Here is a 57,671-nt window from a genome sequence, read left to right as displayed (position 1 = left end):
GTTGTGGACTGAATTCAATTTTATTCGATTCTAATTTTCTAAAATCCATGAGTTCATCTACCAACAGTTTGAGCCTATCCGCATTTTTGGAAACGATACTTAGTTTGGTAAATTCTTTTTTGGATAAAGCGTGTTTAGTATCTTCCAATAGGTCTTGCAATGGATTAAGAATCAATGTTAAGGGTGTTCTTATTTCGTGGGAAATATTAGTGAAAAACTGAATTTTCCTCTCGTTTAGTAGTTTCTCTTGTTCCCTGCTTGCCAGAAGGTTAAGTCGTAAACGTTTCTTTTCCAAAGATTTGTTGTAGTAAATTACGATTGTAAGAATACCAGAAATAAAAAGTAGCGCATAAACTAACCATGCCAAAGGGGTTGCCCACCAAGGAGAAAGTACCTCTATTTGTAATTTTGTTGGTCTTGAACTCCATACCCCATCATTATTGGAAGCTTTAACCATGAATGTATAATTACCAGGAGATAAGTTGGTATAAGTAGCGTTGGTAACGCTGCCTACATAATTGTATTTCTCTTCTAACCCTTTTAGATAATACGCGTAATTATTATTGGCAGGTCTGGTAAAATTTAATCCTACATAATCTAAAGAGAATACATTCTGCTTGTGGTTCAAGGTAATGCTACTAGTTTCTGATATAACACTGGTAAGCGGACTGTTTTTTGCACCAACAATTGCAGATTGGTTATAAATTTTTAAATCTTTTAATACAACATTTGGTTTAACAGGGTTTAAGTTGATTTGATTTGGGTTGAAATAATTTACCCCCTCATGACTGCCAAAGTATAATGTGCCATCTTGGCCATTTATTACGGCGTTGTAATTGAATTCGTTAGAAAGCAAACCGTCATTTTTAGAGTAATTGGTAAAAGTTTTGTTTTCTCGTCCTAATCGTGCTAGGCCATTTTCTCCACCCACCCATATGTTACCCTCTTTGTCCTCCGTAATAGCAACCACAGCTTCGCTTTTTAAGCCATTAGGAATATGCCATCTATCTATACTACTCGTATTTTTATCCAAACTAAAAAGTCCAGACCCGTTGGTGCCAATCCAGATTTTACCGTCCTTACTTTGAAATATAGCTTGGACAATTAATGAACGGGGTTGTTTGGTTATCTTTTGCAATGAGTCATTAAACGATTCTATTTTATCTCTAGCCTTATATCGAATAACGTACAAACCAGAATTTGTAGCAATCCAAAGGTCATTATCGCTATCAACAAATACTTTTCTAATATTCATTTCTTTGCCATTATCTCCCATTTTAGAGAACTTCTCGAATGTTTGATTCTTGGAATCATAAAAATGAAGGCCATTAAAGAATGTTCCAATCCAAATTATACCATCTTTATCTTCTGTAATAGAAGTTATGCTGTTAGAGGTGAGTCCATTTTTGGTATTTCCTTTATGAAAATTTTTAAATTTTTTATTCCCTTTATTAAGGACATACACTCCGGACCCCCACGTACCCAACCATATATTTTCTTGGCTATCTACAAAAACAGTTTGTGCGTCTTGGGCATGCTCTAATCCATGGATTTGATAGCTGTTTTTTTTGCTTAGGTTTTGGAATCTTTTTTCTTTTACATCGTAAACATCCAAGCCGCCACCATCCATCGCAATTAGTAATTTCTCCTTATTCTTGTACCATTGTAGGCCAGTAACAGAGCCTGATTGTAAAGAATTATTACTGTTATTTATTGGATATAAATCATGGAATTTGTCGTAATAAGTATCGTGTACAGCCAGTCCTTTATTATAAAAACCCAACCAAATCCTATTCTGCTTATCAACTAAAATAGACCAAATAGAGTTAGAGGGTATTCGGCTAATTCCGTTTTTATTGGGCACAAGTTTCTCCATTAAACTCCCTGCCTTGTTCAATACCAATAAACCATCATTCTCCGTTCCAAAAAGAATATCTCCATTTAAATTTTCTTTAATAGACATTATTCTTTTAGTGGAGTACTTAAATTGATTTATAACGTCATAGTGATTTGAGTTAAATTGCAATTTAAAGACTCCTTCTGCGTAACTACCAAGCCATACGTTACCTTCTTTGTCTTTAAGAATAGATTCTAAAGCAATATCAAAAGTTTCAATACCAGACTTATAGTTTATTGGAGTTTTAACCAATTGCTTTCTATCTGGTAAAAGAGAATAAAGCCCTCTGTTAGTTGCAAATAATACTACAGAATCTTTGGTAATAGTTTGATCATTGATAACTAAAGTACTTTCTAGTTTAGGGTTGTTAAAGTTAATTTTACTAACCTTTTTGGTATTTGTTTCCAATAAATAAAGGCCATTGCCCGCAGAGCCAATAGCTAAAACACCAGGTTTTATTTCTCCAATGGTGTATATATGAAATGGTTCTATGTTATCATAATCCTTTTCTAGAGGTATGTGGCTAAAATTATCATACTTTTTATTGTATTTATTTAAACCAAAACGTGTACCGACCCATAAATTTTTGTTGCTATCTATAAATATGTTGTTAATTATAGAACTATTTAAAGAAGTACTATCATTTGGAGTGTGCTTGTAATTTTTAAATTCAAGCCCATCATACCGGTAAAGGCCACTACCATGGGTGCCAAGCCAGACAAAACCTTTTTCATCTTGTTGCAGAGTACTGATTGCAGTCTGCGGAGCGTTATCATCTATATTGTTAAACGTATAGCTAACCTTGGTTGTCTGTGCATTTGTTTGAAAACAAAAATAACATAGCATAAAGGAGAACTCTATTACATTCTTTAGTTTGATTAAGTGGTTTAGCACAACATTCATCTTTAAATATTGAAGTTGCCGCATTAACTGGATGTATTAAAACAATCCTATTACACGCATTTATAAAATCGTTATATCTAACCCCTAAATAGCAGGTAATTGCTTAACCTTTTGAGAGTTCAAGTTTAATAACTGGTTAAGGGTTTGTTAGTAGAGCACTCGTAGAATTTAAACCTCTTGGGAGCGCAAATATTACGAAGTATAAAAAGCAGTTGTAATCTTAAAGTTAAATGTTAGCGTTTCAGTTTTTGTTAGTTGCTTTAAATTACGGTCGAATTTTAGTATTCTAGTTACAATTAACACTTAGCGCCACTACTAATTACGAAAATTTATAGTTAATGACATATAAAGTTTGTTGATGAACGGTTGATAAAACCAATGTAAGGTTTGCCCCAAAACTCCTACTTTTGTTACAACAACTAATCAGAGATAGATAAAGTTATGGCTGAAGCAATAGAAAGAATAAAGACGTTGATTATAGGTTCGGGACCTGCTGGATATACTGCCGCAATTTATGCTGCAAGGGCAGATATGAAACCCGTTGTGTACACAGGAATGGAACCTGGTGGACAGCTAACCACCACCACCGAGGTAGATAACTTTCCGGGGTACCCAGAAGGTATTGATGGCCCCACTATGATGATGCAATTGCAACAACAAGCAGAACGTTTTGGTACGGAAGTACGCATTGGTATGGCTACTGCGGTTGATTTTAGTGATGAAAAAGGTGGAATACATAAGGTTACCATAGATAACGACAAACAAATAGAGGCCGAAACCGTGATTATAAGTACTGGTGCTTCCGCTAAATATTTAGGATTGCCAAGCGAGCAAAAATTAAGAGGTGGTGGCGTTTCTGCATGCGCGGTTTGTGATGGTTTTTTCTATAAGGGGCAAGAAGTTGCTATTGTGGGTGCTGGAGACACAGCCGCTGAAGAAGCAACCTATTTAGCTAATATTTGTAGTAAGGTTACTATGTTGGTACGTAAAGATTACATGCGTGCGTCTAAAGCTATGCAGCACCGCGTTAACAGTATGGATAATATTGTTGTAAAATACAATACCGAGGTAGACGAGGTAATTGGGGACCAAGTGGTAGAAGGTTTGCGTATGGTGAATAACAAAACAGGAGAAAAAGAAACTATTTCTATTACTGGTTTGTTTATTGCAATTGGGCACAAACCAAATACGGACATATTTAAAGGGCAATTAACTATGGATGAAACGGGTTATATTGTTACCCAACCCGGTTCTACAAAAACCAATAAACCCGGAGTGTTTGCAAGTGGAGATGCCCAAGATAAAATCTACAGACAAGCAGTAACCGCTGCGGGAACGGGATGTATGGCCGCTTTAGATGCAGAGCGTTATTTAGCTACCGTAGAAGCAGAAGAAACCGTAGCTGCAGAATAAACGGTAATAAAGCAAAATAAAAAAGCCATACGACAGTATGGCTTTTTTATTTTCTAGGTGTGGCTAGATTAATCAATGCGTTTGTAATTTTCAGAAAAGGTGCGCATACCTTCCTCATCTGTATTGATTTGGCTATAGGAGTTTTCCTTTAAATCTAATTCAAAAGTAAATACCCTCATGGTATCTAGAGCTTTCATCATTTCTGCATCTCCATATTCTATGGTTTCTACCAATTTGTTATCCGTTATTTTGTAAGTGCCATAACCAAAACGCCCGTTAGGTTCTTCTGGTACGTAACGGGTCCACATAATTCGACCATTAAAATACATTTTCACCTGTCTGTAACCTGCTGCTTTTTGCATGGTGTCAGAAATATTTGTACCATCGTCATAGTTATAAAAACTTTCCAGTTCCCAAGTACCTTCTATGGTATAATTGTTATTGGAACGGTCAGGGGTCTTGGTTGTTGCCGATACAAAAACCAGCAAAATGAGTAATGCGAGTAAATTTTTCATATCCCTGTGATTTAATTGTGAATAATTTAATTAAGTTAATTAAAAATTAGGGATATATCAATATTTAGCTTATGTATTTAATAAAATAAAAAAAGCCTTCTGTGAATACCAGAAGACTTTTAACCAACTAAAAATAAAGATTAGTTTCTGCGGACACTGCCAGAAACCGATTTGTTTTTTTGAACGGTAGGGTCACCGGAATAACTAATATCTGCACCACTACTAGCATCTGCAGTTAAAGATTCGGCTACGTTAACGGCAATGTCTGCACCGCTACTTGCGTCTGCGGTACATTTTTTAGCTGTTAATTCCCTTGCTTTTATATCTGCTCCGCTGCTTGCATTGGCAATTAATATATCTGTTTTGCCAGATACTCTTATGTCTGCACCACTACTAGCATCTGCATCAATTTCAGTAGCATTAACCGCTACTTCTAAATCTGAACCGCTACTGGCATCAAGTTCTAATCTTTCAACATTAATTTCGTTTTCTACAATTAAGTCGGCACCGCTAGAACTAGATAAATGGTCTATAACCGGTAGGTTTACGAATACCTTTTTTGTGGCCCTTCCAATATTTTCTTCGGCGTGTATTTTTAATTTACCACCTTCAATATCCGTGGCAATTAAATCAATAATGTTTTCATCTGCTTCTACGTTTATAGAGAATTCATCTGCTTGCTGTACATAAACGTCTATACCTTCAGCAGCATGTACTGCCGTAAAATCTTCGGTAATGGATCTAGATTCTTCTACAATTTGTCCGTTCCCTTTGGTACCCTCTCCAAAATTTATATCAAAGGCACAGGAGCTAACAAATAACGCTAATAGGGCTGCGACTGCAATTTTTACTAAAGTTGTCATGATTGTTGTTTTTAATGATTGATTGAAATTGTTGATTTTTAATTAGCTATGACAAATTAATGAACCCAATTGTTGTTTTTAAAGGCTCAATTGTCATTATCCTTAGCTTTAAGTTTAATACCGTTTTCGTCTATTTTAAGAATTACGGATTCACCTTCATCCTTAACATCGATGTCAATACCATTTTCCCCAATTTTTACATGGCCGTTTTCATCGCCAACATTGATATCTATACCAGACTCGTCTATGTTAAAACTACCGTTTACCTCTAATTCGGGGTCTTTAGGACAGTTTAGGCATTTTAATAGACCTTCACTGTCCATGACCCACTGGTAATCAACAATTTTACTTCTATAAAAGTCTTTATCGTTCTTGGTGCTTCTACCAATATGGTTTTTGGTGTTGTTACTAAATTTAATAATAGTACCTACTGGTACATACACAGTATTTCTAACTTCTTGGCTACGTACTTTACTCTCTTTTTGGGTGGTTAAAAAATTGTCTAGGGTCAGCACGCCATCTGCATAATTGTGGTTGTAATCAATTAACTCCGACCTATTTCGGGCCTCATCGAAAGAACTTCCGTCTGCATCTTTTTTAATTTTAATTTGTAATAGGGAGTCTGTTGCCTTCTTTATATCAAAATGTACTTCATCTGAATACAAAATAGGTTCCCCATCATCCGTATATACCATACGCAGGTCATCTAAAGAAACACTGTTCTCAAAATCCAAATAATCTGCCGTAGCCATGGTAATAGTTAGGGTATCAACAGAATTGTCTAATACATATTCCTTGGTTTCTGTTGTGGTACCGGTAAATGCATGGGCTGCAGCTTGTCTAATAATTAAATAGGTAGAAACCGCTATGGCGCACAACCAAAGTCCAAATAGCGTATATTTTGCAACACTACCAATAGATTTTAAGTTGTTAACCAAAATCTTTAGACCTAAATAGAGCAAAAAGAAGAATGGTATACCAACTACTAAGAAAACCAAGATAGATACTACCCAAGCAGGCGCCCCGGTGGTGTTGATTATATCATATAAATCTACACCCGGAAAATGAATAATATCTATTATACCTACGGTGAACATGCCTATGAACAAGGCAATTAAAGTAGCCCCGCCGGTGAGAATCATTAATATACCAATGAACTTACCCACTATTTTAAAAAGGAATAGAAATATATCACCAATGGTGTCAAAAATTGTCTTGGAGCCGCTTTTAACTTGATTTCCTACTTTTTGGTAATCAACGTTTTTAACTTTTTCTGCAACATCATCAAACCCCTCTTTAACTTTGCGTTCTATATTGCTGATGTTGATGGGCTCTCCCCGCATATCTAATTTTTGTGCGGTAGTGGCAGCTTCTGGTACCAAAATCCATAACAAGGCATAGATTAGAATCCAGAAACCAGTAGTGAAAATGGTGAGGAATACAAAGATTAATCGTATCCAAAGGGCATCAAAATCAAGGTAATGTTCTAGCCCTGCACATACCCCGCCAATATATTTATGTTCAATATCCCTGTAGAGTTTTTTAACTCTTTTAGTGGTGGTTTGGGTATGGTTTTTTGGGGCGTCTTCAAAAATGTCCTCATCTACCATATAATCTTCTGGCTGCCCCATGACCGCAATAACCGCATCTACCTCTTTTTGGGTAATAACTTGGCGATCATGTTCCATTTTTTCTGCAAACAGTTCGGCAATACGAGCTTCTATATCTGCAATAATTTCTTCACTACCTGTTGTGCCGCTAAAAGAACGCTTTATAGACTCTAAGTAGCGTCTTAATTTGCTATACGCTTCCTCATCTATATGAAAGAAGGTATTGGCTAAATTTATGTTTACTGTCTTGTTCATTTTTGTTGATGTCTTAATTGTTGTTGGTTACCAAGTTTACTGCATTTCTAAGTTCGTCCCAGGTACCGTTAAGCTCTTTTAAGAAAAGCTGTCCGGTTTCTGTAAGTGCATAATATTTTCTGGGTGGTCCAGAGGTAGATTCTTCCCATCTGTAGTTTAATAATCCAGCATTTTTAAGGCGGGTTAATAATGGATATATGGTGCCTTCTACCACTAGCATTTTTGCATCTTTAAGAGCCCCTAGAATTTCCGAAGCATATTTATCCTCATCTTTTAAAATAGAAAGGATACAATATTCCAGAACCCCCTTACGCATCTGTGCCTTAGTGTTTTCTATATTCATAACTGCATGGTTCTAATTTTGCCCGAACCAGGTTCGGTATTTGATTAACTGTTCGTTTTTTGTTTCCAGTACCCCTCCTTGATTAGGGGAGGGGCCGGAAACCGCTTTTTGATTGATTGATTGAATTTTTGATTTTGATTGATGAATAAACTCTTTGTAATTACATGATTTTAATTTTGTGGTTTGTGGTCATAACTTAACTCGCGTCTCAATTTCCATTTCTTATCCATAAAGAGCCAAATGTGGGTAAACTTTGCAATATCACCTTTTTTATAAGTATTGTCTTGGGCCAAATAGGTAAAGGTGTGTTCGCCGTGTTGTATGGCACCGTATAGTTTTCCGTCTTTATACAATGGATATACCTTTAAGCTTTTTGGTACTAGATGCCTGTAACTATTTTGCAGTTTGGTAAAATCACGATTCGCACAATTTTCTCTCATGGGTTTTAAAAAAGCCTCCCTGTTTTCTGTTAGTCCACCTTTGTCGTGGTAAAACTCAAAATCTTCCGTAAACAAATCTTCCAATACGGATACCTTACAAGTATTAAAAGCAGCATCAAACAACAAGCTATCTTTTTTGGCAAGTTGTGTAAATAGCGTATCTGTCTGGGCAATTTGAGACCAACCATAAGAGGCATAAACCAATACAAGGATTATGAATACCGCTCTTTTCATTACTTAATGAATTTTATAGTAAACGGATATTGAAAATATTGTCCCTCATTGGTTCTAATAGTGGCCAAAATGGTATAAATAATATTCACTAGGCTTATGGCACCTTGTAAAAAACCGCCAATACCCAACGGCCATGCTAAATGCCCAAATCTAAAATCGTCACTATCAAAATGCCAATTTATTCCTCCAAAGTCCCGCCAGCTCCAATAGCCCGTATGGAATATATCCGAAAACGCACCAAAAAAGAAAGGTACGGTCAATACCCCTAAAAGAAAAGCATACAGGAACATACTAATTTGAAAGTTAAGGGCTTGCTTGCCGTTGTAGTCCACAAAATTGTGGTCTTTCTTATTGGCGGTCCAAAGCACTAATGGTAAAATAAAATTACCGAAGGGAATAAAATACCTGGAAAAGGTACTGGCATGTATTATGGCCGATAAATTACGCTCGTGTTTGGTTAATGTGGTTTCCATGATTGTTCGTTTTTTGATGATTGTAAATAGTTTTACCTATTAGCTTACCATGCAAATATATATCCTAAAAACAGTACTATGCAAAACAAAGTACTAAAATTTAAGATAATATTAACAAATGTAAATTCTATAATTTTGGCTATTTTTAGGCCAACTAATTCAATTAAAATGGGTGATAAAACCAGTAAATTCAATACGTTTACATTTTTTAAATTACCAACTGCTTGGTGGTGTGGAGTGCGTTTAAAATATATGGACGATAAGAAGGCCATTACCACCGTAACGCATAGATGGGTAAATCAAAACCCGTTTAAAAGTATGTTTTGGGCCGTACAAGGTATGGCGGCAGAGCTCAGTACCGGAGCAATGGTTATTGACCAAATTAGGCAAAGTGGTAAGCGTATTTCTATGCTGGTACAAAACAACAACGCCAATTTCTCAAAAAAAGCAACAGGTAAAATTACCTTTACTTGTGAAGATGGTCATTTAATAGCAGAGGCCATAGAAAAAACTATAGCAACAGGTGAGGGTCAAAAATTCTGGATGAAATCTGTTGGGGTAAATCAAGATGGAATAGTAGTCAGTACATTCAATTTTGAATGGACAGTTCGTTTAAAAAATTAACTTTTTACTACACTAATAAAAAATAGGCTAACCGTTGTAGGTTAGCCTATTTAGGTTATATCAATTGTTTAGGTTGTTAATCTCCAGCGTTTAAAGAAAAGCTTCCGTCTACTTTACGATTAATAACTAAAATAGTTGCCCTTCATGTACCAAATGTACCGTTTGCCTTACTTTGGTCTAGATATTTTAATGGACATGTAACAATTTGGCCATTTTAGCTACAGATATATCGTAATCATTAAAATCATCAATCAATTTATGAATGCACACGAAATAGACTATGAGATTTACGGGGAAGAAATGCAATATGTAGAAATAGAACTAGACCCCCAAGAAGCTGTTGTGGCAGAGGCCGGCAGTTTTATGATGATGGATTCTGGGATAAAAATGGAAACCATTTTTGGAGATGGATCTAACCAAGAATCTGGCGTATTGGGTAAAATCTTTTCTGCAGGTAAACGAATTTTAACGGGCGAAAGTCTATTTATGACCGCTTTTTTAAATGTAGAGCATGGTAAAAAGCAAGTTAGTTTTGCTTCTCCGTATCCCGGTAAAATATTACCCATAGATTTATCAGAAAAAGGCGGCAAGTTCATTTGCCAAAAAGATGCCTTTTTATGCGCGGCCAAAGGGGTTACCGTGGGTATAGAATTCTCAAAACGTTTAGGCAGAGGATTATTTGGCGGCGAAGGATTTATAATGCAAAAATTAGAAGGGGACGGTATGGCCTTTGTACACGCTGGTGGTACTATGGCTAAAAAGGAGCTGGCTCCTGGTGAAGTACTAAAGGTAGATACGGGTTGTATTGTTGGTTTTTCCCAAACCGTAGATTACGATATTGAATTTGTAGGTGGTATTAAAAACACCGTTTTTGGTGGCGAAGGCTTATTTTTTGCCACTTTACGTGGGCCCGGTACGGTGTACATACAGTCTTTACCTTTTAGCAGATTGGCAGGTAGGGTATGGGCAGCCGCACCTAAAGCTGGTGGTAAATCTAAAGGCGAGGGTAGTATACTGGGTGGTCTTGGGGATTTGCTAGATGGCGATAACGGGTTTTAGTACCTTTGATTCATGGATTTCAATCAGCTTTTTAACTTTCTAGAAGAATTACAACAAAATAATAATAAGGAGTGGATGGATGCCAATCGTAAAAGGTATCAATCCCTCCGTTCTGATTTTATCGCTTGGTTAGATGAATTAAATCAAAACTTAGCACAGCTAGACGATGATTATTATGATACGCCAGGAAAAAGAGGTATAAATAGGATTAACAACAACCTTATGTTTCATCCTAATAAGCCTATTTATAAAGACCATTTTGGCGCAGGATTGGACAAAGCTCCAGAGTCGGCCGATTTTTATATAGAGGTTGGGTTAAAGAATTGTATGCTGGCAGGCGGCTTTTGGCGGCCATCACCAAAAGTTTTGAAAAGTATTAGGGAAGGGATAGATTATGATGGTGAAGTGTTGCAAAAAATCATCAATAAACCTTCTTTTAAAAGAACGTTTGGGAACTTGTACGAGGATGAAAAATTAAAAAAAGCACCCAAAGGTTATACTATGGAGCATCCACATATCGATTTATTACAACATAAGACCTTTGCGGTAGTGCATCCAATTTCTAGGGAACTTGTACTTTCTGCAGATTTTAAAGCCTATTGCATTGCGGTTTATAAGGAAATGTTGCCGTTTAGAAGGTATTTAAACAAAGCTGCTTCTTTATAATTGTAAGATGAAATACGGTAAAGTTAAGAACATAAAGACAGAACTGCTATCAGACAATTGGTATACTTTAAATAAAGTAACTTTTGATTATCAAAGAGAGGATGGTAGTTGGGAAAAGCAATCTAGAGAATGTTATGATAGGGGCAATGGAGCTGCTATATTATTATACAACATAGAAAAGCAAACGGTAATCTTAACCAGACAATTTAGAATGCCTACCTATGTAAATGGTAATGAAGATGGTTTTATGATAGAGGTCTGCGCGGGTATTTTAGAAAAGGGAAATGCAGAAGAGACCATTAAAATGGAAGTAGAAGAGGAAACTGGATACCATATTGATAATGTGGTAAAGGTATTTGAGTCATATATGTCCCCTGGTTCGGTTACGGAAATACTGCATTTTTTTATTGGGGAATACCAACCCAATATGAAGATAGGTGCTGGAGGTGGCGCGGAAGACGAAACAGAGAATATAGAAGTTATAGAGCTTACTTTTAAAGATGCCTTGGAGTGGATGGCTACCGGCAAAATTAAAGATGGTAAAACCATTATGCTGTTGCAATGGGCACAAATAAATAATCTTTTAAAACAAAAAACATGATAGTTACAACCACCAATACACTGGAAGGGCACAACGTAATAGAATATTTAGGAATAGTTACCGGGGAAACTATAATTGGAGCTAATATTATAAAGGATGTATTTGCAAGCATTAGAGATGTAGTTGGTGGCCGCTCCGGTTCATATGAGAGAGTGTTACGCGAGGCTCGAGAAAGTGCTTTAAATGAAATGAAACACCATGCCCAACAAAATGGAGCAACCGCGGTTATTGGAGTAGATTTAGACTATGAGACCCTAGGTTCTAATGGTGGTATGATTATGGTGACGGCTTCCGGTACAGCTGTAAAAACTATGCCCGTTTAATTGCTAAGGTGTAGAGATAGCAGGGTATTGTACATTGCCAGTTTTATATTAACATTGGGTTGCATAAAATGGTTGTTCATGTAACTGAACATTAATACTTTGCCTTTTTTTGTCTTTAGGTAGCCACATAGGTTGTACGTATTGCCCATAGAACCGGTTTTAGCATAAATAAAGGGATTCTTATCTACTAATGCTGGCTGCATATCGGGCACGTCCCATACGGGTAAAAGTTGAAATAATTTGTTTTCGCCTAAGTCTTTATAGAGTTTATCCAATACTACTATCATACTTTCAGGAGTAAATAAATTATACCGAGACAATCCAGATCCGTCTACCCACCTTGGCTTCTGTTCTAACTGGTTTAATTTATGTTTCAAAACGTGTTTTTTAATACGTTCAAAATCCAAAGTGTCAGAAAGGGTAGCAGCGCTCATTAACATAAGTTGTTCTGCCATTAGATTATCGCTTTTTTCTAGCATATATTTTAAAACGGAATCTCTAGGTATACCCTTTAGGATTTTAAATTGTTTGGCCTTAGATGTATAATTACCAAGCATAATTTTTTTGTTGGGAAAAATGTCTTTTAGTAATCTCAAGTTTAAGGAGTCACTGGTTTTAAACGGAATATGTAGGGTGTCTATTTGTGTGCTATCTACATAAAATATATTGGAATCTATATTTCTTTTAAATTCTTGGGATATAAGCTTTTTAATACTTTTTTTAAATAGCTTAGGAGTAATTAGCAGCTGTTTGCCATTGTTATAATAGTTTAGGGTATTACCGTATAAGACTAAATCATTTCGCTCTGCAGAAAAAGTATAGGAGTAGTCTTCCCAAGCCCAACCAGGTCCAAATGGTTCAATTTTTTTTGGAGTTTTCAATAGTTTAATAGTCTCAAAATCTTCCAAAAACTCCAAGGCAATACTATCTTTAAAATTAGGGTGTAATGTGGTGGCATAACCGGTAGGTAAAACGGAAACAATATCTTCTTCAATAGTATACTTAAGTGCGGGTAAATAATCTTCTAAGTACTGTAAGGTGGTATAGAGGGTAAATAGTTTTACGGTACTTGCGGGAATAAAATATTTGGAACCGTTATAATTGATTAAGGTATCTTTTGTGTGGTAATCTACAACCAACAAACCATTAAAGTTGTGTTTGTTGGTTGGGGCGTTTGTTTGGGTAATAAATTGTTTTTCTTGGCGTTTGTACCTATAAGTTGTACAACTAATAAATAAACTATTTAGAATGATTAAAAGAAAAATTATAAATTTAAATACTTTATTATCAGTGTTTAACGTAGGGTTTTTTATTTCTTTTAACAACATAACAGCTATTTTTTAACTCAATTAAAAATCCAAGTTATTGTATTTATTTGTAAATTAGAGTCAACCATATTAACCTAAATATTGTAGAAATATGCCAAGAGCAATGTTAGACTACACCAAAACAATCTTACAAAAGGTTAGTTTTGATGCAAAGCTTTTTGCTAGGGAATTAGAAAAGGCAGCAAAGCGATTGTTGCCAAACGAACTGGAAGAATTAAAAATTTGGTTGCATAAATATATTTATGATAAGCCTGAGTTACAGCAAAGTTTAATTTTATTAAAAGTATAAGTAAAAGGCCACCATTAGGTGGCTTTTTTTATAGACTTAGTTAAACTTTTCGGTAGGTGATTACTTAATTCTTATTTTAAGATAATTCTTCCAAAAATTATGTTAAATTGCATTTTTGCTTTGTAAATATAGGTCTTAAGGGTGCCTACAAGCAGCGTTGTAAAATTACGTGCAAATATGGGTATAGTAAAAAATGCTAATAATGGTATAATCATGGTTCCGGATAACATAGGTAATGGTTTACTGCTTAAAGCTATGGATGTGTCTCCTGTAGGTATGGCGCTACTTTCCAATTCTGGACAAGTTATCTATGGTAACCCTAAATTCAAGGAGTGTTTAGGTTATTCCATTACACAACAAGACTTGCCTGTTTTTAAAGATTTATTATACCATGAACCAAAAGAAATCCATAATACGCTAGGAATTTCATGGAAACCCAACACTTTTAAAGAAATCGGTTTAAAATCGGCTAACAACCAATTGGTGATGGCCAATTTATCTATTGAACAAATAGAATCAAATTACTATCTACTAACGGTTAAAGAAGCAAGGGTAGCACAAGGTCATAGTCGGTCTAATCTTAAAGAATATTTAACCTGGTATAAGCCGTTATATGAAGATGCTAATGTAGGATTAGTTATAGCAGATAAAAAGGGAGACATCTTATTGGCAAATAAATGGGTAGCCAAAAAATTGGGATATACAACCATAGAAATGGAGCAATTGAATATTGGTAAAATGACCCATCCCGAAGAACTAAAGATTGCCAAGCCTCTGTTTTATCAGGTAATTAATGGTGATAGGGATTATTACCGATTCTCTCAGCGTATACAACATAAGAACGGGGACTATTTATGGCATAAAATAAAGGTAACCACCACTAAAGATTATAAGGGTAAAGTAGATAAGGTAGTGGCAATTATTACGGAAACGCAATTAAATTTAGACGCCAAAGAAGACATTTTAGCACAGCGCAATTTTCTTCAATTGATCATTGATCATATGCCTAACCAGGTGTTTTGGAAGGATCGGGATTGCGTTTACATGGGGTGTAACAAAGAATTTGCTAAAATAATCGGAATAGAATCTCCAGAGCAAATTGTTGGTAGAACAGATTTTGATTTTAACCGGGACCCAAAACATGCGCAGAGTTATCAATATTGGGATAAAAAGGTAATGGCTTCTAGAAAACCTGTTCTAAATCTGGAAGAAAAATTTTATAAAGCCAATGGAGAAGAGGGATGGGTGCTTACCAGTAAAATTCCTATTCTAGATGATAATATGGTAACCGGTATTGTGGGCATTTGCGTAGACATTACGGAACAAAAAAACAACAATAAGGAAATTCAAGAGCAAAAGGACTTCTTACGCCTATTAATCGATCATTTACCAAACGACGTTTTTTGGAAAGATACCAATGGTGTTTTTCAGGGTTGTAATAAAAGTTTTGCCAACGCTTTTGGTTTAAAAGATACCCAAGAAGTTATTGGTAAAACAGATGATGATCTCGCCTCTTCAAAAGAGGCAAGGGAACTTTTTGGTACCTTGGACAAACAAGTTATAGCATCTGGCGAGCCGGTTTTCAATAAAGAATTGTCTTTATTAAACAATAATAACGAACCAATTTGGGGTTTAAATAGTAAAATACCTTACAAACAAGATGGTAAAGTAAAGGGTATTATTGGGTTTTGTGTAGATGTAACCGATCAAAAACGAATAAACCAACAATTAGAGGAACAAAAGAACTTTTTACAATTACTTATAGATAACCTCCCTAGTTTGGTAATTTGGAAAGGTGTAGATGGTACTTTTAAAGGTTGTAACAAGGCTTTTGCGCAGTATTTAGGATTACCAGACTCTAATAGCATTAATGGATTAACCGCTGATGACCTAGGATTACCAAAAGAACTAATGGAAAACTTTGAAAAGTTAGACCAGAAAGTTTTAAAGTCTGGGGAGCCCTTAATGAATTATGAATACAAATACATTAATCCTAAAAAGGAAGAAAAATGGGGGCTTTTCCATAAAGTGCCTATTTACTTAAATGGAAAAGTAGATGGGGTTATTAGCTTAATTAGTGATATTACCGAACTAAAAACTGTTAGTAACGATTTAAAGAAACAAAACAGTGCTTTCTTACGACTAAATAGCCGGTTAATCAATGCCAATAGAGAGTTAAAAGAAGCGAAAAATAGAGCGGAAAAAGCCAATCAGTTAAAAACGGAATTCTTGAACAACATGTCACATGAAATCCGTACCCCAATGAATGGAATTATTGGTTTTACCCAATTATTGGAAGACGAACTTACTTCGGACAACAGTAAAATGTATATGTCCATCATCAAGAATAGCAGTGAACAACTATTGAGGGTTATCAATGATATTCTAGAGATTTCTGTATTAGAAACAAATCAGGTAAAATTAGTAGAAAAAGAATTGAATCTTAATGCCTTTATGGTAGAAACGTTTTCAATTTTTAGTTTAAAGGCTAAAAAACAAAATATAGCCTTACTATTAGAAACACCTTTACAGGATAAGGAGAGTAATTTTACCGTAGATGTGTCTAAATTGAGAAAAATAGTAGAAAATTTATTAGAAAACGCAATAAAATTCACTGCAACGGGTTATGTACGTTTTGGTTACTTTATAAAGGAGAAAATTCTTCATATATATGTAGAAGATTCTGGCATAGGTATCTCAAAAGATAGAAAAGAAAAGATTTTTCAGCGTTTTTCTCAAGCAGATGACTCTATTGCCAAAATATATGGAGGCCTAGGATTGGGCTTGGCCATTGCTTCTGAAAATGCCAAGTTGCTCGGGGGGCAATTAAATTTAGAATCAGAAGAAGGAGAGGGAGCAGTATTTACACTCACAATACCTATTAAAAAAGGTGAATTTATTATGACGGATATACAATCTGGGGAAATAGATAAAGATAAGTTGCCAACATACAAAGTGCTGGTTGCAGAAGATGAACAGGTAAATTTTTATATTTTAAATACCTTTTTGGAGCGTATACCTGAGGCCCACTTTAATGTTGTACGGGCTACCAATGGAGAAGAAGCGGTTGATTTGTTTAATGCTCATCCAGATTTAGACTTTATTTTAATGGACATAAAAATGCCTATTATGGACGGTCTAGAAGCAATAGAGGCAATACGTACCAAGGGAGCTAAACTACCAATAATAGTACAATCTGCATTTGCTACAGAAGCAGACCGGGAAGCGGCAGAACAGGCTGGTTCTAACGGGTTTTTAACCAAACCTCTAGAAAGAACTTTACTTTGGAGTACAATAAAATCCTTATTGCCCAAACAAGATTAAGCTTATTCTTTTTTAGCTACCGGGCTAATTATTTGTACATCTTGGAAAGCAATAGCACCTCTAACAATTGCAGAAATAGTATCCTTTAAAGCCTCGGTTATCTGTATTTTTAGCTCGCTTTTATGGTAGATTAAACTTATTTCACGAGCAGGAGAAGGACTCTCAAAATGCCTAAGATTTTGCTTTTTAAGGCCATCTAGTTCTAATGTGTTTAAATAAGGCAATAAGGTCATGCCCATACCTTCGTTAGAAAGATTGATAAGGGTTTCAAAACTTCCACTTTCTATTTGAAAGTGTTCTGTAACCTTATTTTTTGGTGATTTACACAGGTTAATTACACCGTCTCTAAAGCAATGCCCGTCTTGCAATAATAATACATCGGCAATGTCTAAATCCGCCGTTGTTATTTCCTTCTTTTTGTTTAATCTATGATTAGGTGGTATGTAACCTACAAAGGGTTCGTAGTACAAAGGTCTTTCTTTAATAGTATCTACTTCTAATGGAGTAGCAGCTATAGCTGCATCTAAATGCCCATCCTGTAAATTAGCGATTAGCGTATCTGTAGCCTGTTCTTTTATTATCAGGTTTACTTTTGGGTATTTTTTAATAAAAGTTGACAAAAACATTGGTAACAATGTAGGCATCACAGTAGGTATTATTCCTAAGGTAAAATCACCTCCAATATACCCTTTATCCTGGTCTACTATGTCTTTAATACGCCCTGCTTCCGCAACAATGTTTTTAGCTTGGGCCACTATTTTTTTGCCAACTTCGGTCAACGCAATTGGCTTTTTACTGCGGTCAAAAATCAATATATCCAACTCGTCTTCTAGCTTTTGCACTTGCATACTTAAAGTTGGTTGGGTAACAAAACTTTTTTCTGCCGCTAAGGTAAAGTTACGGTGTTCGGCCACCGCTAAAACATATTGTAATTGCGTAATCGTCATCCTAATAAATTAATGCGATAAAGATATAAATTACATTGATGAAAACTATACAAAACAGCTTTAGTTATTAGGTAATTTTATACCATCAATAAATAAAACAAATACCATGAAACTAAATAAAATTGGATTAAACCAAGAGAAATCAGTTGCACTTAGCAAAGATTTAAACACTTTGCTCGCTAATTTTCAGCAATACTATTTAAACCTTAGAGGGGTTCATTGGAATATAAAAGGCAAACGTTTTTTTGATTTGCATGAAAAGTTTGAAGAGTTGTATGTAGATGCCAATCTAAAGGTAGATGAGATAGCAGAACGTATTTTAACGTTAGGGGGTACACCCTTGCATACGTTTGAAGATTACACCAATGCGGCAAAAGTACCAGTGGGTAAAAATATAACCAAGGATGTGGAAGCTGTACAATTGATAGTGGACTCCTTGAGCGAATTGTTAACTATTGAAAGAGAGATTTTAGATGCTTCTGACGATGCTAATGATGAGGGCACCAATGCAATGATGAGTGATTTAATTACCGAGCAGGAAAAAACTGTTTGGATGTTCACAGCTTGGTTGTCAGAATAAGATGGCACCGTTTTAAAAGAAGAAAGTCCCGCTAGAGAGCGGGACTTTTTTGTTTAAAATCTCATGGTGTGGCTAATTGGTTCATCCGCAACAGTAAAAGAAGAATCCTTAAATGTTGGTGGTCCATACATATTCATTTCTCCGGTTGTACCATAGCTTTCTTTAGGCATGCCATTGGCTTCAAAATCCATTTTGTTATTTCCGTTAGCATCATGCAATATCATAATGGCGTAGGTTCCCGGAACAACGTTCTCAAAAGTGATGGTTACAGCACCTTTTTTTGCAGCTACAGAAGCCGTTTTTATTCCTTGCGCTTTCATAAAGGTCTCTGCTGTATGTAAACCGGCCAAAAGAGTTCCTTCACTATTCAGCACATTTTCAATGGTAACACTTACGGTAACACCATCGGTTTGCGCTTGGCTAAAGGTTAACGTACATACAATTGCGAATAGGGATAACAAGGTTTTCATATTTTTTGTTTTAGTAGTTAATGAACAGGGTAAAACTCATTAAATTCCACTCACTATTCAATTGTGAATTACTCAGTTGTAGATTTTACTTACCGAAATGTAATACAACAGGTTAAAACGTATATTCCATCTGAATATCTGCACGTTCATACGGAGATGGTGGCCCCTCTATTTCTACAAAACCGAGCTTCTCATATAATTTAATGGCTGGTTTAAGTACCCGATTACTTTCTATAAAGATGTTTTTTGCGCCTAAGCTTTTGGCTTTGGCTAGAATGTGCTGTCCCAATTGGTAACCTACTCGTTTTCCTTGGGCTTTTGGAGTAACCCCCATCTTGGCCAATTCGTAATCAAAACGGTTGCCATCCATTTTAATCAAGGCACAAACTCCTACCACTTCTTTGTCCAATAAGGCAACAGCAATATAACCGCCTTGGTCTATTATATTTTCTTGTGGATGGTCCAACGCTTTAAAATCAGAAGGCTCCATTTTAAAATACTGCTCTATCCATTGCATATTTATCGCTTTAAAAGCGGCGGCATACGCAGATGTAAACGGGACTATTTTAAAGCTGTCATTCATCACTTTTTCATTTTATCCGCGACAGCATTACTCTCCGCGGTATTCAACTCTTCTAATGCTGAAATGATAGCAGCATGGTCTTCACTACGGGTCTGACTCATTTTGTATGCGGCTTGTATATCTGTAATTTTAACTTCAAACCCTACTGTGCCTTTAACTTGGCGCAAGGTTTTAGAAGAAAATTTAGATAAGTCGATAGGTTTTTTAGCCATTTGCTCATATTTCGCCACCAACCGATGCATAGACGCCATAGTTTCCTCCTCAGAAAGCACTTTAAGTTTTCCATACACATGTACGGCAATATAATTCCATGTGGGCACCTCTTCTTCTTTATACCAAGAGGAAGAAATATAATGATGAGGGCCGTTAAATATGCATAATACCTCCTTTCCGTCAGCTAAAGCCTTAGCTTGTGGATTAGCCTTGGCCAAATGGCTTACCAAAATAGCTTCTCCATCTGTGCTCGTTTCCAATTCTAATGGAATATGGGTACCCCACGGTTTGCCCGCTACTTGGTCTATTAAAATACCAAAGCTATTGGCTTTTATAAAAGCTTTTACTTCTTCTATATTTTCATTTTGATAATAGTGCGGTATGTACATGCTGTAAAAGAGCTCTTTTAATTTAACAGATTAAACATACTCTTTTTTCAATTAATAATGCTCATACAAAGCGTTTACCTTGCTTAAGCATGAATTTAAAGAATCACATAAAAAATCATACACGTATTACGCTCAATTTTAAATTATTTATTAGCCCCCTTCTTTTATTGACTATACTGCTTATACTAAATGGGTGCAAACAAATGACAGGTTTTTCCGATGCTATTACCCAACCCTCTGCTAGAGAGGTATACGAGCGTAATTTTAATTTAGAAGAAAGCGCTTATGCAGAGTGGCAACGGGCATATGCTAACGCTTTAAATGATAGTGTAACTATGTATTTACCCTACAAACAGATGGGCAAGTTTTCTGGTGATACACCAATGGTATTGAGTTATTTATTAGCCTTAAAAGAAGGAGAGCGATTGGTGGTATCCTTACAAACAGATAGTACAACCACTAATTTTTTAAGTCTATACAAATATGATGAATTAAAGAAAATGGACTTACTTCTAGAAAATAAACCCAAGGAATCTTCTTTATCTTATGTGGTGAAAGAATCCGGTAACTATAGATTGCTTGTGCAACCCCAACTATTTGCAAATACAGACTATACCTTAATGGTTAGAAGAAGGCCAACCTATTATTTTCCCGTAGTTGGGAAAGACAATAGCGCAGTGCAAAGTTTTTGGGGAGCACCACGAGCTGGTGGTACGCGCCAACATAAGGGTATAGATATTTTTGCAGCTAAAGGTACGCCAGTTGTTTCCGTAACGGATGGGCGAGTGGTAAGTACACGTAACCAGGGATTGGGCGGCAAACAAGTTTGGTTGGCAGATGGGTTGTTTGGAAACCGATTATATTATGCGCATTTAGATAGTATTATAGCCCTTACAGGGCAAAAAGTAACGGTGGGAGATACTTTAGGTTTGGTAGGAAATACGGGAAATGCCAGAACCACAGCCCCACATTTACACTTCGGAATTTACAAATCCAAAGCGGTAGACCCTTATCCATTTGTAAAAAAGATAACGCCCTTACCAATTTTTGAAATAAATATTACTAAGACTAATGGAATGGTTAAATCGGCCAAGGCCAATGTACGGCAAGGACATTCAGCAAAATCAACTTTATTAAAAACTTTAAAACAAAACGATTCGGTTCAGATTTTGGGATATACCCAAAACTGGATACATGTTAGAGACCATTCTGGTACTGCTAGTTACATTTATAAAAGCTTATTATAAATTAAAAGCGGGTTAATACCCGCTTTTAATCAAGTGTTTATAGAGAAAGGCAATTAATTGCCCTGAGTGTTTTAGAAGTAGCATTAGCAACCGATATATTACGGTCTTTCTCCACTTTTAAATTTTCAGTAGTGCTACCTCTTTCATTCTGGTTATAACTGGAATAGCATAGTGTAGCTATTAAGGCTAATCCATAAATTATACATTTTCTCATCCAATCGGTTTAGGTTGTATATGTTCTTTCCTTATACGAAGATTTTACATTTCAACACCGTTCTTTACCTCAATCCGATTATCAATTAATTCATTTAAAAAATCAAAAATTATGCATTCAAAGTGCAACCATCTATCCTTGGGCTAAAACAGTTCCCGGAATTAACTCTTCCACAATTTGTCCTTCTTTTTTATAAACATAATACGAATGGTTATCGGCATCTAAAGCAACAGAGGTGTGTACTTTTTCATTTATAAAGTGTATTGCAGAACGGTCGTCACAAGCATAACCATCTGCTAGATTGCCCTCTAAAATATTGGTATGGTAAAGTGGTCTTCTAGATTTTTCGGAGTTATAATGCGGGCAATGACTTTTTTGTAAAAAGCCTAAGCAAGAAACAATACTCAATTCCTTAGGTCTAGAGTCCGTTGTGCCACCAAGCGTCCAGCACAAAGAGCCTGCGCTACCACCGCCCATTACTACACCATTGTTATAAGCCTTACGTAAGGCCACGTCTATCCCTTGCGCTTTCCAAATGGCCATCATATTTAGGGTATTACCACCACCAACAACTACGGCATCCATTTGGGAAAGTATTTCATCAAAACTTTCTTTTTGGTCGTAAGAATTAATCCAAACACGTAGCACATGTGGTGTAACAGCTATCTGCTCACAAACTTCATAAAACCGTTGTATATATCCTTCATCATCTCCGCTTGCGGTGGGAATAAAACAAAGGTTAGGTTTGGTTTTGCCCGTGGCTTTAGCCATATAATTTAAAAAAGGAACTGTATGTCTGCCACTACCGTAAATTAATAGTTGTCTTTGCATGTAATTTGATTTTAGGGGTAAGTTAAAACGATTTTTTACAATCCAGCAGGTAATTTCTACAGTTCGGTTAGTAAGCTTTAAATAAAAGACAGGGTTTAGAGATTTTTGGAGCATCAATCTAAAACAACAGTCATGAAAAACTATTTATCCCTACTACTTTTCTTTGCCAGTATTGTGGTTTTTGCACAAACAACGATAACGGGTACGGTAACTGCAGGTAAATTGCCAGTGGCAGGAGCCAATGTATATTTAGAAGGTACCTATGATGGCGCCTCTACCGATGCCGCTGGTCGCTTTTCTTTTATAACCACAGAAACAGGTACACAAACCTTGGTGGTTTCTAGCATTGGTTATGATACCCATTACGAAATGGGGGAGGTTACCTACTTTCAAGAATTAGACATTGTTTTGCAAGAAGCCATTAATAGCTTAAGTGGCGTAACCCTAACAGCAGGTTCTTTTGAGGCAGGTACGGAATCTAAAGCGGCGGCATTAAAACCGTTAGATATTGTAACCACGGCAGGTGTGGCGGGGGATATTGGCTCTGCTTTGCAAACTTTACCAGGCACCACTACGGTTAGTGAAGATGGTCGTTTGTTTGTGCGTGGCGGTAGGGCAGAGGAGACCCAGGTTTTTATAGACGGGCAGCGGGTTTTTCAACCCTTCATGGCCAGTACTAACAATGTGCCTACAAGAGGGAGGTTTTCTCCTTTTCTGTTTAAAGGGGTAAGTTTTAGTACTGGGGGTTATTCTGCAGAGTACGGGCAAGCCCTTTCTGGAGTACTGCTCATGAATACTACCGATTTGCCAGACCAAGAAAAGACAGATATTTCTGTAATGAGCGTAGGTGCCGGTCTGGGGCATACCGAGATTTGGGGCAACACTAGCTTAAGTTTTAATACCAGTTACATCAATTTATCGCCTTATGAAGCGTTGCTACCTTCTACCAATGGCGTGCGTTGGAACAGCCCTTATGAGTCCATGGCTGGCGAGGCTGTTTTTAGACACAAAGGGGAACGCAGCATGTTTAAATTCTATACCGGTTTTAACCACGCTAATTTTGATATAGACCAAGAGGATATCAACTTTGAAGACTACGTAAATTTTAGATTGAAAAATAACAACCTGTATTTAAACGCCAATTACAAATACTTTTTTGAGAACAATTGGACGGTTTATGCTGGTGCCAGTACGGCTTGGGATACGAATGCTATTACGGTAGTTGCAAATGAAATTGAAACAGCAGATACGTCACTTCATTTAAAGTTGAAAGCTTCTAAAGAATTCAGTAGTCGATTTAAATTGAATGTTGGTTCTGAAGTATTCCATACCAATTATGAAGAAGAATTTATGGCCGATAATGAATTCGATTTTACCACTGGTTTTGACGAATTGCTGTGGAGTGGCTTTGCAGAGACCGATGTGTTTTTTACAAACAACTTCGCCCTTAAACTAGGGGCACGTGCAGAATATTCCAATTTGATACAAGCATGGAACCTGGCTCCAAGGGCATCTTTGGCTTACAAAACAGGCCAAGATAGCCAGTTATCCTTAGCGTATGGCAATTATTATCAAAATCCATTAACCCAATTCATCAACTATGATGCTACCCTAGATTATGAGAAAACGGCACATTATATTCTAAACTATCAATATGCTAAAAACGGCAAAACATTTAGGGTAGAAGGGTATCATAAAGATTATGACAATTTGGTAAAATATGATACCCGTGAACCGCAATTTACCTCTAATTTCACCAATTTAGGTAGTGGCTATGCCACTGGTCTAGATGTTTTTTATAGGGATAATAAGAGTATAAAAAACTTAGATTATTGGCTGTCTTATAGCTACTTAAATACGGAGCGAGATTTTCTAGATTTTACGGAACAGGCCACACCTAATTTTGCAAACGCCCACAATTTTTCTGCGGTAGGTAAGTATTGGGTGAACGATTGGCGTTCGCAGATAGGAATGTCTTATAGTTATGGTTCTGGTAGACCGTATAATAACCCTAATACACCAGAATTTTATGCCGAAAAAACCAAAGACTACCACAACTTAAGCCTTAATTGGGCCTATTTAATAGACCAGCAAAAGATTTTATTTTTCTCGGTTAACAATGTTTTAGGTACTAATAATATTGGCAACTATCAATATGCTAATACCCCCAATGCAGATGGTGTTTACAACCGTAGGGCCATATCACCAGCTGCGGATAGTTTCTTTTTTGTTGGCTTCTTTTGGACTATTAGTACCGATAAAAAGAGCAATCAGTTAGATAATTTGTAAAAACTACAACTCAGTAAGCAAATTATACAGTTGGGTAACTCCTATTGGTGTTGCTCTGTGGTTTACCCGAGTTTTACATCGTAATCAATCCTAAAACAAACAGTCATGAAAAAAACTATTTTAATTTGTCTTTTAGCCGTAACTAGTGTGTTAAGTGCACAAGACAAGTACACTAAGGGTATGCAAAAAGCTTTGCAATTTTGGGGAGAAGGTAAAATAACCGAAGCCTCTAATTTATTTGAACGTATTTCTATGGCAGAACAGGACAATTGGCTGCCCTACTACTATAACGCATTGGTAAATACAACCGCCTCTTTTGGAGAAACGGACGAAACCAAGTTGAAACAACAATTAGAAAAGGCACAAGAATTTATAGATGTGGCCAAAACTATTTCACCAGACAATGCAGAACTATTGGTTTTAGAGGCATTAACTAATACGGCTTACATTGCTTTTGATGGGGCCACTTACGGGATGACGCTTTCTGGAAAAGTAGTGCAATTGTATGAAAAGGCGGCACAGTTAGCGCCCAACAACCCTAGAGTAGTGTTTTCTAAAGCGGAGTGGGACATGGGGTCTGCCAAATATTTTGGAAAGGATACCACCCCTTATTGCAAAGATGTGGAACGCTCTTTGGAACTTTTCGCTAATTTTAAACCAGAAACGGACTTTTATCCAAATTGGGGGCAAGATAGAGCCAAAGAAGTTTTAGCCCAATGCAACAACTAGAGCATGCAAAAATTTATCAGAGAATTTTTTAAAGGAACACTCATAGGGACCGCAATTTATGTGGTCTTTATGGTGTATTTCTACTTTTTTACGGATGTAGATAAAACTCAATTATGGCGGGGGGCATGGCCAGAGTATTATGAGAATATTATTTTCTCCATTATTATTTACATGCTCAACATTTATTGGTTTGATTATATTCTTAAGCGATTTGATAAAAATCTATGGAATGTTAAACGCTTTTCTATTGCATTTGGTGGTAATATAGTGGTTTCTCTTATTGCCATTTTTTTAGCAAGACTCATAAGACTTGTAATTTTTGGAGATCAGGTTTTAATAGAGTTTCTTCTTGGGGAACGTGTCCATAATTACACTCAATCCCTGATTATTTCCATTGTAATAAATGTAATTTTTTATGGTGCCTATTATTACAAGTATAGGCAAGACAATAAGGTAAAAGAGCAAAAAATAATTGCGGGTACCGCATCTGCCCGTTTTGATGCACTTAAAAATCAGTTAGACCCACACTTTTTGTTCAATAGCTTAAATGTATTGACAAGTTTAATAGAGGAAGACCCGTACCAAGCACAGAAATTTACCACATCCTTATCCAAAGTATATCGTTACGTTTTAGAACAGAAAAACAAAGATTTAGTCACGGTAGATGAGGAGCTTAACTTTGCGAGGACCTATGTACGTTTACTTAAGATGCGTTTTGAAGATAGTATTGTGTTTGATATTCCCGACCAGGCAACAGATCCAGACGCTAAAATTGTACCTCTAAGTTTGCAATTGTTACTAGAAAATGCTGTAAAACACAATGTAGTTACGGCATCCAGACCGTTACATATAAAGGTGTTTGAAAATGGAAACAATTTAGTGGTGAGCAACAACCTACAGGCCAAAGAGGTGGTAAAAAAGAGTAGTGGAGTTGGGTTGCAGAACATAAAACAACGCTACCAGATTTTAACCAGCAGGGAGGTTTTTATAGAAAAAACGGAAACCGATTTTAAAGTAACGCTACCTATGCTTAATCAGCAAGTTTCTCGCGTGGAAACCCAAGATGAATTTTTAGAAGAAAAACGTTACGAGAAAGCAAAAGAACGGGTAGAGGCCATTAAGGGATTCTATGGTAACCTAACCGCATATGCTTTGGTGATTCCTTTTTTATGGTGGATAAATTACCGTACTACGAGTTTTACCTGGGCAATTTTCCCCACATTGGGCTGGGGGTTTGGTCTAGCGGCTCATGCATTGCAAGCGTTTGGCTATCATCCTCTTTTAGGCAAGGATTGGGAAGAACGTAAAATAAAACAATACATGGAGGACGAGAATTTTTAATACCTAAACAGGTTTTAATTTTGATTCTAGGATTTCTTCGAGCTCAACTTTGGTTATATCTAATCCCAAGTCGATAATAGCTTTATCAAAAGTGCTGCAGAGGGCAAAGTGTGCATTGTTACTCCCGGCAATCTTTAAAAGTGTTGCAAATGCCGTATTGCTAGGGCTAGAAACCACTAATACTTCTTTAAACTTTTTATTTACTTTTTGGTTACGGGTATTGGTAACGCTTTCTACAGATGCTTTTACCGCCTCAAAATCCATTTGGGTTAGGTCTGTTAGCAACAAGAAAACATCTTCATAGAACGGTTGTTGTTTTAAATGTTCTAGGTATGCTGCATACTGTTTAATATTGGGCTGCCCTGAATACTGTTGTACCAAAAGATTTTTGCCTTCAATGTATTTATATGTTATTCTCATATTTCTAGTAGATATACAAGTAACGGTGGTTTAAAAAAGGTATTGTGGTTCAAAATTACAATTCAGTTTGTAAAACCTACAATTGGGTAATGCATTTTTTCTTCAACGCGTTGTTCTTAGGATATTTACCATGTAATTAATAAGAACAATAAAAAACAATAAAAATGGAATTTAGAGACGATTTAAAATACAAAAGAGCTAAGGAAAGAGTAGAAAATATTAAAGGATTCTACGGTAATCTTACTTCCTATTTTATAGTAATTCCTATTCTCGCGTACATTAACTATACCACCACAAGTTTTCCGTGGGTAATTTTTCCTGCATTGGGTTGGGGGTTGGGCTTGGTAGGCCATGCACTTCATGCTTTTACAGTAAACCCGTTCTTTGGAAAAGAGTGGGAAGAACGTAAGATTGCAGAATTAATGAGAGACGGCAATTTTTAATTGTTAGTATCTTTAAGCATAGCAAATTCATCATCAAAAAACAGTATATCAATAACAATAATCATGGAAAAGAATTTCAACGAAAATAAATACCAAAGGGCAAGAGATAGGGTAGACGAACTTAAAAAGTTTTATAACAACCTAACCATTTACCTCATATTCGTGGTCTTTTTGGCAGGAATAAACTACTACACTACCGGTTTTGGTTATATGTGGTTTTTATGGGCCGCATTTGGTTGGGGAATAGGTGTTTTCTTTCACGCTTTAAAAACTTTTAGGGTAAATCCTTTTTTTAACAAGGATTGGGAAGAAAGAAAAATTAGGGAGTTTATGGAAAAAGATAGAGAAACAGACAAATGGAAATAATCATGAAGAATGCAGAAGATTTAAAATACGAAAGAGCAAGAAAGAGGGTGGCCCAATTAAAAGGTTATTATATTCATTTGGGAATTTACATTGTTATTAACGCATTTATCTTGGCCAATCTTTACATCAAAAGTGGTTATGATAATGAATCGTTTTGGGATTGGAAAAATTTTACCACTGCCTTTTTTTGGGGTATTGGATTATTGTTTCATACGGTTCGTACATTTGGATTTATCCCAGTGTATTCATCTAAATGGGAAGACCGAAAAATTAAAGAATTTATGGACCGTGATAAAGCGGAAAAAGAAAAATACCTGTAACTAAAAAAGTACCAAACCAACCATGAACGTAATTATAATTGAAGACGAAAAACCGGCGGCAAGAAGACTCTCGAGAATGCTTTCTGAACTAGCTGTAAACGTTACTCAAATGTTGCACAGTGTAGAAGAATCTATAGCCTGGTTTTCTGCCAACGAGCATCCAGATTTAATCTTTTTAGACATTCAATTATCAGACGGATTATCCTTTGAGATTTTTGATAAAATAGAGGTTAAAAGCGCCATCATTTTTACAACGGCCTACGATGAATATGCACTACAAGCTTTTAAGTTAAATAGCATAGATTATCTGTTAAAACCAATAGACGATGAAGACTTGGAAAAGGCAGTAAAAAAGTACCAAGATTTTGCACCTAAAAAGGACCAAATTTCCATAGATTTTAACGACATAAAAAAGCTTTTGGTAAACCCATTAGAAAGGGAGTATAAAAAACGTTTTACAGCCAAGGTAGGGCAGCACCTAAAAATTATAAATGCAGATGAGGTAGAATGTTTTTTTAGTGAGAACAAAGGTACCTATGCCGCAACAACAGACGGAAGAAATTATCTTTTAGATACCACTTTAGAAAATTTGGAGAATGAAATTTCACCAAAAAAATTCTTTCGCGTTAGCCGTAAGTTTTATGTGGGCATAGACCACATTAAAGACATCATTTCTTATACAAATTCTAGACTTCAAATTAAGATGAACAGCTTTAAGGAGCAGGAAATTATAGTAAGTAGGGAACGCGTAAAAGACTTTAAGCTTTGGTTAGAATAATGTATTTTAATTATCTGGTAATAAAATAATTAATTATCAATATAAATATTTCTTATGGTTAAAGTAAAACTTTAGAAAAGGGCTTATTCCTCAATTCTGTTGTCATCAAAAGCAGAAGGTAGTAACTGCGGAATTAATTTAATAAAAATTGGTAACAATACCGCCCCTCCAGGCAACATAAAAATGGCAAGTGAAGGAATACTTTTAAAAATATCCAATAATTGTTTTTGCACTTTTTTTCGTTCCTCCTTGGTTAAATCCGTAGTGGTTGCTTTAACTAAAAGAGACATTAATTCTTTACTTTCCCGGAGTTCTTTTCCAAGCCTTTTACTATTCCTTAAGATTAATTTACTCACGTTTTTGGTCATTCCTTCATAGAATTTGGAAGCCAAATTATTGTCTTTTAAATAGGGAATTTTATCCCTGTTTTCATCAAAAAAAACAAGCACGTTTTTAATGGCATTTTCTATTTCTTTTTTATCCTGTTTTAAGGCCCTGCCAATCTCATGAATGTAGTTAGATTCTTCCTGTTCTAGGGTACCATCTTCCCATACGGTTAGGCAGGCAATATCCAATAAATATTGCTTTTCCATATCGCTAAAATTTAGGTCTAAAAGTTCTTGGAAACTTTTACGATATTGGGTAGCATTGAGGTCTACAAAACTTAAAGAAGATGCTAATAGTTGTAGCAACTTTTCATCACTCTTACGGGTCTGTTTAGAGTTCAATGCTTGGTATGCAATATTGATGGTTACATACTCTAAAAGTTCGGCATGTTCTAGTAGGTTTTTATCGCTTTTTAGGTATTCTCTAAAGATTAAAACATCTACATATAAAAGAGAGTTTGTTAAGCTATTTCCAAATGCTCTACTGAAAGTATTGCCACCTAAATAGATTCTAGAATCCAATAGTTTTTCTAACTGGTCTTCCGTTTTGGAACCACTTAATATTTTTTGTAAAAAGGTAAAATTGCCTACATCTAATTTTTTGTAGTAGGTAAATACCGTTTCTACAAATTTGGAGAAGTCGTTTTGTTGGGTTTCAAAACTAAAGGTAAAATATAATGCCGTTAAGAGGTTAATTTTGGCAACTTCATCTTCCGTATAAATATGTTCTGCTTTGGCAAAACTAGGAGAGCTTAAATGAACCCCATAGATAAAACCATGGCCCAATAAACTATGGTATAAATGGTTTTTGTCTTTGTAATGGTTTTGTTTGTCCTTAATAATGTGGCCAAACTTTTTAATCCAACCAGCGGCAGATGGGTTCATTGTTTATTTGATTGATGGGTTCAAAGTAAGGAAATTTATACCAGTCTACTGCAAGAAATTTTCACAGCTTATTTACAAAAGTACTTGATATGTTAAGAGTATTTTAACATATAAAACCAAACCCTCCTATTTAAAGTCCCGTAGGTAAGACCGATAAATCATTAAAACATTAAATATGAAAAACACAGCTAAAACAGCCATTATTTTGAGCTCTTTGGTGGTTGCCCTAGGTATTATGGTGGCAGCAGACCACATAGATGCACCAGATAGTATGGGTACTACGGCAGACATTGCAGATTATTATGCCTTTGAACCAACCGAGGGGTCAGACAACACTACTTTTGTGGTAGACTTACAAACTAACGTAGTAGACGGTCTACCGTATGGCGCATTTGATGAAGATGTTCTTACAGAAATTAATATTGATTTGGACGGCGATTTAGTAGAAGATAAAGTAATACAAGCTATTCCAAGAGATGGTATGATGTACTTTTTTGGTCCTTTTGACCCTTCACAAACCGGAACTTCAAGTGAAGTTGCAGTAGGCAGCCCTTTGGGTATGGTAGAAATTTCTGATGCTACCGCAATTACAGAAACTACTGCAGACGGGGTTTCTTTGTTTGCCGGACCTAGACAAGATCCATTCTTCTTTGACTTTAATAGATACAATCAAGTTGTTATGCCAGATACAGAAGATAATTCAGGTTTTAACAACCCAGGAACGGATACGTTTGATGGAGCCAACACTATGTCTATTGTGGTTGAACTACCAAATGCGATGTTGGGTACACCAACGGCTACCAATGTTTTGGGCTTAGAAGTTTATAAGACTTGGGTAACCACAAATAGAAAACAATAATCAGCAAAAAATTAGTACTATGAAACTAAAAAGATATACATATACAATTGCCTTAGGGGCACTATTGAGCTTAGGAGTAGCCTGTGATTCTGATGATAACGATTCCATGATGATGGAAGACGATATGATGGGAATGGAAGATGATGGCATGATGGAAGGAGTAGATTTTTCTGGCACGTTTATGCAGGTAGATTACATGGGTAGGCCAGGTATTAATACCGTACTGAGCGGTACAGGTGAAATTAAGAACATGCACAATTCGGCTATTCCATCAGAAATGGCAGCTACATTTCAGCCAGGATTTGAAAGTCAATTAGAAGCTTATCATGATGGTTATGCGGTTGCGTTGGGATTAACACCAGAAGACGTAGATTATGAGCCAAATATTTTAGGCGACATTTTAAATGGCCCAGATGCGGATGGCTATACGGACAATCCGGTATCTGCTACGGTTTTAACCAGTGTTTTAGCGGCAGATGTTTTAGAAGTTGCCCCTAATTTACCTACTACTTATTTTAATCCAGGAGCTGGTGCACCTGCTTATGAAGGTGCCGTTGGCTTAACAGGTAGAATGTTATCAGATGATGTTATTGATGTATCCTTGATATTGTTGTTTGGTGGCGGTAACGGCGCTCGTTTTGCTGGCCAAGATGGTTTACCATTGTTAGTAAGTGATGGTGTAGGTTTTTCTGCGAATATTTCAACCGAGTTTCCATACTTGGGTGCTCCAGAATAGACTATGAGAAAGAGAAAAGAGGGTATCATTTAAATGGTACTCTCTTTTATAAACCAAATAAAAAACAGAACAATGAAACAACAACACATCCTTATTTTCTCAATAACCGCAATCCTTCTATGCGCTTGCGGAAAAGAGAAAATGTTTAAAAGCAAGGTAGAAGATTATAATGTATACCTAGAAACCAGCGCCCCCAATACCTCATCAAAATACTTTGATACGTGGAACAATAAAATTACTAAGGACAGTACAGAGCTGATGAGCTTTGGAATTGTTGCAGGGGAATACCAACGCAATTTTGGTAAAACGGGAAACATAGCTTATTTAAAAAAAGCAGAAAAAGCCTTGACCAAAGCTTATGAAATAGCCAATATTGGAAAAGAAAATTACGCAAGAGGGTTGGCTAGAAACTACATCTCGCAACACCGTTTTAGGGAAGCCCTTAAAATGGCAGAATTAGCGGATAGTATTGGTGGTGGTAAAGAAGAAACACAGGCATTGCTTTTTGATGTTCATTTAGAGTTGGGAAACTATCAAACAGCTGCCACTTATTTAGATAGTTTAAAAAACATGAGCAGCTTTGGCTATTTAATAAGAGCTGCAAAATGGAATGATTACAAAGGCGATTTGGATACTACCATTAAATTGATGGAACAGGCCATGGCTAGAGCAGAATCTTCTAATAATATTAGTTTGCGTCTATGGTCTTATACCAATATAGCAGATTATTATGGCCATGCAGGGCGTATTGAGGATTCTTATCAATATTATCTCAAAGCCTTAAAGTTAGACCCAAAAAATGCCTATGCTAAAAAGGGATTGGCCTGGATAGTTTTTTCGTATGAGAAAAATGGCATTGAAGCGCTGCGCATATTGGATGCTGTTACAGAAAATTATGCGGCTCCAGACTATTATTTGCTAAAGGCGGAAATTTATGATTTTTTGGGTAATGAAGACAAAAAAGCAAAGAATCTAGATGCCTATTTTAATTTGGCTAAGAACCCATATTACGGGCAAATGTATACAGCTTATAACGTTGAATTTTTATTAGAACATACACAAGATTATCAAAAAGCCATGCAGTTGGCATTCAAAGAAATTGAAAGTAGGCCTACACCAGAAACATACAATTTATTGGCAAAAACATATCTAAAAATGGGAGAGCACAAAAAGGCACTTGCTATAGTAGAAGATAAATTAGTTGCCAAAAGTTATGAGCCTACTATTTTGTGGACAACAGCAGAAGTATACAAGGCCAATAATGAATTTGATAAAGTACAGGCACTAAAAAGGGAATTAGAAACCGCTTTTTACGAGCTTGGACCCAATGCTATAGAACCCATTAAAAACTTATAAAAATTAGGTTGGTTGTTTAATTGTTTGGTTTTTATTTGGTGATGCCCTCAAGAAATTGAGGGCATTTTTTATAAATCTATAAAATTATCTAGATCCAATGTCCAATCGTAATTTTTGTACTTCAGGTTTACTTTTTTTTGAGGTATAAGTTTGTGTTCTTTCAGTATCTTCTTGGTTCCTTTTTTACCACCAAAATCACCTCTAAACCAACTAAATAAAGAAGTTACATTTGCCGTGTTGGCATTCTTATCGTAATCTGTAGTTGCTTCTAGGTATTTTTGAGTCCCCTTTTTAAGTTGCTGGTTAACTTTGCTTGGAGTGTATATGGCTACGGGTGGGCAATCTTTTGCGCCACAATTTAGAGCAAAATGCACCCTATAGTCTCTTTTTGCAACACGTAATTTTCTTTCAAATTTGCCTGGAAACCATTTTCTAATGTATCCAAGTCCTAGATCCCATTGAGATTTACGTAAAATACCGTGTTCTATCGTTTCAAAAGAGACCGTTTCACCGGCAATTTTTATTTGTTCTTTAGAGAAAAATGTACCTCTATCCTTATAATATTCTGGGTGCTCCTTTAAAATTAGTTGTATGTAGGCGTTATAAATGTTAAGCCAGAACGCATATTTTTGAGCATCTGATTTTAAAGTTGTGTCCAAAACAGTGAAGTCTAGTTCGGCAATACGCTTTTCTATAGATTGGGTTTCTTCAGAATTTTTAATACGCATTAACAACTTTTCAGACAAAGTGTTTAAATCTGTTGATTCTGTATTGTCTGTTAAAGCTGTTTTTTTGGTTCCACAACTTAATACTAGGAATAACAATGGAACTAATAAGGATTTTAATTTCATTTAGAGTATCTTAAAAACTTTTAAAATATACGTAATAATTAGGCCATTGGTTTGGACGAAATACTAAATAACTCCATTCAAACAAACCAGGCGAAAATAAATTACGTAGGTACAGCAAAAAAACAAAATTTGATTAGCGTAATTATCCCTGCACATAATGAGGCACTAAACCTAAAAGAGCTTTTACCTTGTTTAACAAAGGACGGAGTATCTTATGAAATGGAAGTTATTGTGGTAGTATCGGCCTGTAATGCTGATAATACAGAAGAAATTTGTCTTAATAATAAGGTAAGGTATTTTCGTTGCCCAGAAATGGGTAGGGCCAAACAAATGAATTTTGGTGTTACCGTGGCCCAAGGTGATTATTATGCTTTTTTACATGCAGACGTAAGACCACCACAAGGTTTTTTTAGGGATATAAAAGCTACATTAAGCGCCGGTATGGATGCAGGGTTCTTTTCCTATAGGTTTGATAAAGAAAGCTTTTTATTAAATATTAATTCAAAATTTACTAAAAAGGATGGTGTGTTTACAGGAGGCGGAGACCAATGTTTGTTTATTAAGGCAAGCGTTTTTAGCGCATTGAATGGCTTTGATCCAAATCAAGTAATCATGGAAGATTTTGAAATTTTCCGGAGGATAAAACGAAACAGTTATTCATACACCATAATACCTAATAATCTTATTGTTTCTTCACGCAAGTACGAAACAAATTCATACCTAAAGGTCAATTTATCTAATCTATTATTGGTTGTTCTTTTTAGAATGGGATATCCCGCAGAAAAATTAAAACAACTCCATACAAAACTTCTGAGCACCCCTTATGCAGCAACCGCAAAACAATAAATATCAAATTAATGGTATACAGCAAGTAGGTATTGGTGTTAACAATCTTGTTGAGACTTTTAATTGGTACAATAAATACAAAGGGTTTACCATTTTGGTATTTGATGATGTGGCCAATGCCCAGTTAATGACAAAATATACCGGTAATTCCGTGGAACAGCGTAGGGCCTTGTTAAGCCTAAATTTAAATGGTGGTGGCGGACTTGAAATATGGCAATTTACCAATAGAAAGCCTTTGCCTCAAAAATCTCCCTTTCTCTGGGGCAGTTTGGGTATTAATGCGCTCATACTTAAAAATAATACCATAACTGCCCAGTCCTATGAACAAGATTTAAACGGTAATTGGTTGGTTTTAGAACCGCATACGAACAAAAAAAATCACACGAGTGGTGTTGCAGGTGTTGTCATAGGGGTTTCCAATATGGAAAAAGCACTAACGTTTTACCAGCAATTATTTAAATTAGAAATTACTTCTGATAAAATCATAACGGGACAGGAATTTAATACGATACCCGGCGGTAATGAGCAATTTAGAAAAGTAGAACTACACAGTACCAATGATAATCCAGGTGGTTTTGGCACTTTGTACGGAAAGTACAAGTTGGTTTTATTACAATGTTTAACCGCAAAGCGAACAAAAATTTACGAAGATAGATATTGGGGAGACTTGGGATACATACATCTTTGTTTTGACGTTTTTAACCTGGAGAATCTTAAATCTACTGCAGCTAATTTAGGATACCAATTTACCGTAGATAGTGCAGATTCTTTTAATATGGGTGCAGCCGCAGGGCGTTTTGCTTATTTAGAAGACCCAGATGGTACCTTGATAGAATTGGTAGAAACCCATAAGGTTCCGTTATGTAAACCCATTAATCTATACTATCATTTAGGTGGCAAAAAAGGCAATAAACCTGTGCCAAATTGGCTTATAAAAGCTTTGGCTATCCACAGAAAAGGTAAATTGAGAAAATAACTGTTAAGCCCCAACTGCTCCTAATGTGTACAGTTGCTCAAGTGTTGGTGATTCACTACCACCAGCTGGTTCTAGGGTAATACCAAAGGCCTCGGATTCATTAGCATTTTCCAATTCAAAGACCTTAGTGTCATTAGCAGCAAAATCATCTAATAGGCCTAAACTAGATGGGGTCAAAGGTTCTAGTTTTAAAGACCAAACTTGGTATGTATACCCTTCTGGAGGTTCTGGTAATCCACTTGCATCTATGAAGACTTTGTTTTCTTCCTTATTCCAATAGGCCTTAGCAAAAGATTCTGGCGAAACAGCTTGCCCGCCCAATGCTACCACGGCTACATTTTGGTCTCGTAACTGCTCTAGAAGCGTTTCGGTTTTTATTTTACTAGACTTGGTTTGGTCTAGGGTGTCTTTTAATTTTATTTTTTCTTGGTTAACAACTTCTATGTTAGATTTTAAAGTATTGTTTTGATTGTACATCCACAATAAACCTGCCGCAAACAAAATGGCTGCTGCCCACCCTGTGTAACTAAGCCAATTGGTCTGTTGTTTAGGAGTTTTATCCAATGTTCTAACCTTATGGATTCTGTTGTGGATACTACTTAAATTGGAACTAGGCACACCAGGCGAAACCGACTTGCTCAAAGCAAGAATTGCGGCTTCTATGTAAATAATTTCAGTTTTAATCTCCGGATATTGTTGTGCAAGCGCATCTACCTCCAGATTCTCCTTTTCTGAAAGCAAGCCTGCAACGTATAGTTCCAGCACACCGGACGCTATGTATTTTTCAATATCCATCTACAACTTCAAGTTTTCCCTAATTTGCCCTATGCAGCTCCTGTTTCTCGTCTTTACCGTTCCAATAGGAATAGCCAACTCTTCAGAAACTTCCTTTTGGGTATATCCCTTAAAATATAAAAGTTCTATTATTTGAGTACACTTAGCTTTTAGGTTTTGCAATAGTTTTTTTAGGCCAATAGTATCCGTTTTGGAATCCATATTGTCTTGCCCTTCTAGAATACCTACGAAATAATCTACATGTAGGTTTTTCTTTTGGTTTTTATGTGATTTAGAACGAACTTCATCTATAGCCGTATTGCGGGCTATATTCAAAATCCAAGTAAAAAATCGTCCTTTAGAACTGTCGTAACTTTCGGCATTATACCAAATTTTAACAAATACATCTTGGCAAAGCTCTTGGGCGCGCTCGGGATTGCGAACTATAGTGTTGATAACGCCACAGATATTCTCTGCATACATACCGTGGAGTTCATCAAATGCCGTTGGGTCTTTCTCTTTGAACCGAACAATTAAATTATCAAGGTCTATTACCATCGGGATAAATATAGCAAAAGAATTATTGCTTGTGCAATTACAAGCTTACTCAATTTATATTAATTTGTTATTGTGGATTTTTTGCATTGATACTGGCCAATACTAAAAAAGTTACGAATGCCAAACCTAAATACCCAATTGGGTTATAGCTCCCTAAATAGGAATAACATAGGCTAAATAAAGAAGGGGCCAAGGCACTACCCAAAATTAAAAAGCTCATAACCCTGCTGGTAATAGCACCTAAAAAATCACGTCCGTAAAATCTGGGCCAAGTTACTGTATTTAGTACGGCAAATAATCCGCCCATTAAGCCGAAACCTAGGATTAGTAGTACAACACCAGCTTTAGAATCCAAAATTAGAAATCCTATAGAGCAGATAATACCACCAAATTGCATTAGGTGTAATAGAGTTTTAAGTGGAAGTTTATCACTTAACCAATTAAATAGGGTAGAGGTACAAACCGAAATTACGGAGGCAGGTAAAAATATGGCTATGGCATCTTCTTTTACATAACCTTGTGTAGTGAATATAGATATTACATGAAAGGTTAATCCTGTAATGAAAAAACTATTAAAGGCGAGCATTAGCCCATACACCCAAAAAGCCCTTGTTTGTTTGGCTTCCTTTAAAGTAAACTGTTTGTATGTGCTAAGGGAAGCTGTTTGTTGCCTTGCCTTGGTAGACTTTTTACCGTCTGGATGTAGCCCATGGTCTTCTGGTTTGTTTTTGTAAAAAAGAAGAATTAAAATAGAGAAGCTTGCTAGGGCTATAGCCATAAATTGCCACGCCTGTTGCCAGCCATAACCTTCTATTAAATAATTAATCCACAATGGTGATGAAGAGAAACCAAAGGAAAGTGCGATACTGGTAAACATGTTTACCTTGCCTCTATGCGCATCAAACCAAATCATGATTACATTTCTGGAAGCCATGGTTAAAACCCCTTGTCCCGAAAAACGAAGTAGATAAAACAGGACAATTATTACGCCAAAGGGAATCCACCAACTATTAATATTTAATAGTGCGGCTAAGCTTTCGCTCAAAATGGTAGAAACCGAACATAACAGTACTGTTATTCCTAATAAAATCGCAGCTCCAAATGCTACGATAACCGCACCATATTTATCAAACCAAACACCTGCTCGTCCAATAGTTAAAGAGCTGAGGATGGTACCGATCATATAGGCATTACTAAACTGATTACGGCTAAGCCCCAATGCATCTTTAACGGGGTCTGTAAATACGGAAACACCTATTGTTTGCCCTGGAATACTAAAATAGACACCAATAGTGCCTACCAGTAAAATAATATAGCCATAGAAAACGGGGCTTTTAGCCGGGTTTATTATTTGTGAAAACCTGAATTTTGTTTTGGTAAGGTTCAAAAGGTTTAATGGTTTGGTATTAGGCATAAAAAAACCGCCCAAAAGAGCGGTTTTCTAGTTTGTTGTTTTTTTTATTGTATTATACCTGTACAAGCTACTCTTGCTCCGGCAGCTCCACTGGGTTGTGAGGTATAGTCGTCCACGCCTTGGTGCACAATAACCGCTTTACCCAAAATGTTTTTGGTTTCATCTTCACAGCCAATACACCATTCATCTGTAGCAAATTCAACGGTTGCGTTTCCTTCCTCGTCTGCGGCAAAGTTGCCAATATCACCTTTATGGTAGCCTTCTTCTGCACCCCACTTACCATGAGGTTTAAAAGTTGGGTTCCAATGGCCACCGGTAGATTTTCCATCTGCAGAAGAACAATCTGCTTTTTCGTGTAAATGTATGGCGTGCTCTCCTGGTGTTAACCCAGATAGTTTGGCAATCATCATAACTTTTTCTCCATTAGACTCAAAAGTAGCCTCCCCACTTACATTGCTGTCACTTTTTGGCTCAAGTGTAAATGTTATTTTTTCTACCTCCATTTCATTGGAAACTTCTTCAACTACTTTTTCCATGCTTTCTTCCGCCTCTTGCATGCCTTCTTTGGTCTCTTTTTTAGCTTCTTTACAACTACCAAAGGCAATAAGTAAAGTGGCTAAAGGAAATATTGCTAGTTTTTTCATTTGTATTTGACTTTTAGATTTTGTTAAAAGTAAAAAAATAAGCGGCTCAAATCAAAAATGGAGTAAAGCAATCTTAGCACTATTGTAAAAACTATGCGCTCTATTGATTAGTCTAACTTATTTTTTTGGTAATAATCTGGGTTTTAGTGTGCAGTGTTCTGTGTACAGGACATTTATCGGCAATTTCTAGTAATTTGTCTTGCTGCACCACAGTTAAATCCCCCATAAACTTTATAAATCTATTAAATGTATCAATTTTAGAAGCGCTTTCTTCACAATGCTCACAATCTATTGCATGCTCTTTGCTATAAGTGGTATGCACCTCTATATTTGTTAAAGACCAATTTTTACGCTTGGCATACATTTGAACGGTCATAGCAGTACAGGCAGACAAACCGGCAGAAACCAATTCATAAGGCGATGGACCAAAGTTATTACCTCCAAAAGAAATAGGCTCATCTGCTACCATATAATGGTTGCCCACTTTCATTTGAGTTGTATAGTCATCTTCACTATCTAAACTCGCTACTACTTCGTGTTTGGTTTTAACAGGGACTTCTTTGGTTATAGCTACGTATCGGGAAGCCCAAGTACCAATTACATTTCCTGTATATGTAGAATCTTCTTTGCGGGATAATAAGTGGTCTGCGCCATCCAAGGACACATAACTTTTTGGGTGATGCGCTGCGCTATAAATTTCTTCGGCATTTTTAATGTCTACAATTTTATCTTGTGGCGAATGGAGTACCAGTAGTGGTTTTCTTAAATTTTTTATAGCCTCCTTTGCCGGATTTTCCTCTAAATCTGATATAAATTGTTTTTTTATTGTGAAATCGCTGCCACCTATATTTACAACTGCATTTCCCGATTGATTTATTTCATCTAAATCTGATTTAAAAAGGTGTTTTACATGTTTTGGATGGCTAGGTGCCCCAATGGTAGCTACAGCTGTTACAAAATCTAGTTTAGCGGCAGCTTGCAAAACGGCTGCGCCGCCTAAGGAGTGGCCTACCAATAGGCTTGGTGCCTGGTATGTTTTGCCTAGAAAATTTGCAGCAGTTATTAAATCTTCTACGTTACCGGAAAAATTGGTGTCCGCAAAGTCGCCTTCACTTTCTCCCAATCCTGTAAAATCAAACCGTAACACTCCAAAACCGTTGGCGGTTAATCCTTTTGAAATGTTTTTTATGGCCAATAGATTTTTAGTACAGGTAAAGCAGTGTGCAAAAAGTGCAAAATTGTGCGGATGCCTATTAATGGGCAATTCTAAAAGGCCAGCTAATTGCTGGCCTTTATTATTGATAAACTTAACCTTGTCTGTTTTCATAACTTTTTATTTTTAACAAGGCCAAAGTAAGTGATGTTTAATGCCCTGATAAGTTATTTTTTTGATTTCTTTTTAAACAGGCTAGATAAGTCGGGATTATAGAATATTCCTATCTGGAGTCTATCATAAACCGCATTGGTAAATTGGTTTCTTAAGTAACCAATTTGTACACTACTATTTTCTGTTACATGTACACCTAAAGCACCGTACAAGCGGTTTTGTCCAAACAAATCGTCTTGTAGGTTAATAAATAATTCGTCATAAAAATTTAAGAAAAACGTGTTGGTTAGGGGTAGGGTAACCTGTAAACGATAACGCGCTCTGTGTTGCGTATCTGTATTGTTATTTGCAAACTCCAAAAAACGTTGTTCTAGACGATATCTGTGTTCAAAAAGGAATTCCCACACTTTATTTTTTAGAATAAACTGTTCAAAGATTCTATGTTCTTTGCTATTGGTTTCTCCGGGTAAATTTAAAAAACTACCATCCGTTTCTATAAATCCATAACCTAGGGTTGCAATGGCATCTTGGTTAATATGATAATTGGCTCCGGTACGTAGCAATAACTGGTTAAAGTTATCCGTAGTTTCAAAATATCTAAATTGTGCTTCGGTATGCAAGCTCCATTTTTCTGAAAGTTTGTTGGTGCCAAAATACATGTACCATGCACCCAGTTCACCTTCTCCATTAATTTGGGCATGGGTAAAAACGGAAGATAATAATAGACCAATAGCCACTAACTTTTTCATAAGCTTCTATGTAATTCTTTAAGGTAATAGTTAATTGGCCCACCTCTATTAATAGAATGGGCCAAATATATTATTATTTTAGAGTGAATGTTTTTACTTCTTTAAAAGGCGATAAATCCAAAGCTTTAATGCTGCTTTGATACGGTTTCCATTTCTGATTAAAAAAGGTATTGGTTTTTTCCAAGGCCGTTGTTAACTCGTCTTCCGCAAATTTTAGCAACTGGCGCTCCGTACTGGTAATTCCTGTTTGTCTACTTTGGATGTAGCCAGATGCCGTACCAATTCTGTTCATCACGGTAATTTCCGGGTTCCGGGTAATACCTTGGCGTTTATCTTCTTTGCCAATGTATAGCGCAATAACACTATCAATTTCTTTAACAATTTCCGTAGATGCTTTTATTTGTTCCTTGAACTTTTCTTTATCCAAGTCTTGCATGTCTTTTTTAAAGCTGTTGGCCAAATCTTTACTTTCTACCAATTGCTTTACGGCATCTGCTGCGGTCTGGGTAAATTCTTGTAACTGCTTGGCAGTATTGTAAACTTCGTTTACGGAAGCCATATTTACATCCAATCTTGGGTCAGTTTCTACTTTAACTGTGGTTTCGTCCGTAGTTGTACCGTGGCTAACCTGTACCCGATAAGTTCCTGGTTTTACCGTAACACCCCCACGTTCTCTTTTGCTTTTGCTAATTCTTCTAGAAGGGCGGTCTGGACCTTTCTCATCCATATTCCAATAAATTCTGTGAAAACCAGCCTTTTCAGGTGTTTTAATTTTTAGGGTACGTATTAATCGGTCGCCATCAAAAATATCGAACTGTACCGAATCTTTTTTCTGAACACCCGTCATTTCTTTTTTTGTAGGCTCTGTCTCCTCAGAGTCTTCCTTATTCTCTTTTTTGGCTGCCTTGTCCGCTTTTTTACTACCTTCTTTTAAGAAATAAGTTAGGATAGCGCCATATTCCCTGTTTTCTGCATTGTAAAGTGCATCTGCACCAAATCTGCTTCCCGTTGGTTGTTGGTAAGCTGCCAAATAAGCGGTTGGACTCTCAAAAAGGGCTACTTCTTTATTTAGAATACTCATATCTTTTGCAATAGCACGTAAAGGACGAATATCATCTAAAACCCAAGCGGCTCTACCAAATGTGCCTATAACCAAATCTTGCTCTCTTGGATGTATGGCTAAATCTTTTGTAGATACCGTAGGGAAAGATTTACCCCATTTTTCCCATTTTTCCCCAGCATTAAAAGACACATACAAGCCATCATCCGTGCCTAAGAACACCAAATTTGGATTTTCTGGGTCTTCTATTATGGAAAGCGTATAACTTTCAACATCGTTACCATCTACAATACGGGTCCATGTTTTACCATAATCCTTAGTTCTGTAGGCATAAGGGGTGTAATTAAAACGTCTGTAGTCGTTTGCAATCAACAAAGCTTCGCCCTTATTTTTTTGTGAAGCTTTTATCTGTGGAATCCAGCTTCCTTTTGGCAATCCTTTTAGGTTAGCGGTTACTTCTGTCCAAGTTTGCCCGCCGTTTTGCGTAATATGCACACGACCATCGTCCGTGCCCACCCAAAGCATATCTTTTTCTACTGGTGAAGGCTCTATTACCAATACGGTACAGTGATTTTCTGCACCTGTGGCATCCATGGTTAAACCACCACTTTCGCTTTGTTTTTGCTTTTCTGGGTCGTTTGTGGTTAAATCTGGGGAAATTACCTGCCAGGTTAATCCTTTATCGGTAGACTTGTGTACAAATTGGCTTCCAAAATAAACCGTACTATTATCAAACGGGTCTTGCCCAATACCGGAATTCCAGTTAAAACGAAGCTTGGTATCCGCGTCTGGTGGCGTTGGGCGCACAATATAATTGTTACCTGTTTTCCAGTCATAACGACTTACATATCCTTGCTGACTCATAGCATAACCATATTGGCTATTATCTTTGTCTGGAACCACATCAAAACCATCTCCAAAAGCAATTTCTTGCCAGTAACTGTTACGTATACCTTGCGCTTTCCAAACATAAGCAGGCCCTCTCCAAGAGCCATTGTCTTGCATACCGCCATAAACGTTGTAAGGATACTCATTATCTACACTGATGTGATAAAACTGAGCCACAGGTAGGTTGCCAATAAAACGCCATGTTTTTCCACCATCTTTAGAAATATTTAAACCACCGTCATTACCATCTATCATAAATTGGCCATTCTCTGGGTGTATGTAAAATGCGTGATGGTCTGGGTGTACCCCATTTGCAACACCGTAAGCGGGCATTAAAGCAGTAAAGCTTTTACCGCCATCTTCAGAAACGTTAACATAGGTGAATACGGAAATTAAACGGTTCTCGTTCTCTGGGTCTACACGTATATCCGAGTAATAGAAAGGACGGTTTCCAATTTCTTCTTTATCATTAACTTTTTTCCATTTAAAACCGCCATCGGTAGATTTGTATAAGGCATTTTTCTTAGCCTCTACCAAAGCATAAACAATGTTAGGTTTGTTCTTAGCTATAGCTAAACCAATACGGCCCAATTCTCCCTTGGGCAAACCATCTTCATCACTAAGTTTTTTCCAATTGTCTCCGCCATCATGGGTCATATAAAGACCACTACCTTCGCCACCAGACTTAAAAAACCACGGGTCGCGCTTATGCTCCCACATAGCCACCAAAATTTTGTTAGGATTACTTGGGTCCATTACCATATCTGCAACGCCAGATTTAGGGTTGGTGTATAAAATCTTTTTCCAGGTTTTACCACCATCGGTAGTTTTGTATACGCCTCTTTCTTCATGTATACCCCATGGCGAACCAATAGCGCCTACGTAAACGGTATTTGGGTCCGTAGGGTCTATTAGAATACGATGTATGTGCCTAGTTTTTTCAAGGCCCATGCTCATCCAACTTTTACCGCCGTCTAAAGATTTATAAACGCCATAACCACCATTTAAACTGTTTCTGGGATTACCTTCTCCCGTACCTACCCAAATTACGGATGGGTTACTTTGTTGTATGGCAACTGCACCAATAGAGGCGGTAAGCTCATGGTCAAAAATGGGCTCCCACTTAATACCGCCAGAAATAGATTTCCATAAGCCACCAGAGGCCGTACCCACGTACATTACGTCTGGCTGGTCTCTAACCACATCAATAGTGGTAACCCGTCCGCTCATCCCAGCGGGGCCTATGTTTCTAGGTTTAATATCTTGGAGTAACTCCATGGAGAATTCCTGTCCAAAACTTAGACAGCTTACTGCAAAGAACAGTAAAAGAAGAATCGGTTTTTTCATTTTTTAAGGTTTGTCGAATTAGCTATTTTGAGTTAAATGAAAGCTAATTAATCGGCTCCTTTTTAGGCCTGGGTTATTAGCAGTAGTAGTATAATAACTAGGCGGCATACCTTGGCAAGACAATTTGTCTTTTATCATTTTGGATTGGATTAATTAGTCGCCTAAAGATACCAAAAACAGGCATCGTATATCTTAAAAGCGTGTTAATGCAATTCTTGCGGTAGTGTTAGTACTTATCGTAATCTAGAACCATCATCTTAAATAATTTATAAAAATTAAAATATTGATCTACATCAATAATAAGCAGAGCAATGGCCACTAATTTTGTAGTGTTAATGATTGATAATAAAAAGAAAAAGAGATATGAAAAATGTATTGTTTGTATTGACTAGTCATGACAAATTAGGAAATACAGGAGAAAAGACAGGATTTTGGGTAGAAGAGTTTGCGGCTCCTTACTACTTATTAAAAGATAAAGGGGTTAATGTTACTTTGGCATCGCCAAAAGGTGGTCAGCCACCAATTGACCCAAAGAGTAATGAACCAGATTTTCAAACCCCAGCCACTAAGCGCTATTTTGAAGATAAGGAAACGATGGAGTTGATGGCCAATACCAAAAAGCTCGAAGAAGTCAACGCTGAAGGTTTTGATGCTGTTTTTTATCCTGGAGGGCACGGACCATTATGGGATTTGTCAGAAAGTGAAATCAGCGCAGCTTTGATAGAAAGTTTTTACTCAGCCAACAAACCTGTTGCTGCCGTATGCCATGCACCAGGGGTATTTAAAAATGTAAAAGACCAAAATGGAGAGCCGTTGGTAAAAGGTAAACAAGTAACCGGTTTTACCAATACAGAAGAAGAAGCGGTGCAGCTTACAGATGTAGTACCATTTCTGGTAGAAGATATGTTAAAAGAAAAAGGTGGGGTGTATTCCAAGAAAGATGATTGGAGCGAATATGCCATTGAAGATGGATTGTTGATAACAGGACAAAACCCCGCCTCCTCTGAACTTGTTGCGGAGATGTTGTTGAGAAGGTTGAATTAAGTGTTGTTTTAGTTCAGAGATTAAAGCGCAGGAATTTCCTGCGCTTTTTTTGTTTTTAGCCTAAGTTTTCATCATTTTTATTGCAAATCAATCATCTTTGGGCAAACTAAACAACAACTGGCTTTACCTTTTACTTTTAGTATTATCTGGCGAAGCCATATTTATTTTACCCTTTGTACTTACACGTATATTTAGACCTACTGTTATGGATGCCTTTGCGCTTTCTAATGTAGAGTTGGGTTTTTGCTTTTCTATTTATGGTATTGTGGCCATGATTTCATATCTATTGGGAGGCCCATTGGCCGACAAATACGCACCTAGAAAATTAATAGCCATAGCCTTATGGTTAACCGCTATAGGAGGTTTGGTTTATGCTCAATTTCCGCAACTTTGGATTTTGCAAATCGTTTATGGTTGGTGGGGTTTTACCACAATTTTTCTGTTTTGGGCACCAATGATTAAAGCAACACGTGTTTGGGGCGGTGCTAATTTACAAGGCAGGGCTTTTAGTTTCTTAGACGGCGGTAGAGGGTTTACCGGAGCACTATTTGGTTTGTTGGGCGTGTTTATATTTTCGGTTATGTTGCCCGGCTCTCAAGATGATATTAGCCCTATGGTTAAGAAAAAAGCTTTTGCACAAGTAATCTATACAACCTCTTTTTTAATAAGCATCATCGGAATTCTTGTTTGGCGCTATATGAAGCCTGCAATCACTGAAGAGGAGAAGACTCAAGAAAAAATCAAATGGGCAGAAATTAAACAATTGTTACGGCTACGATCTGTTTGGTTATTAATGGTAATTATTTGTTGTGGCTATGTAGGCTATAAAATTACAGATATAATTTCTTTGTATGCAGAACAAGTAATGGGGCAAAATCAAGTAGAGTCAGCAAAAACAGGAACCTTTCTACAGTTTTTAAGACCCATAACGGGAATAGCTTTAGGTGCTTTTGTAGACCGTTTTAAACTAACCAAAATTTTAATTTTGGGTTTTGGCGTTTGTGTAATTGGTGGCCTATTATTTGCTGCCGGATTTCTTGTGCCCAACCAAGCTTTCTTATTCTTCATGGCTGTTTTTACGGTTGGTATAGGCGTCTATGCATGTAGGGCGCTTTATTTTTCAATTTTAAGACTAGGCAATATACCATTAGCATTGACGGGAACAGCCGTGGGATTAATATCTCTGGTTGGCTATACACCGGATATTTTTGCTGGCCCGCTTTACGGTTACTTCTTAGACACCTACCCTGGTATTAAAGGCCATCAAATCGTTTTTATGATACTATCGCTCTTTTCACTAACTGGAGGCTTAGCAGCTTATTTATACGATAAAAAGTATGCTAAGTTGCGCTAGGTCTAGTTTCGGTTGAAAATTTTTACGAAAATTATTCGTGCCTTATTAAAATAGGATTTTCTTGCTATACTAATCAAATCAATAATTTACTGGTTCAATAGTTTAAAATTTCACAATTAAAAGGGTGTGGTCTTGTTAATTTACTTGTATAAGGCTGAATTCTATGTTATTATTGAAGTATGAAAAAACTGATTCTAACTATAACTACTATTGCTTTTTTAGTAGTGAGCTGCACCAACAAACGAAAAGGAGAACCTAAAGTTTTAGTATTCTCCAAAACCGAAGGATTTGTCCATAGTTCTATACCAGCTGGTATAGGAGCAATACAAAAATTGGGCAAGGAAAACGGCTTTGCCGTAGACACCACAAACAATGCAGAATTATTTACGGACGATTATCTAAAACAATTTTCAGCTGTTGTTTTTTTAAGTACAACGGGAAATATCTTAGATGCATCGCAAGAAGCGGCTTTTGAACGTTACATACAAGCCGGAGGAGGTTTTGTAGGCGTACATGCCGCAACAGATACCGAGTACGATTGGGGGTGGTATAAAAAACTAGTAGGTGGTCAGTTTCTGAGTCATCCAAGTGGTACACCTGAGGCTGATTTTCATATAAAGAATACGAAACATCCAGCTACTGATTTTTTTAAGGATAGTATTTGGCATAGAACGGACGAGTTGTACAATTTTAAAAACTTAAATCCAGATGTTACTGTATTAATAACAGTGGATGAAAGTACTTATGATGGTGGGGCCAATGGTGAAAATCATCCTATGAGCTGGTATCATGAATATGACGGTGGCAGGGCTTTCTACACTGCAGCAGGGCATACAGACGAAAGCTTTTTAGAAGAATTGTTCCTAAAGCATTTGCTAGGTGGTATCCAATACGCTATTGGAGAAAATTTAAACTTAGATTATACCTTAGCCAAAACCCAATATCCACCGGAACAAGACCGTTTTTCTAAAGTTGTTCTATCAAGAGGACAATTTTATGAACCAACGGAAATGACCGTTCTGCCTAATAACGATGTATTAATTGGGCAGCGTAGGGGAGAAGTACTTTTATTTAAAGATGAAGACAAAAGTTTAACCGAGGTAGCCAAATTTGATGTCTATCACAAAACTTTAGAAACCCCAGGGGTAAATGCAGAGGAAGGTTTAATGGGCTTACAAAAAGACCCAAACTTTGAACAGAACAATTGGGTGTATGTTTATTACGCACCAACAGGAGATAAATGGGTTAACAGATTGTCTCGCTTTAAATTTGTAGACAGTGATTTTGATCTTGAAAGTGAGCAAATTATTTTAGAGGTAGACAGCCAAAGGGAAATTTGCTGCCATACTGGTGGTTCCATAGCTTTTGGTCCTGACAATTTATTGTATTTATCTACTGGAGATAACAGCACTCCGTTTAACGAAGATGGGGCAAAGTACGTAAATAGTGGTTATGCGCCTTTAAATGACATACCGGGTAAAGAGCAATACGATGCTAGGAGAACCTCTGCCAACACCAACGATCTACGTGGTAAGATTTTAAGGATTAAGGTTAATGAAGATGGTAGTTATAGCATTCCCAAGGGGAATTTATTTCCAGAAGGTACAGCTAAAACAAGACCAGAAATTTACACTATGGGCCACAGAAACCCGTATAGAATTTCGGTGGACCCAAAGAATGGATATTTGTATTGGGGCGATGTAGGACCAGATGCTAGGGCAGACAGCTTGGCAACTAGAGGGCCAAAAGGCTATGACGAAATGAACCAAGCCAGAAAGCCAGGTAATTATGGTTGGCCTTTATTTATTGGTAACAATTTTGCGTATCGAGAATATGATTATACAACAGGAACATCTGGCGAATTTTTTAATCCAGAAGAGCCTATCAATGAATCTAAAAATAATACAGGTTTAACTAAATTACCGCCAGCACAAGCTGCATACATGTATTACCCCTATGTAGATACACCAGATTTTCCTCAAGTTGCTTCTGGAGGAAGAAATGCTATGGCCGGGCCAACGTATTATTCAGATTTATACCCAAATGGTGGTGGTTTACCAAGTTATTATGATGGTAAGGTTTTAATATATGATTGGATGCGTAATTGGATGATGGCTTTAACCCTATTTGAAGATGGAACACCAAATAAAGTAGAACCCTTTGGTACAGCGATAAAATTAAGTAACCTAATAGATATGGAAATGAGCCCAGATGGCAGGGTTTATTTGTTGGAATATGGAAGTGGTTGGTTTTCTGCAAATCCAGACAGTGGCCTAAGCTATATTGAGTTTAATGGAGGCAACAGACCACCTGTAATAGACAATATGGTAGTAAATAAAAACTCGGGTAGTACTCCTTTATCGGTTACGGCCACGGTAACCGCCCATGACAGAGAAGCTGATGCCATTAGCTACAAATGGGATTTTGGGGACGGAAATACTAAGGAAACTAAGGAGCCCAGGGTAACATATGCTTATACAGATTCGGGTGCATACAAACTTAAGGTTACCGCAATTGATGCCAATGGGGAAGCGGTAACCAGTGATGTGTTGGATGTAATAGCAGGTAATGAAAGACCAAAAGTTGACATTGCTATAGAAGGTGCAAATGCATCTTTTTACATACCGGGTAAACCATTTACTTATGAGGTTAAGGTAGAGGATCCAGATGGAGCAGTAGATAAAGAGAATATATATGTAAGCGTAGATTATAGGGTTGGTATGGACCAGGCCAATGATAATCTAGGACATCAACAGGTTTCTGGAGCAGTTATGGGTAAAGCCTTAACTACTTCTTTAGATTGTAAATCTTGTCATAAAGAACAGGAAAAATCAATTGGACCTTCTTATTTGGATGTTGCCAAGAAATATGATGGGCAAAGAAGAGCGGCTAATTATTTAATGTCTAGAATAATTGGTGGTGGTTCCGGTGTTTGGGGTGAAGTAACCATGCCTGCACATCCCAATTTAAGTGAGGCAGAAGCTAGCCAAATAGTAATGTACATACAATCCTTAACAGGTGGTGAGAACAAGAAAAAGTCTTTACCCTTAAAAGGAAGTATTAATCCGGAAAACAGGACAGGAGGCGAAGCCTTGGTACTTACCGCTAGTTACACAGATAAAGGTACGGCGCAAGCATTACCTTTAACTGGGTCTAAAACTATTATATTAAATAGTAACACGGTTGGGTTTTCTGAAAACACGGAAACGGAAAATCTGCAGTACATGCAATTTAATGGAATGGAATTGCTATTGATGAACAATAGTAGTGGGTATTTAAAATTACCACAAGTAGATTTAGACGGACTTTCTACTGCTATGATTATGGCCGGATGGCAGGAAGCACCTGTTGTTCCGTTTACTTTTGAAATGCATTTGGGTAGTATAGATGGTCCGGTGGTGGGCACAGGCAAATACGACCCTAGCATGGGTAAAGGGCAAGGAACCGCTATTGTAATGCCAATTAATTCTGACCAAGAACAAGGTGAACAGGATTTGTATATTACCTATAAAGCGGAAGGTAGCGAGTTAGGTGCCATGGCTTTATTAAATGTTCAATTTAGATAGCATAATAGATTATAAATAAAGAAGGTTGGACTTTGGCCCAACCTTTTTTATTAAGAATAAAATTTCTTCTTATAGCTATTAATATATTAACGTGTGCCATTCTCAAGACCCTCATTCCATTTTCTAACAAATTCATCAGACCATGCGTCCCATCCTATAGTAGCGAGCGTCCAAATGGTTATTCCAATGATGATTACATTTAAAACAATACCTATAATAGCTATAATTTTACCTTTTTTAACTTGTTTAAATGATTTCTCGTTGTATATATCTGGATTAAGCTTGTAAAGATTTTGAGCTTTATTTGCCATTACGAAGGCTATTATAGCAAAAATGATAGAAATACCTCCAAAACAGAAGAGTATTACGCTCAAAATTGATAAGATGTAGATTAAACCGCCATTGAGTGATTTTTTTTCTTGCATTTTATAAAGTTTTAGTTGGTTGTTTATGTTCCTTTTAAGTTAAGTAGATAAGAGAACACGGTTTTCCATAAATATATAAAAAGGATACTGGAACCAAAATAGCATTAAAAGGTAACTTATTTAAATTTTACTATTTTAACTCTTTAACTCAACTGAACCAATGAAATCAACTGTACAACTTTTGCTAATAACCACATTGGTAGTTCTTGTTTCATGTAATGGAAAAAGTAAAAAAGAACCCATAAAATGGAACACCAAAGCTGTTGTAGAAGCGAACAAAAAGCACAATCAATTACTGGAAATTGAAAAAGAGCAAGGCTGGCAGTTGTTATTTAACGGGAATACTTTAGATGGCTGGCATTTGTATAACAACCCAGACTCTACCAAATACAGTGCTTGGGAGGTTAAAGATGGTATGTTGTATTGTAATGCCACTGATCAATCAAGAGTAAGGGGCGATTTGGTAACAAATACCTCTTTTAAAGATTATGAATTTTCGTTTGAGTGGAAAATTTCTGCTAGAGGTAATAGTGGTGTTTTTATAAATGTACAGGAATCTCCAAAAATTTTACAAACCTATCATTCTGGTCCAGAATATCAAATGCTAGATACAGACCATATGGATTACAATGAACCCTTTAAAAGTCCAGGCTGTTTGTATGGGTTTCAAGAACAGTTAAATAGGGTGAACGTTAAACCTACCAATCAGTGGAATACATCAACCATAAAACAAAAAGACGGTAAGATTGAATTTTATCTAAACGGTGTATTAACTGCTAAAGAAGACTTTAAATCAGCTGATTGGTTAAGACAAGTTAGCGGTTCAGGATTTGCGGACAAACCAGAATTTGGTAAGCATGCACAAGGTAAAATTGCCTTACAAAATTGGTACTTTGATGTTTGGTTCAGAAATATGAAAATACGTAACCTATAACCCGCACTGAATAATTTTAATTTGTAAAGAAGCATTTATTCACAAGTGTATTTAATAGAGTCTTTTAAAAATTAAAACTGATACACCATACAAACGGGCATAATATCGGCCAATAATTAGTTGTTTAAATTAGATGATAGTATGTTTTAAATTATAAAACAAAAACGGGTTAGGTGCTAAAGACAATAGTATTAGGGCAAAATCACAAAATAAAAAAAGGGCCAAGGGCCCTTTTTTTATTTTCCAAAGTCTTTTTCCAAATACAATTTAAAAGACTGTATTCTGTTTTTTATCAAAGACGCATAATCGTCTCCTTTATATTTTTTAAAGGTTTTCTTGGATATACCAGTAAACCATGCAGTTTCTGTAAACCTTAATTGGTCTTTATTTTCTAAACTACGTTTAACGTAAAAATTACCAGAAGATAATTTATATCGTATTGTGTAAGATTCATTTTCTACGCGTTCTACCAATTCTACCTCTATAATTTCACCAGTGTTTGAAATCATTTGGCATACTTGATTGTTCTTAACGTCTTCTGGGCATTTAACGGCAACTACGTTACTATCCCAAGTATTAAAATTAGAAAAATCTGTTATGGCATTCCAAGCGTTTTCTGGACTTGTCTCTAATAAGACGGAGACTTCAAAAGTTTTGTCCGGATTTTGCGCCAAACCTATAAGCGGTAGAAAAAAAAGCGCAATTTTAGCTAACGTTTTCATATAGTTTGTTTTAAGTTTTTCTCTTGATAAAATTCGAATAAACTATAATTCTTTTTTGTGTCAATTGACACAAATACGTTGCTGCCTTAAGCTAGGTAGATGACAATTTTCTACGGATTCTGTGCAAGGTTTCTCTAGACGTTCCAATATAAGAAGCTAGAATACCAACCGGAACTACTTGAACCATTTTGGGGTTATGTTCCAATAAATCCAAGTACTTTTCTTCTACAGACATTTTAGACTTATCATTTTCCTCCTTTACCTTATTAGAAAGTATTTGCTCGGTTATGGAGTGCATAAAGTTGGCAATGGTGGTATTTTTACTTTTTAATTGGTTGTAATCTTGTCTTTTTATTTCGCAATATTGAACTTCTGTTAAAGCTACACAGCTATCTAGGGTTTGTTTTTGATTAAAAAATTCGTCTAGCATGGTCCAAAAGTAATTAGGGCTAACCACCTTTAAGGTAACGCGTGTACCATTTTGCAAATTTGTGTAATAATGAAGAAAACCAGATTCTATAAAATAGATACTGTTTACCCAGTCGTTGGTTTGCAATAAAGCTTGCCCTTTAGTTAATGTTTTCTGGGTACAGCCGCTAAGTAATAAGTCTAAATTTTCTTCTGATAGTTCGCCAGATTGCTTAAAAAATTGCCTTAGCTTTTGCATGCAATAAAATTAAGGATTTTAAATATGCTATTAGGGTACGTTTTAAGTTTGCCTTGTTATGCATACAGCATAATTTGATGATAATAAATTGGTGTTGAAATTAAATTTACATTTCTATTGGGATACTATTTTTAAGCCAACAATAGACGCTATTAAGGTTGTCATAAAAAATAGCCGCCAAAAAGTAGCAGGTTCCTTAAATACTAAAATCCCGACAACCACAGCGCCTACCGCACCAATGCCTGTCCAGACGGCGTAGGAGGTACCAATGGGTAAATGTTGTGTTACCTTAACCAAAAGTACCATGCTAATAGTTAAGGCAATAAGAAAACCTATATACCAATAAGTGGCTTCCATACCACTCGTTTCTTTTGCTTTGCCTAGGCAAAAAGCAAAAGCTACTTCAAACAGTCCGGCTATGATTAATAAAATCCAATTCATACTAAATGAAAGTTACTTTAAAGCATTATGAAGTTAAAATCATAGATGTAAAATAGCTTAGTAATTCTGCCACCATGGTTCTACTAAAGGTTTGCTTTTGTAAATACTTGTAGGTACACCTATTTGCGGTGTAATTATAGGAACATTCAACTCTTTTGCTTTTCTTACTACCCTTTCAACGGGGTCTGTCCAGGTATGTTGTGCTAATTTAAATGCACCCCAATGAATGGGCATTATTAGTTTGGCATTTATGTCTAACCCCACTTGTGCGGTTTCTTCGGGGAACATATGTATTTCAGACCACATTTTATTGTATTGCCCACATTCTACCATAGCAAAATCAAATTCGCCAAATTTTCTTCCAATTGTTTTAAAATGGGGTCCGTAGCCACTATCTCCACTAAAAAATAGCTTTTCGGTCGTAGATTCAATAACCCAAGAACTCCATAAGGTTTTATTCTTATCGTTTAAACCTCTACCAGAAAAGTGTTGTGCTGGTGTACAGGTTAAGGTTAAGTTGGCTAAACTTGTACTTTGCCACCAATCTAATTCCGTAATATTATCGGCGGGAACTCCCCATTTTTTAAGGTGAACACCTAAACCCAACGGCGTATAAAAATGGTTTACTTTTTCTTTTAGTTGAACAATTGATTCGTAATCTAAATGGTCATAGTGGTCATGAGATAATACAACTGCGTCAATATAAGGTAGCTGTGCTATGGATAAGGGCAATTTAGGGCTAAAACGTTTAGTCCCTAACAGAGGGTGCGGCGCTGGCACCGCTCCAAACATAGGGTCTATCAGAATATTTAACTTATTTATTTGTAAAAGAAACGTAGAATGGCCAAACCAGATAAATTGTGTTTCTCCTTTATAATTGGCCACCTGGGCCGAATCCAATTCAGTTACCGGTAATTGGTTATCGGGTATAGCGTTTGGAATTTTTTTAAACAAACCGCCTAGCGCTTTTACCATATCTCCCGCGGACATATCGTTTTTTATACCGCCTAGATTAAAAAATTCTTCTCCTATAAAATGTTCTGATTGGGAATATCTTTTAAGTTCTTCCTTATTGGCTTTTCCTCCAAATTGAGGGCTAAGGTTAATAAATAGTATGGACATAATTACTATTAAAAGAAGAAGGATTCCAATTACAGAAAGCATTTTTTGAAGGATTTTTAGTACTATTTTCATTTAGTTAATAATGACCGCTTATAAAGAAAATTCGTTTGATGCCGGGTATGCAAAGGAAGACATAACTATTCTTTACCAAAACAAAAACCCAAGTTATTGCTAATCTTGGGTCTTACTTTTGTTTGTATGAACAAATATTATTCTGTAATAGATTTGCTATCTATATAGAAGTTCCTATCTATAACAAACGCTTTTCCTTTTTGCTTTAGCACATTCCATGTACTTGTCGGTTTAATCCAGATGGGCTTACTATCTACATACACTTTAACAGGTATGGTAAAATCTTCTTCTGTGTTTGTAAACCTATATTTTAGTTTTTTACCATCATATTGGTACTCTAGAACAGGTATTTTAATTGTCCTTAAATATTGGTCAAAAAATGCTTTTAAATCCAATCCGCTTTTTTTGATAATATAATTTTCTATTTGTTGTGTGGTTACGGTTTGGTGGTAGAAATCTTTATTAAGTCCTCTAAGTATTTCTCGCCACTTATCATCATCATTTACCATTTGTCTTATGGTGTGGATAATGTTGGCACCCTTATAATACATATCTCCAGAGCCCTCCATGTTTAAATTATACCTTCCAATAATGGGTTTGTCATTTCTAATATTTGCCCTAGTACCAATGACGTAGTCTTCTGCAGCTTTGGTTCCAAAGTGGTAATCTAAATACAAATTTTCAGAATAGGCAGTGAACCCTTCGTGTATCCACATATCTGCAGCGTCTTTATAGGTAATGTTGTTGGCAAACCACTCATGGCCCGCTTCATGAATAATAATGAAATCGAATTTTAATCCCCATCCCGTACGGGATAAATCTCGACCCAAATAACCATTTTTAAATTTATTACCGTAAGTAACAGAACTTTGGTGTTCCATACCCAAATAGGGTACTTCTACTAATTTAAAGCCATCTTTATAAAAAGGGTAGGGACCAAACCAATATTCAAATGCCTCTAACATTTTAGGAGTTTGCTTAAACTGTTCTTTTGCCTTTTTTAAGTTGTCTTTTAACACAAAGTAATCCAGTGGTAAATCACCAGCTTCTCCGTTGTAAGTTTCTGACCATTGTACATAATCGCCAATGTTTACGTTTACCCCGTAATTGTTAATAGGATTATCTACAAACCAATGATAGGTTTTGGAGGTATCGTTTTCCTCTACTTTTCTAAGTTTGCCGTTAGAGACATCCATTAAGTTTTTAGGAACAGTTACACTAATAGCCATACTGTCTACCTCATCATACATATGATCTTTACAGGGCCACCAGACACTGGCACCCAAACCTTGGCAGGAAGTAGCTATAAATGGTTTTCCATTTTGGTCTTTTTTCCATGAAAATCCGCCGTCCCAAGGTGCTCTAACCGCTTCTTTTGGTTTGCCAGAATAGTATACTTTGATTTGCTGGGTCTGCCCTTTTTGTATTTCTTCATTAAACAATACATGATAGGCGTTGGTTCCTATTTTTTTGTAGGCCAGCTCTTCGTTTTGGGCAATAATCTTTTCTATCTTTAAAGGAGGCTGTAGGTCTATTTGAAGAATGGAACCATTTTTAAGCGCTGTAAATTGAATAAGATTACTACCAGATATTGCTTTGTTTTCTGGGTCTACCGTTACATCTAAATGATAAAAAGTTAGGTCCCACCAAGAACGTTCCGGGGTAACGCTACCTCTTAAAAAGTCGTCTTCTGTTATGGCAATATCCTGTGCATAAATACCCAGGAAAGCAAAAACAAAAACAACCGTAAAATTTTTTTTCATGTTTAATTTCTTATGATTCCGGAAGGAAAAACTACAACACTTTCATGCCCATTTGCGCCTATGGCAGAAACGCCAAAAAAGTAATTGTCCAATACAATTCCCTCCAAAGTTGTACCCTTAACGTTTTCTACGTACTTAAAATTATCCCAAGTAGGAGAAGTTGTGTCTCTCCAATAAACTTTGTAGCCTTTAGCTCCAGGAACCTCTGTCCATACTAATTTTGCATAGGGCTGTACAATGCCGCCAATTTGAACTTTTTCAGGTGCGGCTGGAGCCCAAGCAATTGAAGCAAGGTTAATTGCGTTCACCGCAGTTAATTTTTTGGCATAATCAAAATTTACATGTTCTAATTTGTCACCATATGCAATGCCGTTTTCCGTTCTAATATCTTGATGCTGTTGGGTGTAATTTTCATGTGCTTCCATTATTCGGATTCCTGCAAAACCAGCATCGTTAAAAGGTCTGTGATGACCACCACGACCAAAACGGTCTAAACGGTAAATAAGCATAGGGTTCATTTCTGGCATGTAGGTTTTAGTAGTTTTATGCACATATCTAGCCAGTTGTCTAGAAATTCCATCTACT

Annotated in this window: 57 protein-coding genes (2 of these 57 only partly in view); 26 read left to right on the top strand and 31 right to left on the bottom strand. The window is 36.5% G+C overall.

Annotated features, from left to right (window positions below):
* On the bottom strand, positions 1-2,824 hold the 5' portion of the coding sequence (locus tag ACXAGS_RS07600; RefSeq protein ID WP_474905911.1) for a hybrid sensor histidine kinase/response regulator. It extends 1,367 nt beyond the left edge of the window; only the first 2,824 of its 4,191 coding nucleotides appear in the window; the start codon lies at positions 2,822-2,824; the stop codon falls past the left edge of the window.
* A 417-nt stretch (positions 2,825-3,241) separates the two neighbouring features.
* Between ACXAGS_RS07600 and trxB the strand changes: the two genes are divergently transcribed.
* Positions 3,242-4,213: a thioredoxin-disulfide reductase gene (gene trxB / locus ACXAGS_RS07595; RefSeq protein ID WP_474905909.1), complete on the top strand. Its 972-nt coding sequence runs from the start codon at positions 3,242-3,244 to the stop codon at positions 4,211-4,213.
* 68 nt (positions 4,214-4,281) lie between these two features.
* Here the strand turns inward: trxB and ACXAGS_RS07590 are convergent, their stop codons facing one another.
* The 6 genes from ACXAGS_RS07590 to ACXAGS_RS07565 all read right to left on the bottom strand — a co-directional run bounded on the left by ACXAGS_RS07590 (position 4,282) and on the right by ACXAGS_RS07565 (position 8,946).
* A complete protein-coding gene (locus ACXAGS_RS07590) occupies positions 4,282-4,728 on the bottom strand; it encodes a hypothetical protein (RefSeq protein ID WP_474905907.1) in 447 nt (148 codons plus the stop codon).
* 140 nt (positions 4,729-4,868) lie between these two features.
* A complete protein-coding gene (locus ACXAGS_RS07585; RefSeq protein ID WP_474905905.1) occupies positions 4,869-5,591 on the bottom strand; it encodes a head GIN domain-containing protein in 723 nt (240 codons plus the stop codon).
* Positions 5,592-5,677: 86 nt separating this feature from the next.
* Positions 5,678-7,456 (bottom strand): PspC domain-containing protein, encoded by a 1,779-nt coding sequence (locus ACXAGS_RS07580; protein WP_474905903.1) that lies wholly within the window; start codon positions 7,454-7,456, stop codon positions 5,678-5,680.
* A gap of 13 nt (positions 7,457-7,469) precedes the next feature.
* A complete protein-coding gene (locus ACXAGS_RS07575) occupies positions 7,470-7,799 on the bottom strand; it encodes a PadR family transcriptional regulator (protein ID WP_010519797.1) in 330 nt (109 codons plus the stop codon).
* 170 nt (positions 7,800-7,969) lie between these two features.
* Positions 7,970-8,473, bottom strand: coding sequence for a nuclear transport factor 2 family protein (locus ACXAGS_RS07570; protein ID WP_474905901.1), 504 nt, complete (start codon positions 8,471-8,473; stop codon positions 7,970-7,972).
* Positions 8,473-8,946 (bottom strand): DUF4870 domain-containing protein, encoded by a 474-nt coding sequence (locus tag ACXAGS_RS07565; protein WP_474905899.1) that lies wholly within the window; start codon positions 8,944-8,946, stop codon positions 8,473-8,475. Before ACXAGS_RS07565 ends, ACXAGS_RS07570 begins: the two co-directional genes overlap by 1 nt.
* Before the next feature lie 168 nt (positions 8,947-9,114).
* On the opposite strand from ACXAGS_RS07565, the gene ACXAGS_RS07560 reads away from it, so the two are divergent.
* The 5 genes from ACXAGS_RS07560 to ACXAGS_RS07540 all read left to right on the top strand — a co-directional run bounded on the left by ACXAGS_RS07560 (position 9,115) and on the right by ACXAGS_RS07540 (position 12,219).
* Positions 9,115-9,570 carry a DUF4442 domain-containing protein gene (locus ACXAGS_RS07560; RefSeq protein ID WP_474906128.1) on the top strand — a complete coding sequence of 152 codons (456 nt, stop codon included), beginning with the start codon at positions 9,115-9,117 and terminating at the stop codon, positions 9,568-9,570.
* A 258-nt stretch (positions 9,571-9,828) separates the two neighbouring features.
* The gene (locus ACXAGS_RS07555) at positions 9,829-10,629 is read left to right on the top strand and encodes a TIGR00266 family protein (protein ID WP_474905897.1); all 801 of its coding nucleotides are present in this window, start codon (positions 9,829-9,831) and stop codon (positions 10,627-10,629) included.
* A 12-nt stretch (positions 10,630-10,641) separates the two neighbouring features.
* Entirely contained in the window at positions 10,642-11,295 is a 654-nt protein-coding gene (locus ACXAGS_RS07550) for a DUF2461 domain-containing protein (protein ID WP_474905895.1), read from the top strand.
* Positions 11,296-11,302: 7 nt separating this feature from the next.
* Positions 11,303-11,896 carry an NUDIX domain-containing protein gene (locus tag ACXAGS_RS07545; RefSeq protein WP_474905893.1) on the top strand — a complete coding sequence of 198 codons (594 nt, stop codon included), beginning with the start codon at positions 11,303-11,305 and terminating at the stop codon, positions 11,894-11,896.
* A complete protein-coding gene (locus ACXAGS_RS07540) occupies positions 11,893-12,219 on the top strand; it encodes a heavy metal-binding domain-containing protein (RefSeq protein WP_474905891.1) in 327 nt (108 codons plus the stop codon). Before ACXAGS_RS07545 ends, ACXAGS_RS07540 begins: the two co-directional genes overlap by 4 nt.
* Here the strand turns inward: ACXAGS_RS07540 and ACXAGS_RS07535 are convergent.
* Entirely contained in the window at positions 12,216-13,547 is a 1,332-nt protein-coding gene (locus tag ACXAGS_RS07535; RefSeq protein WP_474905889.1) for a D-alanyl-D-alanine carboxypeptidase, read from the bottom strand. The genes ACXAGS_RS07540 and ACXAGS_RS07535 overlap by 4 nt on opposite strands.
* A 91-nt stretch (positions 13,548-13,638) precedes the next feature.
* On the opposite strand from ACXAGS_RS07535, the gene ACXAGS_RS07530 reads away from it, so the two are divergent.
* Both ACXAGS_RS07530 and ACXAGS_RS07525 read left to right on the top strand, forming a co-directional pair.
* Entirely contained in the window at positions 13,639-13,836 is a 198-nt protein-coding gene (locus ACXAGS_RS07530; RefSeq protein ID WP_010519031.1) for a hypothetical protein, read from the top strand.
* A 177-nt stretch (positions 13,837-14,013) separates the two neighbouring features.
* Positions 14,014-17,160 (top strand): PAS domain S-box protein, encoded by a 3,147-nt coding sequence (locus ACXAGS_RS07525; protein WP_474905886.1) that lies wholly within the window; start codon positions 14,014-14,016, stop codon positions 17,158-17,160.
* 2 nt (positions 17,161-17,162) lie between these two features.
* Here the strand turns inward: ACXAGS_RS07525 and ACXAGS_RS07520 are convergent, their stop codons facing one another.
* Complete coding sequence (locus tag ACXAGS_RS07520) at positions 17,163-18,107, bottom strand: LysR substrate-binding domain-containing protein (RefSeq protein ID WP_474905884.1); 945 nt, start codon at positions 18,105-18,107, stop codon at positions 17,163-17,165.
* Positions 18,108-18,213: 106 nt separating this feature from the next.
* On the opposite strand from ACXAGS_RS07520, the gene ACXAGS_RS07515 reads away from it, so the two are divergent.
* Positions 18,214-18,687: a Dps family protein gene (locus ACXAGS_RS07515; RefSeq protein ID WP_474905882.1), complete on the top strand. Its 474-nt coding sequence runs from the start codon at positions 18,214-18,216 to the stop codon at positions 18,685-18,687.
* 53 nt (positions 18,688-18,740) lie between these two features.
* Here ACXAGS_RS07515 and ACXAGS_RS07510 read toward each other — a convergent pair whose 3' ends face one another.
* From ACXAGS_RS07510 to ACXAGS_RS07500, 3 genes are all read right to left on the bottom strand, one after another.
* Positions 18,741-19,157, bottom strand: a complete 417-nt coding sequence (locus ACXAGS_RS07510; RefSeq protein WP_474905881.1) for a DUF2141 domain-containing protein — start codon at positions 19,155-19,157, stop codon at positions 18,741-18,743.
* Positions 19,158-19,269: 112 nt separating this feature from the next.
* Positions 19,270-19,740, bottom strand: coding sequence for a GNAT family N-acetyltransferase (locus tag ACXAGS_RS07505; RefSeq protein WP_474905879.1), 471 nt, complete (start codon positions 19,738-19,740; stop codon positions 19,270-19,272).
* Positions 19,740-20,342, bottom strand: coding sequence for an FMN-binding negative transcriptional regulator (locus ACXAGS_RS07500; protein WP_474905877.1), 603 nt, complete (start codon positions 20,340-20,342; stop codon positions 19,740-19,742). Before ACXAGS_RS07500 ends, ACXAGS_RS07505 begins: the two co-directional genes overlap by 1 nt.
* Before the next feature lie 203 nt (positions 20,343-20,545).
* Here ACXAGS_RS07500 and ACXAGS_RS07495 point away from each other — a divergent pair, with 203 nt between their 5' ends.
* A complete protein-coding gene (locus ACXAGS_RS07495) occupies positions 20,546-21,589 on the top strand; it encodes a peptidoglycan DD-metalloendopeptidase family protein (protein ID WP_474905875.1) in 1,044 nt (347 codons plus the stop codon).
* A gap of 37 nt (positions 21,590-21,626) precedes the next feature.
* Here ACXAGS_RS07495 and ACXAGS_RS07490 read toward each other — a convergent pair whose 3' ends face one another.
* Both ACXAGS_RS07490 and ACXAGS_RS07485 read right to left on the bottom strand, forming a co-directional pair.
* Positions 21,627-21,803, bottom strand: coding sequence for a hypothetical protein (locus ACXAGS_RS07490; RefSeq protein ID WP_474905873.1), 177 nt, complete (start codon positions 21,801-21,803; stop codon positions 21,627-21,629).
* 132 nt (positions 21,804-21,935) lie between these two features.
* Positions 21,936-22,634 carry a Type 1 glutamine amidotransferase-like domain-containing protein gene (locus ACXAGS_RS07485; RefSeq protein WP_474905871.1) on the bottom strand — a complete coding sequence of 233 codons (699 nt, stop codon included), beginning with the start codon at positions 22,632-22,634 and terminating at the stop codon, positions 21,936-21,938.
* 132 nt (positions 22,635-22,766) lie between these two features.
* Here ACXAGS_RS07485 and ACXAGS_RS07480 point away from each other — a divergent pair, with 132 nt between their 5' ends.
* The 3 genes from ACXAGS_RS07480 (at position 22,767) to ACXAGS_RS07470 (ending at position 26,993) form a co-directional block, all read left to right on the top strand.
* A complete protein-coding gene (locus ACXAGS_RS07480) occupies positions 22,767-24,923 on the top strand; it encodes a TonB-dependent receptor (protein WP_474905870.1) in 2,157 nt (718 codons plus the stop codon).
* A 105-nt stretch (positions 24,924-25,028) separates the two neighbouring features.
* Positions 25,029-25,652 (top strand): hypothetical protein, encoded by a 624-nt coding sequence (locus ACXAGS_RS07475; protein ID WP_474905868.1) that lies wholly within the window; start codon positions 25,029-25,031, stop codon positions 25,650-25,652.
* A 3-nt stretch (positions 25,653-25,655) separates the two neighbouring features.
* Positions 25,656-26,993 (top strand): 2TM domain-containing protein, encoded by a 1,338-nt coding sequence (locus ACXAGS_RS07470; RefSeq protein WP_474905866.1) that lies wholly within the window; start codon positions 25,656-25,658, stop codon positions 26,991-26,993.
* Between the two features lie 3 nt (positions 26,994-26,996).
* Here ACXAGS_RS07470 and ACXAGS_RS07465 read toward each other — a convergent pair whose 3' ends face one another.
* Positions 26,997-27,413 (bottom strand): hypothetical protein, encoded by a 417-nt coding sequence (locus ACXAGS_RS07465; RefSeq protein ID WP_474905864.1) that lies wholly within the window; start codon positions 27,411-27,413, stop codon positions 26,997-26,999.
* Between the two features lie 164 nt (positions 27,414-27,577).
* On the opposite strand from ACXAGS_RS07465, the gene ACXAGS_RS07460 reads away from it, so the two are divergent.
* The 4 genes from ACXAGS_RS07460 (at position 27,578) to ACXAGS_RS07445 (ending at position 29,320) form a co-directional block, all read left to right on the top strand.
* On the top strand, positions 27,578-27,856 hold the full coding sequence (locus ACXAGS_RS07460) for a 2TM domain-containing protein (protein WP_474905862.1): 279 nt from the start codon (positions 27,578-27,580) through the stop codon (positions 27,854-27,856).
* Positions 27,857-27,919: 63 nt separating this feature from the next.
* On the top strand, positions 27,920-28,222 hold the full coding sequence (locus tag ACXAGS_RS07455; protein ID WP_474905860.1) for a 2TM domain-containing protein: 303 nt from the start codon (positions 27,920-27,922) through the stop codon (positions 28,220-28,222).
* Between the two features lie 2 nt (positions 28,223-28,224).
* Positions 28,225-28,542 carry a 2TM domain-containing protein gene (locus tag ACXAGS_RS07450; protein WP_474905858.1) on the top strand — a complete coding sequence of 106 codons (318 nt, stop codon included), beginning with the start codon at positions 28,225-28,227 and terminating at the stop codon, positions 28,540-28,542.
* Positions 28,543-28,564: 22 nt separating this feature from the next.
* Entirely contained in the window at positions 28,565-29,320 is a 756-nt protein-coding gene (locus ACXAGS_RS07445) for a LytR/AlgR family response regulator transcription factor (protein ID WP_474905856.1), read from the top strand.
* Positions 29,321-29,403: 83 nt separating this feature from the next.
* Here the strand turns inward: ACXAGS_RS07445 and ACXAGS_RS07440 are convergent, their stop codons facing one another.
* The gene (locus ACXAGS_RS07440) at positions 29,404-30,591 is read right to left on the bottom strand and encodes an LETM1-related biofilm-associated protein (RefSeq protein ID WP_474905854.1); all 1,188 of its coding nucleotides are present in this window, start codon (positions 30,589-30,591) and stop codon (positions 29,404-29,406) included.
* A 175-nt stretch (positions 30,592-30,766) separates the two neighbouring features.
* Here ACXAGS_RS07440 and ACXAGS_RS07435 point away from each other — a divergent pair, with 175 nt between their 5' ends.
* The 3 genes from ACXAGS_RS07435 to ACXAGS_RS07425 all read left to right on the top strand — a co-directional run bounded on the left by ACXAGS_RS07435 (position 30,767) and on the right by ACXAGS_RS07425 (position 33,542).
* The gene (locus tag ACXAGS_RS07435; protein WP_474905853.1) at positions 30,767-31,450 is read left to right on the top strand and encodes a DUF4331 family protein; all 684 of its coding nucleotides are present in this window, start codon (positions 30,767-30,769) and stop codon (positions 31,448-31,450) included.
* Positions 31,451-31,469: 19 nt separating this feature from the next.
* Positions 31,470-32,186: a DUF4331 family protein gene (locus ACXAGS_RS07430; protein WP_474905852.1), complete on the top strand. Its 717-nt coding sequence runs from the start codon at positions 31,470-31,472 to the stop codon at positions 32,184-32,186.
* 72 nt (positions 32,187-32,258) lie between these two features.
* Positions 32,259-33,542: a tetratricopeptide repeat protein gene (locus ACXAGS_RS07425; protein ID WP_474905850.1), complete on the top strand. Its 1,284-nt coding sequence runs from the start codon at positions 32,259-32,261 to the stop codon at positions 33,540-33,542.
* Positions 33,543-33,610: 68 nt separating this feature from the next.
* Here ACXAGS_RS07425 and ACXAGS_RS07420 read toward each other — a convergent pair whose 3' ends face one another.
* On the bottom strand, positions 33,611-34,393 hold the full coding sequence (locus ACXAGS_RS07420; RefSeq protein ID WP_474905848.1) for a DUF547 domain-containing protein: 783 nt from the start codon (positions 34,391-34,393) through the stop codon (positions 33,611-33,613).
* 129 nt (positions 34,394-34,522) lie between these two features.
* Between ACXAGS_RS07420 and ACXAGS_RS07415 the strand changes: the two genes are divergently transcribed.
* A complete protein-coding gene (locus ACXAGS_RS07415) occupies positions 34,523-35,239 on the top strand; it encodes a TIGR04283 family arsenosugar biosynthesis glycosyltransferase (protein WP_474905846.1) in 717 nt (238 codons plus the stop codon).
* On the top strand, positions 35,217-36,215 hold the full coding sequence (locus tag ACXAGS_RS07410; protein WP_474905845.1) for a VOC family protein: 999 nt from the start codon (positions 35,217-35,219) through the stop codon (positions 36,213-36,215). The genes ACXAGS_RS07415 and ACXAGS_RS07410 overlap by 23 nt, the downstream gene beginning before the upstream one ends.
* 3 nt (positions 36,216-36,218) lie before the next feature.
* Here ACXAGS_RS07410 and ACXAGS_RS07405 read toward each other — a convergent pair whose 3' ends face one another.
* From ACXAGS_RS07405 to ACXAGS_RS07375, 7 genes are all read right to left on the bottom strand, one after another.
* Positions 36,219-37,010, bottom strand: a complete 792-nt coding sequence (locus ACXAGS_RS07405; protein ID WP_474905843.1) for an anti-sigma factor — start codon at positions 37,008-37,010, stop codon at positions 36,219-36,221.
* Entirely contained in the window at positions 37,011-37,547 is a 537-nt protein-coding gene (locus ACXAGS_RS07400; RefSeq protein WP_474905841.1) for an RNA polymerase sigma factor, read from the bottom strand.
* A gap of 67 nt (positions 37,548-37,614) precedes the next feature.
* Positions 37,615-38,934 (bottom strand): MFS transporter, encoded by a 1,320-nt coding sequence (locus ACXAGS_RS07395; RefSeq protein ID WP_474905839.1) that lies wholly within the window; start codon positions 38,932-38,934, stop codon positions 37,615-37,617.
* A gap of 71 nt (positions 38,935-39,005) precedes the next feature.
* On the bottom strand, positions 39,006-39,605 hold the full coding sequence (locus ACXAGS_RS07390) for a superoxide dismutase family protein (protein WP_474905837.1): 600 nt from the start codon (positions 39,603-39,605) through the stop codon (positions 39,006-39,008).
* Positions 39,606-39,717: 112 nt separating this feature from the next.
* Entirely contained in the window at positions 39,718-40,932 is a 1,215-nt protein-coding gene (locus ACXAGS_RS07385; RefSeq protein WP_474905835.1) for a bifunctional alpha/beta hydrolase/OsmC family protein, read from the bottom strand.
* 53 nt (positions 40,933-40,985) lie between these two features.
* Positions 40,986-41,681 (bottom strand): DUF2490 domain-containing protein, encoded by a 696-nt coding sequence (locus ACXAGS_RS07380; RefSeq protein ID WP_474905833.1) that lies wholly within the window; start codon positions 41,679-41,681, stop codon positions 40,986-40,988.
* Positions 41,682-41,754: 73 nt separating this feature from the next.
* On the bottom strand, positions 41,755-44,976 hold the full coding sequence (locus ACXAGS_RS07375; RefSeq protein ID WP_474905831.1) for a VPS10 domain-containing protein: 3,222 nt from the start codon (positions 44,974-44,976) through the stop codon (positions 41,755-41,757).
* Positions 44,977-45,339: 363 nt separating this feature from the next.
* On the opposite strand from ACXAGS_RS07375, the gene ACXAGS_RS07370 reads away from it, so the two are divergent.
* The 3 genes from ACXAGS_RS07370 (at position 45,340) to ACXAGS_RS07360 (ending at position 50,940) form a co-directional block, all read left to right on the top strand.
* On the top strand, positions 45,340-46,020 hold the full coding sequence (locus ACXAGS_RS07370; RefSeq protein ID WP_474905829.1) for a type 1 glutamine amidotransferase domain-containing protein: 681 nt from the start codon (positions 45,340-45,342) through the stop codon (positions 46,018-46,020).
* A gap of 97 nt (positions 46,021-46,117) precedes the next feature.
* The gene (locus ACXAGS_RS07365) at positions 46,118-47,374 is read left to right on the top strand and encodes an MFS transporter (RefSeq protein ID WP_474905827.1); all 1,257 of its coding nucleotides are present in this window, start codon (positions 46,118-46,120) and stop codon (positions 47,372-47,374) included.
* Between the two features lie 179 nt (positions 47,375-47,553).
* A complete protein-coding gene (locus ACXAGS_RS07360; RefSeq protein WP_474905825.1) occupies positions 47,554-50,940 on the top strand; it encodes a ThuA domain-containing protein in 3,387 nt (1,128 codons plus the stop codon).
* Positions 50,941-51,026: 86 nt separating this feature from the next.
* Here ACXAGS_RS07360 and ACXAGS_RS07355 read toward each other — a convergent pair whose 3' ends face one another.
* Positions 51,027-51,365, bottom strand: coding sequence for a CCC motif membrane protein (locus tag ACXAGS_RS07355; RefSeq protein WP_474905823.1), 339 nt, complete (start codon positions 51,363-51,365; stop codon positions 51,027-51,029).
* Between the two features lie 160 nt (positions 51,366-51,525).
* Between ACXAGS_RS07355 and ACXAGS_RS07350 the strand changes: the two genes are divergently transcribed.
* On the top strand, positions 51,526-52,299 hold the full coding sequence (locus ACXAGS_RS07350) for a 3-keto-disaccharide hydrolase (RefSeq protein WP_474905821.1): 774 nt from the start codon (positions 51,526-51,528) through the stop codon (positions 52,297-52,299).
* Between the two features lie 236 nt (positions 52,300-52,535).
* On the opposite strand, the gene ACXAGS_RS07345 is transcribed toward ACXAGS_RS07350, so the two are convergent.
* The 6 genes from ACXAGS_RS07345 to ACXAGS_RS07320 form a co-directional block, all read right to left on the bottom strand.
* Positions 52,536-53,021 carry an SRPBCC family protein gene (locus ACXAGS_RS07345; RefSeq protein ID WP_474905819.1) on the bottom strand — a complete coding sequence of 162 codons (486 nt, stop codon included), beginning with the start codon at positions 53,019-53,021 and terminating at the stop codon, positions 52,536-52,538.
* A 91-nt stretch (positions 53,022-53,112) separates the two neighbouring features.
* Entirely contained in the window at positions 53,113-53,688 is a 576-nt protein-coding gene (locus ACXAGS_RS07340; protein ID WP_474905817.1) for a Crp/Fnr family transcriptional regulator, read from the bottom strand.
* A 114-nt stretch (positions 53,689-53,802) separates the two neighbouring features.
* Positions 53,803-54,129 (bottom strand): DMT family transporter, encoded by a 327-nt coding sequence (locus ACXAGS_RS07335; RefSeq protein WP_474905815.1) that lies wholly within the window; start codon positions 54,127-54,129, stop codon positions 53,803-53,805.
* A gap of 57 nt (positions 54,130-54,186) precedes the next feature.
* Positions 54,187-55,251, bottom strand: coding sequence for an MBL fold metallo-hydrolase (locus ACXAGS_RS07330; RefSeq protein ID WP_474905813.1), 1,065 nt, complete (start codon positions 55,249-55,251; stop codon positions 54,187-54,189).
* A 209-nt stretch (positions 55,252-55,460) separates the two neighbouring features.
* Positions 55,461-57,086, bottom strand: a complete 1,626-nt coding sequence (locus tag ACXAGS_RS07325; protein ID WP_474905811.1) for a M1 family metallopeptidase — start codon at positions 57,084-57,086, stop codon at positions 55,461-55,463.
* A 2-nt stretch (positions 57,087-57,088) separates the two neighbouring features.
* Positions 57,089-57,671 carry the 3' portion of a M28 family peptidase gene (locus ACXAGS_RS07320; protein WP_474905809.1) on the bottom strand. The gene runs 749 nt beyond the window's last position, so the window shows 583 of its 1,332 coding nt (coding positions 750-1,332); its start codon lies off the right edge, out of view; it ends in the stop codon at positions 57,089-57,091.

The organism is Croceivirga sp. ABH4_376, assembly GCF_056160685.1.
This window is presented reverse-complemented; position numbering and strand designations above follow the sequence as displayed.

Excerpts from the sequence above, each read along its gene's own strand:
- ACXAGS_RS07585 (WP_474905905.1), bottom strand. The coding sequence starts at position 5,591 with ATGACAACTTTAGTAAAAATTGCAGTCGCAGCCCTATTAGCGTTATTT.
- ACXAGS_RS07480 (WP_474905870.1), top strand. The coding sequence starts at position 22,767 with ATGAAAAACTATTTATCCCTACTACTTTTCTTTGCCAGTATTGTGGTT.
- ACXAGS_RS07550 (WP_474905895.1), top strand. The coding sequence starts at position 10,642 with ATGGATTTCAATCAGCTTTTTAACTTTCTAGAAGAATTACAACAAAAT.
- ACXAGS_RS07500 (WP_474905877.1), bottom strand. The coding sequence starts at position 20,342 with ATGTACATACCGCACTATTATCAAAATGAAAATATAGAAGAAGTAAAA.
- ACXAGS_RS07565 (WP_474905899.1), bottom strand. The coding sequence starts at position 8,946 with ATGGAAACCACATTAACCAAACACGAGCGTAATTTATCGGCCATAATA.
- ACXAGS_RS07555 (WP_474905897.1), top strand. The coding sequence starts at position 9,829 with ATGAATGCACACGAAATAGACTATGAGATTTACGGGGAAGAAATGCAA.
- ACXAGS_RS07475 (WP_474905868.1), top strand. The coding sequence starts at position 25,029 with ATGAAAAAAACTATTTTAATTTGTCTTTTAGCCGTAACTAGTGTGTTA.
- ACXAGS_RS07330 (WP_474905813.1), bottom strand. The coding sequence starts at position 55,251 with ATGTCCATACTATTTATTAACCTTAGCCCTCAATTTGGAGGAAAAGCC.
- ACXAGS_RS07410 (WP_474905845.1), top strand. The coding sequence starts at position 35,217 with ATGCAGCAACCGCAAAACAATAAATATCAAATTAATGGTATACAGCAA.
- ACXAGS_RS07470 (WP_474905866.1), top strand. The coding sequence starts at position 25,656 with ATGCAAAAATTTATCAGAGAATTTTTTAAAGGAACACTCATAGGGACC.
- ACXAGS_RS07545 (WP_474905893.1), top strand. The coding sequence starts at position 11,303 with ATGAAATACGGTAAAGTTAAGAACATAAAGACAGAACTGCTATCAGAC.
- ACXAGS_RS07485 (WP_474905871.1), bottom strand. The coding sequence starts at position 22,634 with ATGCAAAGACAACTATTAATTTACGGTAGTGGCAGACATACAGTTCCT.
- ACXAGS_RS07405 (WP_474905843.1), bottom strand. The coding sequence starts at position 37,010 with ATGGATATTGAAAAATACATAGCGTCCGGTGTGCTGGAACTATACGTT.
- ACXAGS_RS07535 (WP_474905889.1), bottom strand. The coding sequence starts at position 13,547 with ATGTTGTTAAAAGAAATAAAAAACCCTACGTTAAACACTGATAATAAA.
- ACXAGS_RS07455 (WP_474905860.1), top strand. The coding sequence starts at position 27,920 with ATGGAAAAGAATTTCAACGAAAATAAATACCAAAGGGCAAGAGATAGG.
- ACXAGS_RS07570 (WP_474905901.1), bottom strand. The coding sequence starts at position 8,473 with ATGAAAAGAGCGGTATTCATAATCCTTGTATTGGTTTATGCCTCTTAT.
- ACXAGS_RS07525 (WP_474905886.1), top strand. The coding sequence starts at position 14,014 with ATGGGTATAGTAAAAAATGCTAATAATGGTATAATCATGGTTCCGGAT.
- ACXAGS_RS07390 (WP_474905837.1), bottom strand. The coding sequence starts at position 39,605 with ATGAAAAAACTAGCAATATTTCCTTTAGCCACTTTACTTATTGCCTTT.
- ACXAGS_RS07355 (WP_474905823.1), bottom strand. The coding sequence starts at position 51,365 with ATGCAAGAAAAAAAATCACTCAATGGCGGTTTAATCTACATCTTATCA.
- ACXAGS_RS07435 (WP_474905853.1), top strand. The coding sequence starts at position 30,767 with ATGAAAAACACAGCTAAAACAGCCATTATTTTGAGCTCTTTGGTGGTT.
- ACXAGS_RS07460 (WP_474905862.1), top strand. The coding sequence starts at position 27,578 with ATGGAATTTAGAGACGATTTAAAATACAAAAGAGCTAAGGAAAGAGTA.
- ACXAGS_RS07495 (WP_474905875.1), top strand. The coding sequence starts at position 20,546 with ATGACAGGTTTTTCCGATGCTATTACCCAACCCTCTGCTAGAGAGGTA.
- ACXAGS_RS07425 (WP_474905850.1), top strand. The coding sequence starts at position 32,259 with ATGAAACAACAACACATCCTTATTTTCTCAATAACCGCAATCCTTCTA.
- ACXAGS_RS07335 (WP_474905815.1), bottom strand. The coding sequence starts at position 54,129 with ATGAATTGGATTTTATTAATCATAGCCGGACTGTTTGAAGTAGCTTTT.
- ACXAGS_RS07430 (WP_474905852.1), top strand. The coding sequence starts at position 31,470 with ATGAAACTAAAAAGATATACATATACAATTGCCTTAGGGGCACTATTG.
- ACXAGS_RS07370 (WP_474905829.1), top strand. The coding sequence starts at position 45,340 with ATGAAAAATGTATTGTTTGTATTGACTAGTCATGACAAATTAGGAAAT.
- ACXAGS_RS07360 (WP_474905825.1), top strand. The coding sequence starts at position 47,554 with ATGAAAAAACTGATTCTAACTATAACTACTATTGCTTTTTTAGTAGTG.
- ACXAGS_RS07385 (WP_474905835.1), bottom strand. The coding sequence starts at position 40,932 with ATGAAAACAGACAAGGTTAAGTTTATCAATAATAAAGGCCAGCAATTA.
- ACXAGS_RS07505 (WP_474905879.1), bottom strand. The coding sequence starts at position 19,740 with ATGAATGACAGCTTTAAAATAGTCCCGTTTACATCTGCGTATGCCGCC.
- ACXAGS_RS07530 (WP_010519031.1), top strand. The coding sequence starts at position 13,639 with ATGCCAAGAGCAATGTTAGACTACACCAAAACAATCTTACAAAAGGTT.
- ACXAGS_RS07325 (WP_474905811.1), bottom strand. The coding sequence starts at position 57,086 with ATGAAAAAAAATTTTACGGTTGTTTTTGTTTTTGCTTTCCTGGGTATT.
- ACXAGS_RS07440 (WP_474905854.1), bottom strand. The coding sequence starts at position 30,591 with ATGAACCCATCTGCCGCTGGTTGGATTAAAAAGTTTGGCCACATTATT.
- ACXAGS_RS07590 (WP_474905907.1), bottom strand. The coding sequence starts at position 4,728 with ATGAAAAATTTACTCGCATTACTCATTTTGCTGGTTTTTGTATCGGCA.
- ACXAGS_RS07340 (WP_474905817.1), bottom strand. The coding sequence starts at position 53,688 with ATGCAAAAGCTAAGGCAATTTTTTAAGCAATCTGGCGAACTATCAGAA.
- ACXAGS_RS07510 (WP_474905881.1), bottom strand. The coding sequence starts at position 19,157 with ATGAAAACCTTGTTATCCCTATTCGCAATTGTATGTACGTTAACCTTT.
- ACXAGS_RS07515 (WP_474905882.1), top strand. The coding sequence starts at position 18,214 with ATGAAACTAAATAAAATTGGATTAAACCAAGAGAAATCAGTTGCACTT.
- ACXAGS_RS07575 (WP_010519797.1), bottom strand. The coding sequence starts at position 7,799 with ATGAATATAGAAAACACTAAGGCACAGATGCGTAAGGGGGTTCTGGAA.
- ACXAGS_RS07520 (WP_474905884.1), bottom strand. The coding sequence starts at position 18,107 with ATGACGATTACGCAATTACAATATGTTTTAGCGGTGGCCGAACACCGT.
- ACXAGS_RS07560 (WP_474906128.1), top strand. The coding sequence starts at position 9,115 with ATGGGTGATAAAACCAGTAAATTCAATACGTTTACATTTTTTAAATTA.
- ACXAGS_RS07345 (WP_474905819.1), bottom strand. The coding sequence starts at position 53,021 with ATGAAAACGTTAGCTAAAATTGCGCTTTTTTTTCTACCGCTTATAGGT.
- ACXAGS_RS07420 (WP_474905848.1), bottom strand. The coding sequence starts at position 34,393 with ATGAAATTAAAATCCTTATTAGTTCCATTGTTATTCCTAGTATTAAGT.
- trxB (WP_474905909.1), top strand. The coding sequence starts at position 3,242 with ATGGCTGAAGCAATAGAAAGAATAAAGACGTTGATTATAGGTTCGGGA.
- ACXAGS_RS07350 (WP_474905821.1), top strand. The coding sequence starts at position 51,526 with ATGAAATCAACTGTACAACTTTTGCTAATAACCACATTGGTAGTTCTT.
- ACXAGS_RS07490 (WP_474905873.1), bottom strand. The coding sequence starts at position 21,803 with ATGAGAAAATGTATAATTTATGGATTAGCCTTAATAGCTACACTATGC.
- ACXAGS_RS07445 (WP_474905856.1), top strand. The coding sequence starts at position 28,565 with ATGAACGTAATTATAATTGAAGACGAAAAACCGGCGGCAAGAAGACTC.
- ACXAGS_RS07465 (WP_474905864.1), bottom strand. The coding sequence starts at position 27,413 with ATGAGAATAACATATAAATACATTGAAGGCAAAAATCTTTTGGTACAA.
- ACXAGS_RS07380 (WP_474905833.1), bottom strand. The coding sequence starts at position 41,681 with ATGAAAAAGTTAGTGGCTATTGGTCTATTATTATCTTCCGTTTTTACC.
- ACXAGS_RS07450 (WP_474905858.1), top strand. The coding sequence starts at position 28,225 with ATGAAGAATGCAGAAGATTTAAAATACGAAAGAGCAAGAAAGAGGGTG.
- ACXAGS_RS07400 (WP_474905841.1), bottom strand. The coding sequence starts at position 37,547 with ATGGTAATAGACCTTGATAATTTAATTGTTCGGTTCAAAGAGAAAGAC.
- ACXAGS_RS07375 (WP_474905831.1), bottom strand. The coding sequence starts at position 44,976 with ATGAAAAAACCGATTCTTCTTTTACTGTTCTTTGCAGTAAGCTGTCTA.
- ACXAGS_RS07540 (WP_474905891.1), top strand. The coding sequence starts at position 11,893 with ATGATAGTTACAACCACCAATACACTGGAAGGGCACAACGTAATAGAA.
- ACXAGS_RS07580 (WP_474905903.1), bottom strand. The coding sequence starts at position 7,456 with ATGAACAAGACAGTAAACATAAATTTAGCCAATACCTTCTTTCATATA.